The following is a 57,671-nucleotide window of genomic DNA, read 5'->3' as shown; positions in this document are numbered from 1 at the left end:
CTTAAGACGACGAAAACGCCCGGATCCATGGTGTGGATAGGGGGTGTTCGTGCGATAAGCGGGCGCAAACTGTAATCAGGCATTAAGGTGTATACCGTATCTGAAGAGGCCTCAAATAGAATCCAATTACCCTTAAAAGGAATTATACTGTTATACGGACCTGGTCCAGCTGCTCTTGTTTCTCCTTTATCATAAAGTCTTTCAACGATATGGAATAATTGCTTCTCTTTATATGGAACCGTGATTTCTTTCGTTATACTTCCATCTTGCTTCGACACAAGCAAGAACGGTACCTCAAAATTAAACTTATCATAGCAAATCAAGTTGTCCTTGTCATAATCAAGCATTTCCACGTAAAACGAACTTTTCTCGCTTCTTTGATTCAGACTTCGTTTGAAATTTCCTTCCAAATCATAGACCCTTATCTTTTTCGCATGAAAATCATTTACGAAAATCTCTTCGTTTTCTTCATCTAACGAAACCGATCTCATAGACACGTATTCTTCTCCACCTTGTCCCTTGCGATTTATTTTGCGAATAGCTTTTCCGTTCCGGCCATATACGAAAATATTGCCATCATCGTAAAAGTTTGTCACGATTATGTATTTCTCGCCAACCGCCTGCACGCATGCCCGATTGATAAACTCATCGTTTGTTTCCAGCGGAATATACTCCATATCCATGAAGTCTTGAAGGACCAACTCTTTTTTGGTTGAATAACTATCGTTTACATCCACGGTTATAAGACCATCGGTCGATGAATGGTCGCCTCCACATCCAGCCATTACAAACAGGATGATTATCCCTGTAAAAATGAATCTTTTCATACGCGTATGATTTTTGTTTAACTTATGGTGGTGAAGATACTATAAAAAGCCGATGGTTTTCACGAAATTATCCTATTATTTGTTGATCTCACTGGTAATTTCCTGCACATCTTGGAGCGTAAAACGCCCTAACAATTGCATGACGCTGAAGCTCCCGTCGTCCATGTCGGCTATCATGATCAACTCCTGTATCAGTTCTCCTTGTTGCTTGACGTAGAAATTGGCTTTGGTCTTTCCATCTTTTACTCGCATGAGTTCTTCATGATCCTTTCCGATCAAGGCTTTGAACTCACCTCGCATTCGTTCCCTTAAATCCGCTTTTTGGGTGGTGAGTATTTGCAGGGATTCTATTTTCCCTTTCAGGTTGGCAAGGTTGAGTCCGGCGGTTTCCATGACCGGCATCATCTGAAACATCTTTTTGGAGATATATACGGAAGTAACATCGTCCATATCCGCATATTTGTCGAAAAGCTTGTTCTGGGCAAAACAGATATTCACGCAGCAGAGAAGCAGTATTGTATATAGTTGTTTGAGTCTCATTGTATTAATCATTTAAATGTTTATTTACGATCTTGTTTATTTTTGTGATCTCTTGACTGGCTTCATTGACCTGCCCGAGACCTTTGTTTAAATTCCTAGACATGAACGCCAAGGCATTTTGGGCTACGACAGCTGCCTCTTCAGGATCGGTAAAGGTATCGGCCATAACGGGAGCCGGACGATTTGTCTCCGTGAAGATGAGGAATAGGGCGCCAAGAATAGCGGCGGCGATTCCGCTTATCCAATAGAAGGAACGTCTTCGTGAGACTCGGGGAGATATCTCTTCTTGGGCTAGGAAGTCGATTTGTCGTTCCAGCCTTTCGGAAAGTCCCTCCGGTAAGGCTAAATCCTCTTGGAGTGCCTTGTTTATTAGTTCATCTATCTTTTTATCATCCATGACAACTTGCTTTTTCTAGTTTCTCCCGGATCAATTTGCGTGCCCGGGAAAGTAATGTTCTTATATTAGAGGAGCTAAGCCCTGTAATCTGTTCAATGTCCTCATAGGAACAATCCTCAATACCACGCAGGCGGATTACCTGCCTCTGGTTCTCGGGGAGCTGTTCTATCAGTTCTTGTATACGCCGGATATCCTCTTTTTCTTCCAATTCCTTTTCCGGCGAGGAGTCGGTCGTTAATAGAACGGTCTCCAATGCCTCTTCGTTGTCTCTTCGGCTTGCTTTGGGCGAGCGCAGGAAATCCAGACAAAGATTTTTGACCAATGTTATGGAAAATGCTTCCGGATTCTGGATATCTCCCAGCTCATCCCTTTTATTCCATAATTTGCAATAGGCATCTTGAAGTATGTCTTCCGCATCCGCTTTATTGTCTAATAAGGCATAAGCGATCCGATAGAGTTTAGGATGAAAGGGTAGGAACCGTTGTTTAAAAACATCAACGTCCATCAGTATCGCCCTTAATGATTTCCAGTTTTGTGCTCATTGATTACCCGGTCTAGATCGGACGGGCTGATCTTTCCTTTGATACGGATTAACGCATTGTCGCTTCCTGTCGTGAATATGACCAGTTCACGGATCATATCCTCTTTTATTTTGACAAGAACTTTCGTGCGACTGTCCCTTTCATTTGCCGTGACCATCGTCTCGTAATCAGAATCTCTCAGGTTCCGTATGGCGGTAGACAGTCGGTCTTTCACCTCTTGGGCACAATTATCAAATTCAAGGATATCTATACCGTTTACTCCCATTGTCTCGGTGAACAGGCTGGCTAGCTTCATCGTTATGTTTCCGATATTTACGGAAGTAACATCGCTTTCACCCCGGAAAGCATTGAATAATTGATCCATCTTCTGCTGCCCGTATCCTACTTGGCTGATAAGGAGGATGGCCAGTAACACTAGTAATCTTTTCATTGTAATTGACTTTTTCGTTAATACTATGTTTTTGGATCGCCCTTCGTCCGTGCGCCTTAGAGTGGGGGCTTTCACAAAGAAGACGGGATAAGGGATTTGTTTGTTACAAAAATAGGCAAAAAAGATTAGAGTCCGGGCGTATTTATTCTCGATAGGCTTTACGGTAAGAATGAAAAGTTCCATAGATTAGTACTCTTATTTTATATACTGATTATTTTTTCTTCAGTTTAGGTGTCCATATATAGGCGACGGAATCGTGTAACCTGATATCTTTACCATCGAAATATAACTTATAGGAATATTTATATCCTTTATTCCAGCAGGTGCCTTCCGGAATGATGTATTTGTAAGTTCTTCCATTGATAGTAAAGATCGCCTCAACTTCTTTTTCCCGGATAGGAGAGTAGGTAGGGACTATACGGATATTTTGCTCCTCCGCTTTCGCGTGTCGTAAAGTTACGGATGGATCTATTGTAAGTAAAGTGGCTTTATATGCCCCGGGAGTTCCTTTGATATTTCCGGTTACGATATCCATTGTCCCGGTATATTGCAAGGTATTACCTCCCGCACGGTTACCGATCTGTATGGAGGTTAGCTTGAATAGCCCGTTGATGTCCGAATCTTGATATATTTCGAATGAGAGAAGTGATAATGCATAATTCATGGAGAGTTTCGCGAGCGGAGATTTACGGTTGACCTCTTTTTGGCCTTGCGAGAGCCTCCCATATTCATAAGAGGGGGTTTCCGCCGCGATTGGGGATATTTTGATCGGTATGGAGGTAGGATCTAACGGTATTTGTACTTTATAAGGTGAGTAAGCGTAGATCATGACTGGTCGATTAGATCTAAGGAATACCTGCGGTGTTTGTTTCCATTTTAAAGAACCTTTTGATGAGCCTACAGCCTTTGATTTTACGTTTTTATAAAGAGATGCGCCTTTATATAAACTGTCTTGATTACCATAGGTTATAAATAATCCTATTTCGGACCCTTCGGGCAGAATTTCGGTGAATACTGAAGAACCTGCCGTATAGGACCGGGTGGTCATTTCAAGAACTGACTTTCGTGCGGTTGATTTCTCTTTGGACATCCACTGCTGATTTTCATGACATCCGGTAAAGATGATTAACAAGATCGTAATTAATAATAATTTGTTCATTTTGTCTAATGTTTTAATGGAACCTTTCAAACAATAAACATTTGAGCCAATATAGTTTATTATTCTATTACTATTAATTATTATTCCTGTTATAAAATGATATTTTTATATATTATATAGTAACGATTGTTTTATCCTCTTAATACGCAAAGTAACCTGCTTTATTGTATACTATAATAATCAATATATCCAAGAGATATAAAGTTATTATTAAACGGGTCTCGTCCTTGTAATAGTCAAATAGAAGAGTGTTTTTGGCGATAAGTTGAGAGGGAATGATAACCCTTGAATGTAAAAGGGTATTTGGACGAGACCCGTTGTTTCTCTTATTGAGAGAATATATAGAGTCGGCTGAATGAAAAACACATCGTACGGGTAGTGACCCCGATGGTCTAATTCGCCGGAATGATAGAGCCAATTGTTATTTTCAGTGTAGTTGCCGGTGGCAAACGGATCAAAGCTTGCCACGGCATTACACCTTAATAACCACAACATAAAAAACTTACATGATATTGCCAATCAATCCTTCGTCGTTACCCGGTAACCAGTCTGTGATAGAGACGTCTCGCAATTGTAACGACCTTCCGTTAAAGCTTAGCTTATATAAATATTTTTTCCCTTTTTCCCATTGGGTGTTAGCGGGTATGTCAAATTTGTAGGTTTCTCCGTTGATCGTGAATAAGGTCTCCACGTCTCCGGTTCCGATCGTGCCGGAAGGTGGAATTACCATGAGCCGCATAGGATCACAATATTTCTCGTTGATGAGGGTAACCGGATTCGTCAAGGATAATACCGTGGATGCGGACGTGCTACGGGCGGTAGAACCGATGATATCGCCCGTCGTGATATCGAGGGTTCCTTCGCTGACTAAAGTTGTTCCACCGGGCTTATTTCCTACTTGAACGGAACTTATAATAAAGGCACCTGTCTTGCCTTTGCTTAGGTTCAGCTGGAAAGATATAAGCGATAGGGCATGATTCATGCTGAGTAATACAAGTGGCGAGGTACTGTTGACCGCTTTTTGTCCGATCGCATGGGTTCCATACATATAATCATCGGTCTCCAATGCGTTCGGGGCCAGTTTAACAGGTATCTGCCGGGCGTTAAAATTTATATCTTCTTGATATGGATAATATGCGTATATCGTAGCTTCATTAGAGTCAAGGATCACTTCCGGACTCTGTTGCCACCGGATTTTTCCATTCACTCTATAAGCTTTTACGCTTACGTTTTTATAAGTGGATATGCCATTGTATAAATCGTCGACTGTACCGGACGTGATTTGTAGTCCGAGCATAGAGCCTTCTTTAAATTCTTGTATAAAATTGGTGGATTTTGTAGTTAGGATACGAGTCGTTATTTGGAGTGGTTTTTCATTCCAGCCGATATTCTCAAGACCTCCGAAGTCTTTGTCGTTGGAGCAACCCCAAAAGCTTAAAATCATACTGGTAAAGAGTACTAAATTTCTCATTATTTTACTTATTTTTGTGTGAAACTTCTGGATGCAAATATCGGGTGGTTAAGGGGAAAGGGAGGTGCATACGGTCTAAAACGTCGGTGAAATCGTATAAAATTAGATCGTTCAAATTGTCTAAGGCGTTCATATTGTTAACTGAGGAGTCAAAAAGAACATTCGGGGGGGCGTATTGTTTAATAGATAGGAGGTAGTGTTATTATGTTGGATAAAATTCAGTTTCTACTAAGCTTACAGATATTAGGCTTTTGTGTTTTTGGTGGTATTACCCTGCTACTACGGGCCCGTGAGAATAGGGCAAAACAGATTTTGGGGTGGAGTATGTTATTATGGGCGTTTTTAGCGGCGGTACGAGTATCGGTTAACCTGTATTTAGAGGATTCAAAAGAGATATTTCATCCGGATGTGCTGATTATGGGATGTATTGTGGTAGCTACATTAGCTTGTTACGTGATAGAAGTGTTACGACCTTGCTATATGACCGTTCGCCGTTTCTTTATTTTTACCAGTCCGATATGGGTATTGGGTATTTCTTTTTTGATTTACCGGCTATCCGGTGGAAATATTCATCGTTATAACTCTTTTGGCGAGGTATTCGATACCTTGAATCTGGATGTGGTTATAAGGCTTTTGATTTTATTTTTCACGCTTCTGTATATGATCGTTCCTATTTATCTGATCTTGCGCTATAGTGAGGGATTTAAGGTGTATTTAAGGGAAAATGTATCGGACCCGGAAGATTATGATCTGGACTGGTTGAAAAAGACCATGCTGATCCTTTCTTCTATGTATATTTTTTATTTGGTATTGTTGTTTACGGATCGGGTTAGCCTATATGTAATCGACAAAACGTTTTTATTGGTTTTATGGTACTATTTCTTTTATAAGGCCTTGTTCCTAAAGGTTATCCATTTGGATCACACATTCGAGAGCGGATGGGGATTACCCGATTTGGAGGAGGATACGGATGATGATCAAGGTAGTGAGGAACAGAAAGGCATCATACGCCAAAGGTATGTTGAGGAAGTACAGGCGTGGTTTGAACGTGAAAAGCCCTATCTACGGGAAGATTTACGCTTAACGGATTTACAGCGGATCTTCCCGATGAGCCGCTCTTATCTATCCCAATTGTTTAATAAAGAATTAGGTTGTTCCTTCTCGGATTACGTAAACCATTTCAGGGTAGAGGAAAGCAAACGTTTATTGGAAGCCGAACCTCTGGCCAGTATACAAGAGATAGCCGAACGTTCGGGCTTCCATTCTATCAGTACGTTCCGTCGTGCGTTTATTAAGCAGACAGGGGTTATTCCTTCCGAATACAGGAGAGACGGGAACGAGTCAATTTAACCGGTAACTGACGAAAGCGAATCGCTTGCTATCGGGTGCCCAAGAGTTTACGTTTATCGTACCTTGCCCGCCGAATAGTTTGACTAAAGTCTTAGGTTCTCCGCCCTCGGCTGGCATAAGGCGTAACTCTACGTTTTTATTGGCGAGGTGTTGTCCGGGTTCCAGATCACCTTTTGTATAGGTGATGAAAACGATTTGTTTTCCATCCGGAGAGATGTGGGGAAACCAAGAATTTCGGGTCTCATCGAATGTCATCTGGGTTTGTTCGGAACCATCCGCCTTCATGCGCCAGACTTGCATAAGCCCGGTACGTACGGAGTTGAACCAGATATATTGTCCGCAAGGTGAGTATTCGGGGCCATCGTCCAAACCTTCGGCTGTCGTAAGACGTTTTTCTTCTCCGCCTAGGGCAGGAATGACGTAAACATCAAAATTACCGTTTCTCTCGGCGCAATAAGCGAGTTGTTTTCCGTCGGGGCTCCACCCGTGTAGGTAGCTAGGACCGAGTGGGGTAATCAATCGGGGAACACCTCCTTCGAAAGGCAGGGTATAGATACGCGACCGGCCATCTTCTTTCGTTCCGTTACTGATCGCTATTTGCTTCCCATCCGCGGAGATCACATGGTCGTTGTTGCAACGGGTCGCGTAGTCGCTATTGATTAATTGCGGCTCTCCCGGAGATTCCGGAGAGAGCTTATATAATTTTCCTCCACTATTATATACAAGCCAATTACCATCCGGAGTCCAGTTAGGTGCCTCGATCAAAAAAGGGAATTCCTTGACAACGGAACGTTGCCCGGTCGTAATGTCCATCACTTCCAGCACACTAGTCACATTCTTTTTTTGGGCATGCGTACAAAAAACGGCGATACACATACAAAGTACAGAATTGAGAAAACGTTTCATATACATATAGATTTAAAGGATATAAGAAAACCGGGTAAAATTAGCTTTACGCTATTTTACCCGGTTTCAAAGATATAATTTATTTCGATTACTCCTTATACATTGAAACGGAAATGCATGATATCTCCATCTTGCACAACATATTCCTTACCTTCAACGCTCATCTTTCCGGCCTCTTTAACAGCAGCCTCGGAGCCATAAGCGATATAATCCTCGTACTTGATCACCTCGGCACGGATAAATCCTTTTTCGAAGTCCGTATGGATAACACCGGCGCATTGAGGAGCTTTCCAGCCTTTATGGAACGTCCACGCACGACATTCGTCCGATCCGGCGGTCAAGAAGGTTTGCAGATTCAATAATTTGTAAGCCGATTTAATCAAACGGCTTACGCCAGACTCTTCCAATCCGATCTCTTGTAAGAACATCTGGCGTTCCTCATAGGTATCGAACTCAGCGATCTCGCTCTCGATCTTAGCGGCGACTACTAGAATCTGGGCATCCTCGTCTTTAACCGCCTCGCGTACGGCATCTACATATTTATTGCCGTTTACGGCGCTAGCCTCATCCACGTTACAAACATACATGACAGGTTTATCCGTCAGCAAGAATAAATCGTGGGCAATGCGTTCCTCGTCTTTCGTATCAAAAGAAACGGTACGTGCGCTTTTTCCTTGTTCTAAAGCCTCTTTGTATTTACAAAGTACCTCGTAAGCGATCTTGGCTTGCTTATCACCTCCGGTTTGCGCTTGTTTTTGCACCTTGGCGATACGGCTGTCTATCGTTTCCAAATCCTTGATCTGAAGCTCATAGTCAATGATCTCCTTATCACGGACCGGGTCTACACGTCCGTCCACGTGCACGATATTATCGTCGTCGAAGCAACGCAATACGTGCAAGATAGCGTCTGTCTCACGGATATTAGCCAAGAACTTATTGCCTAATCCCTCGCCTTTACTCGCTCCTTTCACCAATCCGGCGATATCCACGATCTCTACGGTGGTGGGGATCACTCGCTGCGGATGTTCGATTTCCGCTAGTTTATTCAGTCGCTCGTCGGGTACGGTGATCACGCCTACATTCGGTTCGATCGTACAGAACGGAAAGTTCGCTGATTGTGCCTTCGCATTGGATAGGCAATTGAAAAGGGTAGACTTTCCTACGTTCGGAAGTCCCACAATGCCACATTGTAATGCCATAATATTATGTGTTATTATATTTAATCATTTGATTTTTAATAATATAAAAGAGGGGTTAAGAGTGAGTAAGTAACAAACTGGTAACAAAAGCCTCTGTTTTAACATCTGGCTACCTTCTTTTATAACGCAAAAATACTTATTTTATTGGATAGTAGCAAAGAACGTTCAAATTGAGGTTGATGTTTTTTATGGAATATCGGGAGAAGTAAAATGTAAGTAAGAAAGTTTGTTATATTTGCGATAGATAACTTTAATGAACTATATTATGATAGAGAACACACAAGATATGCGAGCATATCATTTCATGAAAAATATAGATACTGGAGATCATGATTTATTAATAAGGTTGATAAGTCCTTGGCGCTATAAAGACTATTTTGATGAGTTGGCTGAGAAGCGATACCAAGAACAGACAAAAATAGGGCCTTTATTAGATAGAGTAATAGATGAAGTTCCTAAAGAAGAACTTCAAGATATTTTAAAAAAATGTGAAGTAGGAGAGTGGGATTATTTTAGCATGAAGTCTTATATAATGGATGCGCTTCGTTATGCTTATAAAATAATCCCTAAAGTGCCTATTGATGAAGTTGATATAAAGAAAAATAATCCAGAATTAGATTTACAAATACAAAAAGACCGATTACAGGCAGAGTTATACAGGCTAAATTCAGAATGTGATAGGGAATCATATGTATATCAGTTACTTATAGATTTGCAAGGAAGATATGTTTTTGCAGGGCATGAGCTTAAGCGTAAGTCTGATAGTCTTGTTTTAAGAGAGGTTTACACTGATTATATGTCTTTGTTATCTTTGGCTATGCATGAGATAGTGCAATTGTTAGGCTTAGGTTTTAATATGATATTGAGTAAACGATCTATATTAATCCTTCAAGATATCTATAAACAGTATAAAGATATTGATGGGTGGTTTAAAGAGCCAGATGACTTATATCCCGGATTGTATAATGAAATGTTACGGATGAGATGGCTAGTGTGCCGTGAGACTACAGAACAATTTGAAGCTTCTATCCAAAAGAGAATAGATACGTTTAAACCTATTTTTGATATGGATCGGATGAAAGATCTACGGCGTTCTTTGTGTGAAGGTCAATTTATAGATAAGGGTACATTAGAAGAGCATTTTTTGTTTTGGTTTGGCTTGCTTAACGATAAGCCTGGAAATTTATGTTCAATAAACTGGATAGAAACGAAAAACCTATTAGGATACTTCGTTACGCAATATTGTCGTGCGATACAAGATTCTCCTATACAAAGATGGAAAATAACCCAGTCTGTCTTTACATATAGAGGACAGAGTATAGATGGCAAGTTTACAGATAGCATGAAATCCTATATAAGTAAATTAGAAACAGGGGAAAAGAGATTTACGAAAAGATTCGGTGAAATAGATAAATTATTAAAAAAGTAAAGTAACCCCAACTGTGGCCAAGGTTGTCCTTTGTTGTTTCTTTTTAGTAGGATCTTTGTCTTGTCCTTTAAAAGTGACGAGGTTGGTACGTCATTGGGATGTATAGAAAGCATATAACCAACATATGACTGGATATACGGTTAATTTATTTTATTAATTATGGACAGGAAAATATGGATGATCCTTCAAAGGATTGATAAAAATTTGTTATTAGCAGCAAAACAAGTGTTGAACATGGATGAGGCAATGTTACTTACCGGATTAAGTAAATCTCATCTATATAGATTAACTAGCTCTTGTCAAATACCTCATTATAAACCTTCAGGGAAGCAGATTTATTTTGATCGCTCGGAGATTGAGGAGTGGCTTAAACGAAATCGTGTTGATTCGGTAGAAGAGATAGAGCAAGCCGCCATTAATCATGTTGTAATGAATAAAAAAGGAAGGGGGAGAGTATGAAAGATGAGATAGCTTCTAAAATCTATGTCAATCTATCAAGGTGTGAGAAAGGACATGATTCATGTACTGAATATAGTAGTATGTTGCATGATATGGTACATGGTCATATGTTATATGATACGGTTGACTTTGTTCTTTATCAGAAAGATGTTCCAGAAATAGATTTGTTATCGGAAGTATCGCCATATTTGACGAATAGAAGAGATTGCATTGGTGAAGGTGGATCCTCTTATGTATGTGGGGAATATAAGGGGTATAAGGTATATGTAAATGATAAAATGTTAAAAATAAATACATGTAGCTTATGTAAGTATTACTACGGTACCAACATGCACGATTTCCCTTTAGAGGACGTACGGAAAGCCATTGAGGGGATAGGAGAGGATTTAAACATCCCTATGGATAAGGTCACTGTGACTAGGCTGGATTTAGCAGAGGATTGGGAGTTACAGCGGTCTCCAATAGAATATTTCAATCGGATGTTAGATTTACCTTATTTTAGGCGTCTTTCATATCCTACAGGAATTACGTTTCAAACAGCAGAGAAAGAACTTTCGTTTTACGATAAAGGAAAGGAACAGGGGAGTAATAATAAGAATATAGCTCGATGCGAGTTTCGGATAAAGAAAGTTAGGAAGTACTTTGGGAAATCGGTTACTGCGTCAATGTTATATGATCCTAGCTTTTGGAATGATTTGCTGGATCGGTTCTTATCTTGTTATTCCAAAGTCAAGGTGAGTAAAGAGTCTTTACCTCTTGATAAGATAGATGGAATAAAGAGTTTTCAAGATTGTATTTTATGTCATTGGGTTAATCGTAAGGGGTTTGATCCGTTGAAGTCTGAATTGAATGCTTTTGTGCGTGATGGAGGATTGACGCAAAGAAACTATAAGTCTATTATAGGAAAGATCAAGAGGTGTTGTTTCTCTTCTCAAGGAAAAGACGTTGGCCCAGAGATGGAAGAATTTGATGTGAAATTCAGGTCATTTTTGAAGTTAAAGAGATTTGATTAAATATCATTGTTTTGCCCATATTTGAGGCTTACAACGTATCTAGGCTTAGGTTTTTCCTAATAAAATGTAGGAAATAATACCCTTGTCGGGGATCTGTCAAATAAATTTAGAGAGGTGGGGGATATTTCCGAGGAGGTGGTATCTCTCGCTTCTTTTGTTTTTAGAGGATATTGTTCTGTAAATGATTTTCCAAAAAAGAATCACGATAAAACGGAATTTAGAAAATGTTCGTTATATTTGCGTGAGGTAATCACTAAAAGATGAAACAACAGATAATTAATAAGCTAAGAGGCTTTTTCTCTTTGCAACCAATAGAGAAAGCATGGGTGTTTGGTTCCTGTTCACGTGGAGAGGAGACGAAGGATAGCGATATTGATATTCTGGTTCGTTTTGACTCCCACGCTCGTATTACATTATTCAAGTATGCTGGTATGGTGGAAGCTCTAAGCCAATTGTTGCATCGTAAGGTTGATTTAGTGGAGGAAGGACAATTGAAGGATTTCGCCGTTTCTTCTGTAGATCGGGATAAAATATTGGTATATGAGAGAGAAGCCTAAAGATAATACACGTCTACGGCATATGCTGGAGGCAATAAATAATGTCATTGAGTTCACGACAGATGTGACTTTTGAGGAGTATTCAAGGAACAAGATATTGCGTTTTGCGGTCATCAAGAATTTGGAGATTGTAGGGGAGGCTGCTTATTTGATTACAAAGGAATTTCGGGAGGAACATCAAGAGATCGCATGGAATGAGGTCATAGGCATGCGCCATGTGTTAGTGCATGGGTATTATCAGATTCGGGATGAGATTGTGTGGGGAACCATTCAAACAGATCTATTTCCGCTTAAGGATAAGATAGAACGGTTGATCTGTAAATAAGCTCAATGTATTGTTTTAGAAAATAACCCTTTATTGGGGGGGGATATCAAATAAATTTAGAGAGGTGGGGGATATTTCCGAGGAGGTGGTATCTTTCGCCTCTCTTATTTTTAATACGATCACTATCAATAAAGTACCTATCTAATACTCTTAGGTAGATAACTATTGATAGTATCTGTTGATGTTTTAAGTCCGTTTTAGGTTATATAATTCTGTTTCTAAGTTTTGTCTTTTTCTAAAATGCGCCGTGAATGGCTGTGATAAAATTATCATTGGAGGCATAAACAATATTAAAATTTTTCCTGAAAACGTTACCTATTTGTTCAATTAAATTGTATTTTTGTATAGTTCTCAATAGCACCACGCCGATCAGGGTGGTGCGGGAACTGACATAAATTAGAAAAGGCGTTTACTTTACGCTTTGGTTTTGACGTTCTAAGAATCTCGCAAATTCTCAACTATCTGTCAAAAACAAAGCAACGGTGGATGTCCTCAAGGGTGTATTATATAGCCCTCATTGTACCTTGTGTAGCCATTGGTGTATCCATAAGGGAACTGGGTGTATCATATATATTCACATCGGCGTGGGGCTTTCGGCGTTGCTCGTTTCGACAGATAGGGCAATGCGAGAGCCTTTAGAGCGTGGAACGGGCAGCAAGGTACGGTTCCCACGCTTTTTTGTTTGTTAATCTTTCCATAGGGGAGCAGGAAGACAAATATTCAATCTCCATCATGATAACACAAAACGATTTAAAGAATGCTCACCCTAAAAAAGATAGAGAAGATTTAAGTCTCCTTCCCATAAGAGAAGCGACCATAACTTACCTTGAAAGAGTATCTATTTCTGAATATAATCAAACATGGGATGAAAATTTTACCTATGATCCTTTTTCGTACTCGTACAATACTCGTAATACCAAATTTTATGTGCTAAAACGTAAAAAAATATATTTTGGAGTATTAGAATCGCCAGATAATTATACCGCCACTTATGTATTTTTATTATTATCTGAAAATGAGTTTGAAAATCAAATTCAAATAATTAAAAATGATATAAGAGATATATATACAACACGAAATGGAATAAAAAACAAATTTTATATTAACAATAATAAGATAGAAACTTATAGTTTGAAAGATAAACCCTATTATCTAGGTAATATATCTCATGTGAATTTCCATTATTGGCATAAAAAATTACATGATATTATAATGCCAATTGCAAAACAAATGTCAAACAGAAGATTCAGATTTGGAGGATTAAGAAGATCAAAAATAAGTGTTCTATACAATAAGAGTCTATCTCAAATATCAAATATATTGAACATTGAAACTTCATTGCTAATAAAACTATTAAAAAGAAAAAGCCCGTATTTAAATATAACAGAGTCATACATAATGAGCGATTATGAAGCAGAAATATATAAGGATTTTTTCATAAAATTACTTCGCAAAAAAAACAAATAAGGGGAACACTAGTCCCCTGTAATACATATAACATTGTCGAACATCAAATTACAATATTCAATTATGCCAGCAACATCCTTAATAGAAGAACTTCCTAAAATCGTAAAAGAAGGAAGACAAGAAGCGCAACGTATTTTAGAACGTTTGAGTAGCAACACCCATATCGGATTACAAACAAATGAATTGGTTCTTCCCGCCAAAGATACTTCCGGATTATGGAAAGGAAAAAACGAACAAGTGATAAACAAAGAATGGATGAACCGTCTCGTCTATGGCGATAACTTATTGGCGATGCAAGCCCTGTTAGCCGGAGATGAAGCAACCGGATTACCCTCACTTCGGGGAAAGGTGGATTTGATTTATATCGATCCTCCTTTTGATAGCAAAGCGGATTATCGGACAAAGATTAATTTGCCGGGTATGGATATTGAACAGAAGCCAACGGTAATCGAACAATTTGCTTATTCGGATACATGGCAAGATGGAACGGTTTCTTATTTGAAGATGCTTTATCCAAGATTAGTATTGATGCGGGAGTTACTTTCGGATAAGGGAAGTATTTATGTACATATTGATTGGCATGTGGGAGCGTATGTGAAAGTTTTAATGGATGACGTGTTTGGTAAAGATAATTTTGTAAATAACATAATATGGCACTATGGAGGTCCATCACCTATTAAAACAGCTTTTGCTAGAAAATATGATATTATTTATTTATATGGAAAAACATTAAAAAGGATTTTTAACCCACAATATGGAAATATACCCATATCCGTTTTAAATAGAGCAAAAAAAGACGAAAATGGGAGACTATGGCTTGATCAAAATCTGGGAAAATTAAAAGAAGATACTATTGCTAAAATGGAATCCGAAGGACGGTTATATAGAACTAAAACTGGAGGTCTAAGAAGAAAACAATATTTGGATGAAATGGAAGGAGCGCAATTTGATAATGTATGGGATATTCCTATTATTAATTCTCAAGCAAAAGAAGACGTAGGGTATATAACCCAAAAACCCGAAGCCCTCCTCGAACGCATCATCAAAGCCAGCAGCAACGAAGGTGATCTCGTTTGCGACTTCTTCGGTGGAAGTGGAACAACCGCTGCCGTTGCCGAACGGTTAGGCCGTCGTTGGATTACTACGGATATTGGCAAACCGGCAACCTTGGTGATGCGTAAACGCTTTATCGACCAAGAGGTAAAACCATTCCTTTATCAAGCCATCGGCGATTATCAGAAAGAGGCTTTCCAAAACAATAAACAATACAAACGGATTGGCGATTTGAGCCAGATCATCATGCAACTGTATGGCGCAATACCATTTACGCAGGAACAACTGAATGACCGGAACTGGGGATATATCAAGAACGGACGGACGTTGGTATTGGTAGATAGTCCCAATAAAGTAACCGGGGCAGCTACAATCCGCCGGGCATACGAAGCCAAAAACAATCTGTTGGGCGGTGGATGGAACAAGGCTGTCGTACTGGCATGGAACTTTGCGTTTGATATTTCTGCTGCTATCCAACAATACAAGGAGGATGTTGAGGTCTTGGTGATTCCACCAGACCTGTTGGACAAACTCTCCAAGAAAGGATATGACAAACTGATAAGGGAAGGCTCTGTCCGTTTCAGCAGTTATCAATATCTATTGGTAAAACCTATTCAGACAGAACCGCATTTCGGTGAACAGGACAAACTAACAATCGAATTGGATAATTATGTGCTTCTTTCACCCGACAATATCCCGTTGGATGATAAAGATAAAGCCAAATTGCAACAAGTATTAGAGAAAGATCCATTGGCTTTGATCGAGTATTGGAGCATCGATCCGGATTACGATGGCATCACATTCCGTAGCCAATGGCAAGACTATCGGGAAAATACGGACAATGATAGCGATCCGCTTCATTGCATCTATACCGCTACATTAATCACTCCTCGAAAAGCGGAACGGACGGTTTGCGTGAAAGCGGTCGATGTATTCGGCTTTGAGAGCATGGTAACAGAGACTATTCATTCTTAAAAACGACACACAACATGAGAAACGATATATCCTTGGAATTGGCAAGCCGATTAACGGAACAAGTCAAAACTGCCTTTGAAAACGGCAGTTTATTAGATGCCGTTACCCCGGTAACACAAGATTTGCTGAAGTTTTGGTTCATGGGGCCTTATACGGAAGAACGCTCCAAGAACTTTCATAAAGGACAAAAACAAAGTATTCTAAACATCATTTATCTGCATGAAGTTTTACAAGTGACAACCGTAGAAGAAATATACCGGCAAGTTGCGCCGGATCTATTAGCCGAATGTAATCTAAGTGATTTGGCTAAAGAAAAATATCGTATTCCCAAATATGCCGTAAAGATGGCAACCGGAACAGGTAAGACATGGGTCATGCACGCTTTACTTTTATGGCAACTCCTTAACGCACGACATGAAGAACAAGAAGAACGAAGCGGACGCTACACCCAAAACTTCCTGATCGTAGCTCCTGGCCTGATTGTTTATGATCGGCTAAAGGATGCCTATTGTGGACGCCTGAAAGAGAATAGCACGGAAAGAGATCCTTTTACAAATGACCTCTATCTGCATAAAGATCTTTTCATACCTCCGGCTTATCGGGACGAAGTATTCTCTTTTATACAAAACAATGTTGTCACCAAAGAAGAGGGAATCGGACGAAAAATAACCGGAAACGGACTGATCGCCTTAACCAACTGGCATCTGTTCTTGTCTGATGAAGAGAAAGAGAATATGGTCCCAGACTCCGCTCCCTCTATTATAAGAGATTTATTGCCTATTACACCAGGCCTGAGTGGTGGTAATGTCTTAGAGGCACTGGATAGGAAATACCTACGAGGAAGCGAATTGGACTATTTATCCGAACTATCGGACTTAATGGTAATCAATGACGAAGCCCATCATATCCATGAGAATAAAAAGCAAGGAGAAATAGAAGAGGTTGAATGGCAAAAAGGATTGAATAAGATTGCCCACAACAAAGGAGGTCACTTCATCCAAATCGACTTCTCAGCTACACCCTACGATACGGTCGGTTCCGGGAAGAAAAAGATGAAATGTTATTTCCCGCATATTATATCTGACTTTGATTTAAGCCAAGCGATGAAAAGCGGATTGGTTAAGACCTTGTTGTTGGATCGCCGACAAGAATTGACAGATCTTGCCAATCTGGATTATAACGCTTTACGTGATGAACGAAAAAAAGTGATTGGATTGAGCGACGGACAACGTTTAATGCTTCGTGCCGGATTACGAAAATTAAAAATCCTTGAAGAAGGTTTTATCAAGCTGGATTCTAAGAAACGACCGAAGATGATGGTGATTTGTGAGGATACCAATGTCACCCCGTTTGTCGAATCATTCCTAAAAGAAGAGGGATTAGCCGAAAAGGATGTTCTCCGTATTGACAGCAACGCTAAAGGCGAAGTAAAAGAAAAAGATTGGATGCAGGTCAAAGAACGATTGTTCAATATCGATAAATATGAATCACCCAAAGTCATCGTTTCCGTGTTGATGCTTCGGGAAGGTTTCGATGTCAACAATATATGTGTCATCGTACCGTTACGATCTACGCAATCCGCTATTTTGTTGGAACAAACCGTAGGGCGTGGTCTTCGTTTGATGTGGAGAGAGCCTGAATATTCAGAAGAAAAAAGGGAAAACCGATTGCAAGTATTGGTTAAAAAGAAAGCACCTAAATCTTATATCGATATGCTTTCCATCATTGAACATCCGGCCTTTCTTGATTTCTACAATGATTTGATGAACGAAGAGCTTGCCGGTATAGACGAAGGTGATTTGCCGGATGGCTCCAATGTAACTGGTGATATTATAAAGGTAGGGTTAAAAGACAATTATCAAGACTATGATTTATTCTGGCCTCTTATTATCAAAGAGCAAGAGGAGGAGATACATCCTTCAGAAATAGATATAAACAGACTCGCACCTTTTACAGACTTTTCGTATGAACAACTAAAAGAAATTTTGGCGAAACCCGGTGAATCCTTTATCTCGCATGACGTCTTAGTCGGTACTCAATTCGGCAAATATGAGGTAAACGCAGACTTATGCAATGCACAAAGCTACAATGAATACTTGCAAAAGGTATTACGCATCGTCACAACACGCTTCGACAAGGTAGGAAGGAGTAAGCCTAAGGAACTACCTACATTGCAAATTAATCAGCAAGAAATCATACGGGTCATCGACCGATATATCCGAACCAAGTTATTTTCACGTTCATTCAATCCGTTCGAGAATTATAATTGGAAGATTTTACTACACAATGAGGGAGTCGCGACCCAGCATATTGTAAGAGAGATCAGTAAGGCGATCTATTATATGCAAGAACAAATAGATATAACAGATGCAATAGTTGAGAAGATTTATTTTTCTTCCATACCTACACTACGTATACGAGAAAGTTTTTCACTTGATTTGGAAAAGATTATCTATGAAAAAGTGGGCTACCCTTCCAATAAAGGAGGTTTCGAGAAAGCTTTCCTTGAATTTTTGGATGCCGACTCGGAAGTGAACTGCTTTATCAAAATAAATGAGAATCAACATAGCTTCGCATCAATCCATTATATCCGGCAGGACGGTCTATTGGCCACCTATCATCCGGACTTTATGGTATGTACATCACAACACATCTATATTATAGAAACGAAAGGACAAGACAAGATTTTCGACAAAAATGTCCGACAAAAACAATTGGCAACTCTTGAATGGTGTAATAAGATTAATCAACTGAGAGCCCAATATAGAATGAATCGACAGTGGCTTTATATATTGTTAAGTGAAAATGATTTTTATAGTCTAAAACGGAACGGTGCCACGCTTATTGAAATCTGCAATTTGAATAAGGTCTCAGAGAGTGTGGCAACAGGTAATTTGTTTTGAAGGGAGTTGGAGATATCATGATTTTAGTATATGGCCTTATATTATTGGATTGGGAGTGGTAACATAAGGCCGAGGTAAATCGGAGGATTTGTACTTATTTTGTGGTAATAAAAACAGGTGAAGAAAAAGAGTTGATAACGGATATTGGTTTGATATGAAAACAAGTAAATGCTTTGATCGTGCTTCTTGTAGCTGGGATTGTAAACCTCGGATCACGGGTTTAATACATGATCCGGTTGAGGAATCTGAGGCCTATTTGTCTATAGAGAAGGAGTTGGAGGAAAAGCTACGATCTTACTTCTCTGATAAAAGATTTGATTCTGGTAGCTGGTTTCGTACCCCGGTCTCATGTTTCGAGTATTGGCAAGTGATGAAGCGTTTTTTATGGGAGGACTATCGAATAGAGTGGAGATCCCCGGTTGAATTGAATCCTACTATATTCAAGGATGATCTTTAGGGGGTATTTGGGGTACGAATGGCTTTATATGGCGTGGATCGGGGCGGCACCAAAGGAGGAGGCTGCGAGTGGGTGTGGAAGACGGCGGCGGGGACACCAGCCCCGTTTTCTATTGTGGTGCTTGGCGATGAGGATATGAAACATAAGCCTATTCCTTGTGAATAAGGGGTGACAACTGATAAAGGGTATTATAGATCTGTCCTATATCGTGCCTTAGAGGGCAAAAGAAACGGTCTGAATACGAGATAACACTAATTAAAAGAAAGGAGTAAGGTCGTGAATATGGTAAAAACGAGGTTTTTGATCTTCTATTCGATAGTGTGTACTATGGTATTAAATAAGTTGTTCCTAATTTGAGGCGTTATGGTGTTTTTGGTGTTAGCTTGTATAAGTTTGATTATCTTTGAATTATCGTTTTTTATGATCCTTGCATTCAAGACAAGGCCGGAGCGATGGACATTTAAGTCTTTTTGTCTTTGGTTGGTTTCTTTGGTCTCGTGGTGTTGTTTTCCACCATTGTACGTGTGGATTGAGCGGAAGTGGCGGCAGGCTAGTCTAAGAAGGGTGCTGTTTGTGCTGTTATCCCCAGTCTCTTTTCTTTTCTTGGTGGATGCCTGTACGTTCGATCCGCATCGCTTCATCCATAGCCTTAATAGCCTGATAATAGATCTCAATGCTATTAATAGAGACTGGACAGGGATTGATACGCTGTTATCTCTAATCTCTCTTATTTACTTAGTATATATCTGTTCATTGGTATGTAAGTGCGTCAATAAGCCTTTCTATAACCGAAGAGATCTTTCAAGCAAGGTAGGGATAGGGGCAGCATACAAGATTGTAAATTCTCATGGCCGAAATGGGGATACGGATGAGGTTGACATTAGGTTTGATTCGGGTTGTGAAACGGAGAGTTCCAACAAAGGATGAAGACGAATCCCCCGGCTCATTGGAGTATATCGGAAGATGGTGATTTCCCATTCGATGAGAATTAGATGATGGAATTTACTTCTTTATGGATATAGATCCTAGAGAGAATAAGGCATATATGTGATATGGAGGGACTTCGATAATTGGAGTCGGAATGATTTTCGCCATACAAGATCCTTGGTGGTAGGTCGAAAATGAAACAAGTTACCGATGATAAATCGAGTTTTTTTGCAATCTTTGTGTTAAAGAATTTATGTATAGAGAGAAGTTAGCCATGATGAAAAATACTTACAGAACTATCTATGGAGCGATTGCTGGTGATATTATAGGTTCGATGTATGAGTTTCGTTCTGTCAAGAGCAAAGACTTCGAGTTGTTTCCGTATGGTGCCTGTTTTACAGACGATACGGTGATGACATTAGCTATCGCACGATGGCTAATGGAGGATGTCACCCGCTCAGAATACACGCTTGTAGACACTATGTGTGAATTTGGCAACCGTTATCCGGCTGTTGGCTACGGTGGCCTTTTCTGCAATTGGTTATGTAATGATCCAACCCCCTATAACTCATGGGGGAATGGTTCCGCTATGCGTGTTAGTGCGGTAGGTCTTGTTGCTAAGACTTTGGATGAATGCTTGCGCTTAGCGAAACAAACAGCCGCAGTATCACACAATCATCCGGAAGCTATAAAGGGAGCGCAGGCTGTAGCTGCAAGTATATTCATTGCGCTACATTGGACTGGGGAAATAGACGAATTAAAAGTACACATAAGAGATTTTGTTACCAATCAGTTCGAATATAACATGAACCGTACATTGAATGAGATTCGGCCCCGATATGAATTTGATGTATCTTGCCAAGGTAGCGTGCCTGAGGCTATCATCGCATTTTTAGAAGCCGATAGTTATGAAGATGCGATAAGAAATGCCGTGTCACTCGGTGGTGACGCTGATACGCAAGGTGCTATAGCTGGCGCAATAGCGGCTTGTGTTTATCCAATTCCTGAATACATTATTAAAGAGTGCCAGAAACGTTTATCCGATGATCTGTTGAAGGTCGTCATCCGTTTTGAGGATTATCTTGACAATGAATGGCAAAATAAGATTAGTTTGCCCTGTTCGTGCTTGCAACCCAAGCGTGAAACGGTTGAGCCTGAGAAATATGTAGATATTATACGAGACAATATTGATTTGATACACAAATCAATTAAAATCGCAGTGGTGATGGTTGCATTTATATTGGTCAAAATATTATGGGTTTACTGGTCGTGTACTGATAATGGTACATGGGAGGATGAGAAGGGGGAACTCATTCAACGTCGGGATTTCCTGATCGATCGTGTAGTAACTTCACCACGTGTGTTGTTGTGTGAAATGCCAGAAGGAATTGGAACACAATTTCAAGGTGAGTGGGCGTTGTATTCTTGTTCAATGCTGGCGGCAGCCTTATTCAATATGTCAAAACTTTATCCCGAAACAAAAACAGAGAATCTAGAGAACATAGATAATCTTATTGAGATGGTACTTTCCTTTGAGTTGAGAAAATATGATGCTGAGCGTTGGGGCGAGGATCCTCTGGAAACATTGGATGGTGACAGGAGTCATATTTCATATATCAGTCATCTTGCGTGGATGATAAGCGAGTATAAGATGGCCGGAGGAAATGATAAATATAATAACTTGTTTGATGATCTTTGCGGAACTATGAATCGTCGGCTTCTTCGAAGTAAAAGTCTAAACTTACCAACATACCCAAGCGAATGTATATATGTCCCTGATATGCTTGTTGCGATTGTCGCACTGAATAATTACTCGAAATTAAACAAGGGAAAATATATTTCTACAGTACGTAAATGGGTGCGAAAGGCTAAATCTGAATGGCTTGACAAAGAAACAGGTCTACTTGTCTCATTTTTGAGTGAGGATGGCATACCGTTTAAAGCCGCCCCGGTGAAAGGCTCGTACTCCGCATTAAACTGTCTATACCTCACGCAGATAGATTCAGTATTTGCAAGAGAGCAATATCATAGGCTCAAATCCCATTTTTTGCAATCGGGTTTATTGTCTGGTATACGGGAATATCATGATTATTCGTGTTGGTTGGGATTTGACATTGATGCGGGCCCGGTACTGTTCAACCTCAGTCCATCCGGAACAGCATTCGCTGTGGGGCCAGCAACATATTTCAATGACGTGAGAGTACGTAATAATTTCTTACGTACGGCGGAAATTGCAGGACATAGTGTGATGTGGAACAATACTCGACATTATTTACTAGCGGAAATAGCACTTGTTGGGGAATGTATCATGTTGGCAATGCGAACAACAACGCCATAGGAAAGAAATGGAACTTTATATGACCATGTGATCTAATTATAAGGGATAGCTGTCCTAAATAGAAATGTAAGTGTTATGGATCTACTTTATACAGAACCTTCGGGAGCAAAAGAAACGGATTGGATACGAGATTATGATAATTATAAAGAAGGAGTATGAATAAGGTGAAATAGTAGTTCTTAATTTGAGGCATTATGATTTTTTTTATTAGTTAGTGTGATAGTTTTGGGTGGTGGGTTACTGGCCTTCATAATCCTTCTATTTTGGGCAAGGCCGGAGCGATGGACATTTAAGTCTTTTTGCCTTTGGTTGGCTACTTGGGTCTCATGGGGATGTTGTCCGCCTTTGTATGTGTGGATTGAGCGGAAATGGCGGCGGGCGAGTTGGAGAAGGTGTTCTTATGTGCTGTTATCTCCTATCTCTCTTATTAGCTTACTATATGTTTGCTCGTTTGTATCAGATATCGTCAATAAGCCGTATGGGAACCGGATGGAGATCTCATACAAGGTGGGTGTAGGATTGCCAGCGTACGAGGTTATAGATCGCACCTATGGAAAAAAGTCGTTCACTTTGGACTATATGGATCGGATAGATATTAAGTTTGAACCGGGTCGTGAAACGGAGAGATTCTACTGGTGGATAAAGACGAATCCCCCGGCTCATTGGAGCGTGTCGGAGGACGGTAGTTTTTACTTTAATGAGATTTCAGAAGATGGAACTTTCTTCACAATGCGTATAGATCCCCAAAAGGGTACGGCACGTATAGAATATGGAGCGTGGTAGATAACTGGGGGTCAATTGTCGGGGGAGGCCCTGTGCCTGTGGACGGCGGCGAGAGTCCTTTTCCCCTTGTTTATGGTGTTTGGATATTATAAGATTTATAGATGTAAATTATACATTGATTTTACCTATTGCTTCCATTGCTTCTTTTTTTGAATTATCAAGAACTTCTGTGTAAATTTCTGTAACTGTTATACTTTGGTGTCCTAGTAGTTTAGATACAGTATAAATATCTACTTTCTTTGCAATAGCAAGAACGGCAAATGTATGGCGTGAACAATGGAATGTAAGATGTTTGTTTATTCCAGCTTTTTCAGCCCATTTAGGCAATATCTCATTACTTCTACCTAAAGTTATTAATCCAGAAAATACTAGATCTTCCATTGAGGCATTTCCTTGCTCTGGTAGCCATTTCCTAATATTTTCGTTAAGAGGTATATCTACTGGATCATTTGTCTTTTCTTGGACTAAAGAAATGCATTCTATGCCATTTTTAACAACTCCTATATTACTCCATTTCATTTGTTTAATGTCACAATGCCTTAAGCCTGTTAGACAGCCGATCATGAAAGCTCGTTTTAATAATTCATTTGGATGGTCAGTTCCTGCGAATCTCCTTAATTCATCTTCTGTGAGAAATTCCCGTTTTGGGGCTTTTTCTGCCGATGGACGGTATTTCTTTTTTATAGATAAAATAGGGTTCAATGGTATTATGTCATCACTTACAGCCTCATCCAAAACCATTTTGAGACATTTAAAGTACATGGCTTGACTATTCTTGCTTAGCTTTCTTCCTTTGTTTCTTTGGGTGTGTTCTATTTGAGCATCTTCTAAATACTCAATAAAGTCCATGATGTAATATTTATCTACTTTTCCTATTTGTATATCAGTTCCTTTACTTCGCTCTAGATGATATACAAGGGAGTTGAGATTCTGTTGGGTGGATTTTCCTTTGGTTTCTGCAAAGCTTCGGATATAGTCACGTAGTAATATTTTGGAGCTTTCTTTTTGATTGCTTAGCCCGTGAATGGTTGTGTTTAGTTGAATGATCATTTGAGCCTTAATCGCTTCTGCTAAGTCCATATTCTTTCTGTTAATAGCTTTAGCCTTCTCATTTGTTTCTGGGACTAGATATAGTTTAAGAAACTTATAGTTTCGTTTTCCGTTCTGGTAGATATCCAAATAGATAGAAAGATTGCCATTCGCTAGTTTCTTGTATCTGATTTTAACTGGCTGTTTTTCTTTTGTGGAAAGTTCAGTTTTCTTCTTGCTCATTGTTATCAGTCTTTTGTTACCCGCTACAAAAATACAGAACAGGTAACAAATGAGTAACAAATTAAGGCTAAAAATAACATAAATAACGATAAGGAAGAGTAATAGAATAAACGTCTTTGAGTTCTTAATCTATTGATTTATATGTTTTTATTTATCATTTTTTTGCTTTTGTTTCTCATGCTTCTACCCTGCTTTTACAACACATTGTAATGCCATATTATTATCGTATTTTTTATTATCAATCTGTTATATAGTCGCTCCAAGCGACTTGTTTTGAGTTCGCAAAGATAATCAATTTTAGGCTGATACGGTTATTTTCTTAGGCTTTCTCTTCATGCTTAACCGGTTGCCTCATCGATTGTTTGTTTAATAATGTTTTAACGAGTTTGTTCATAGGCTTCTTTACTAATGTTATTTTTTACTTAGGTTGTTCTCTCATATTTCCGGTAAAAGAAAGTCAATAACAAGAATCCGATAAAAGCGAATCCGGAACCTATCAAGGCCGGATATTTATAACCAAGGCCGACCTCCAATGGTAACCCACCACAATAAGCTCCGATAGCATTTCCTAAATTGAACGCAACTTGTACGCTGGCGGCTCCCAGCATCTCTCCACCTTTGGAGTAACGGATCAATAATACTTGTTGAGGGCTTGAGACGGCGAATAATCCCGCCGTACACAGACACATCAGCAAGACATTTAACCAAGATATTTGTGCCAAGAAGAAGACGAGCAGTAGGGCTACGCAAATCATGCCTTGCGCTATGGCCGCTACCCGTCCGGGCATATATTTATCGGATAGGCGGCCACTGATCAAGTTGCCCGCTACCATACCGAAACCTGCCAATACCATTAAAACAGTAAGGCTTTCGGCCGAGAAGCCGGATACTTGTGTCAATAGCGGGCTGATATAGCTATACCAGCAAAATACACCTCCGTTACCTAGCATTGTCGCCCCTAGGATTAACCATGGCGCTTGAGTCTTAAGAAAACGAAATTGTCCTTTAAAGCCAGTATCCGGAAGGTTCTCTACCATAGGTACCCATCTCCAGATGTAATATAAGATGGCTATGCCCCAGCAACCAACCAGTAAGAAAGTCAGACGCCACGAGAGCATGGTGCTGAGGGCCGTCCCCAACGGGACACCGAATAGGTTGGCGATCGTCATCCCCGCTATCATGATAGAGACAGCCTCGGAGCCTCTTCCTTTATCAGCAAGCTTTTCGGCTACGATGGAGCCAACACCGAAGTAAGCTCCGTGAGGCAATCCAGAGATGAAGCGGGCTATCATCAATACCCAGTAATTAGACGCTAATGCGGCGCATAAATTACCGATCATCATAATCCCTACTAAAACAAGCAAAATGTGTTTTAATGGATATCTACGGGCGATAATCAACATGGGAGCGCCTACGCAAACCCCTAGTGCATAAGCTGAGATCAGATGCCCGGCTGTAGCAATGCTGATGTGTAAATCTTTCGCGATGTCGGGTAGGATACCCATCATTACGAACTCGGCAATCCCCAGCCCAAGGGTACCGAAAGCTAAAGCGATCAAACTTTTTTTCATAACCTAAAATGCTCAACAATCTTTTCGAGCGCAAATATAGTGTATAGTATACATTATTATTTGCTTTTCGGAATGTTTTTAGGGGAAAGTTTTGCGTTTCGTGATGGGCTGTTAGGGTCTTAAAAAAACATGTACGTCTTTCAAGAAAAAGTCGTACGTGTTTTCAGGAAAACACGTACATGTTTTTTTAAGGGGAATTCCGGCATTATTTTAATGCGCCTCCAACCAGTTTTCTCCCTCGCCGCAATCGGCGATCAAGGGGACTTGTAGTTTCATGACGTTTTCCATTTCCTCCAGCACGATTTTCTTTACCTCCTCGGCCTCCTCTTTGTAGACATTGAAGTTTAACTCATCGTGTACTTGGAGGATCATCTTGCTTTTCAATCCCTCTTCCTCAAAGCGTTCGTAAATGCGTACCATCGCTAGTTTGATGATATCGGCGGCGCTCCCTTGGATAGGGGCATTGATTGCGTTTCGCTCGGCATAGCCGCGTACGACGGCGTTGTGTGAGTTGATATCCGAAAGGAAACGCTTGCGCTTGAAAATGGTCTCTACGTATCCTTTTTCCTTGGCTACTTTGATGCTCTCCTCCATGTATTCCTTGATGCGGGGGTAGGTGCTGAAATAACCGTCTATCAGTTCCTTGGACTCAGAACGAGGGATGCCCAGACGCTCGGCGAGCCCGAAGACGGAGATGCCGTAAATGATACCGAAGTTGGCGGTTTTCGCCTTCCGGCGCATATCGCTGGTTACTTTTTCTACCGGGATTCCGTAGATCTTGGCGGCGGTAGCGGCGTGAATATCCGCTCCGCTTTGGAAAGCCTCGATCATATGCGGGTCACCACTCAGGTGGGCCATGATACGAAGCTCGATTTGGGAGTAGTCGGCGGAGAAGAAGAGGCAATCCGCATTATCCGGGATAAACGCCTTACGGATCTCGCGGCCAAGATCGTCCCGTACCGGAATGTTTTGCAGGTTCGGATTGGTAGAGCTGAGGCGTCCGGTAGATGTTACCGCTTGGTTGAAAGAGGTATGTATCTTTCCGGTCTGCGGATTGATCAACTCGGGTAGAGCGTCGATATAGGTACTTAATAATTTTTTAAGTCCGCGGTATTCAAGAAGCTTGCCGATGATGGGATGTTTGCTGCGAAGTTTCTCCAATACATCCTCGCTGGTACTGTAACCGCCTGTTTTGGTCTTCTTCGCTTTCTCGTCCAGCTTCAAGCGGTCGAAAAGGATTTCGCCGACCTGTTTCGTGGAGTTGATGTTGAATTCCGTGCCGGCCAGCTCGTAAACCTCTTGCTCCAGTTTGTTCATGGAGGCGGTAAGTTCGCCCGAAGATTGCTTAAGCGCTACTGTATCCAGCGTGACGCCGGTAGCCTCCATTTCCACTAATACATATATTAATGGCATCTCGATCGTGGTGAAGAGGGATTCCAGTCCTTCCTTCTTTAACTCAGGCGCGAAATAATTCTTTAGCTTGAGCGTGATGTCCGCATCCTCGGCGGCGTATTCGGCGATTTGTTCCACGGGTACGTTTCGCATCGATAACTGGTTCTTTCCTTTTGGGCCGATCAGTTCCTCGATGTGGACGGTCTGGTACTTGAGGTAGGTCTCCGCTAGGTAATCCATTCCGTGCCGTAATTCCGGGTTCAGCAGGTAATGGGCGATCATCGTATCGAACAGAGGACCGGCTACCTTCACGTTGTATTTACGAAGTACCAAAATATCGAATTTGATGTTTTGCCCGATCTTTAATGATTTCGGATTTTGCAGGGCAGGGGAGAAGCGTTCCACTACTTTCGCCGCCTCTACTGAGTTGGCAGGAACAGGAACATACCAAGCCTCGTTTTCTTTCACGGCGAACGACATTCCGACCAGTCCGGCTTTCAAGGGATCGATGCCGTCGGTTTCCGTGTCAAAAGCGAAAAATTCTTGACCCAATAAAAAGCGGGCTAAATCGGCTTGTTTTTCCTCTGTATCAGTTAAATAATAGTTGTGAGGGGTGGACTTTAAGTCCGTGAGAATCGATTTTTTGGGCTCTTCCGTACTCTCGGGCGTAAAAATCGCGAACAAATCGCCTTGAACGGGACCTTTCGGAGCGGCTTTGACCGGCTCAGAACTTAGTTTGTTAATAAATGTTCTAAATTCCAATTCTGTGTAAATCTCAGTCAGCCGCTCTTCGTTTGGCTTTTCACGAACGCAACGGGCGGCATCAAACTCGATAGGGACATCCGTTTTGATCGTCGCCAAGAATTTGGAGAAACGGATTTGCTCGGCGTTCTCCTCCACCTTCTTCTTTTGCGCGCCTTTCAACTTATCAGTGTTCGCTAACAGGTTCTCGATGCTTCCGAATTCGGTCAGTAGTTTTTGAGCGGTCTTCTCGCCGACACCCGGACAGCCGGGGATATTATCGGAAGCGTCGCCCATCAGTCCCAGCAAGTCGATCACTTGCTCCGTACTCGTGAGGCCGTACTTGTTTAAGACCTCAGGCACGCCCATGATCTCGTAATCGCCTCCGAATTTCGGACGATACATAAATATATGTTCGGACACCAATTGGCCGTAATCTTTATCCGGCGTCATCATGTACACCTCGAAGCCTTCCTTCTCCGCCTGTTTGGATACGGTGCCGATCACATCGTCCGCCTCGTAGCGGGGTACTTCCAGAATCGGAATATTGTAAGCCTCTATGATTTCTTTAATGATAGGGACGGATTGACGGATCACTTCCGGCGTCTCTTCCCGTTGTGCCTTGTATTGCTCGAAGGCCTCATGGCGGAAGGTCGGTCCCTTCGGGTCAAAGGCCACCGCTATATGAGTCGGGTTCTCACGTTTTAATACATCCTCCAGACTGTTGATAAAACCGAAAATGGCGGAGGTATTCACACCCTTGGAGTTGATACGCGGATTCTTGATGAAGGCGTAATAGGAGCGATAAATTAACGCATACGCATCTATAAGGAATAACTTCATTACTTTTAACACGTTTTAGTGGGACAAAATCTGGGTAAATGTACGAAAAAACTCGCTTACTCGATAGTTTTTGTTACTTTTGCGAATCTTTGCATGGAATTATGGATGAAAGAAGGAAAATAGAAGAACCGGTTTCCGCTGAATTTGAACGTTTCAATAAGGATTTCGAGGCATCTCTACGCAGCGAGACGACCCGGTTACAATCGGCTATCGACGTTATACTGAATTCTACCGGGAAGCATGTGCGTCCGTTATTGGTGCTCCTTACCGCCAAGGTCTGTGGACAGGTTACGGATAACACGATCAATTCCGCTGTCTTGCTGGAGCTTTTGCATACCGCCACGTTGATTCACGATGACGTGATCGATGAGACGAAGCAACGTCGTGGCGTTCCCTCATTGAACGCTATCTTCGATAACCGTATTTCCGTGTTGGTAGGCGATTACGTGCTTTCTACCGCTTTGATCCGTTCCATACAAACCGGCGATTTGCGGATCGTCGGGATTATCTCCAATCTGGGCAGGGACTTGTCCGAAGGTGAGATCAAGCAATTGGAGACCGCCGAGGAGAGTATCCTAGACGAGAATTGCTATCTGCAAGTGATCAAGAAGAAGACGGCTACCTTGCTTTCCGCTTGCACGGAGATCGGAGCCATTTCATCGGGCGCCTCCGCGGAGGTGATCGCTCTTTGCCGTGAGTTTGGCGAGTATCTGGGGTATTGCTTCCAGATCAAGGATGATATCTTTGATTATTTCAAGGAGGCGAATATCGGTAAGCCGACGGGAAATGACATTCGTGAGGGTAAGGTTACGCTTCCATTATTATATGCCTTGCGGCAGGGTAGGGAAGAGGAGGCCGCCCGTTATCTGGATATGATCTTGCGGAAGGATTTCGGGGCGGAGAATGTCGATTCTTTGATCGAGTTCGCCAAGGCGAACGGTGGAATCGAATATGCCGAGGCCCGCATGAAGGAATATCATGATAAGGCGGTCGATGTTCTTTTGAGATTGCCAGAGTCTGAGGCACGGACATCCTTGATCCAGCTGGCCGATTATATCATGACTCGCTCCAAATAGAAATTCCTTTATCTATTAGTTGTAGAGAGATGGCTCTTGTTCGTAAAAAAGTAAGTATGCTTCAATAGCCAATGAAGTTAACTTACTTGACGAAGTCAGTTAACTTCGATGCCAAGGTAAGTTAACTGACTTTGAGAGTGCTTACCGGACACAGGATTCTAAGCCATCTGCGCCCGGTTTATTAGAATGGACTATTTCCCGAGTCGTTTTTCTATATCACCGACCAGACTGCTCGCTCCTATACGGAACAAATCTTTGTTAAGCCATTCATCGCCTAGTATCTCCTTTACGATCGTATAATATCGAACTGCGTCTTCCGCCGTGCGTACGCCTCCGGAGATCTTGATGCCAACCTTGTTTCCGGTGATGGAATGGTAGGTTTTGATGGCCTTGCACATGGTATAGGCGGCCTCGAAAGTGGCTCCCGGGTATCCTTTGCCGGTAGAGGTCTTGATGAAGTCCGCGCCGGAATACATGGCTAGGATGGATGCTTTTTGGATGTTCTCCGTTGTGACTAAAGCTCCGGTCTCTAAGATTACCTTTAAATGGGCGTGGCGACAGCTCTCCTTGATCTCTTGCAATTCCTCGGTCAATTCCTCGAAATTGTCTTCCATGAAATAGCCTAGGTTCATGACAACGTCGATTTCATCGGCTCCTTGCATGACTGCCATGGCCGTTTCGGCGATCTTGACTTCCGTAAATGTCTGTGAGGAAGGAAAACCTCCGGCAACCGACGCAATCTTAACCTCTTGCGCAGTAAGTGCCTGCTTAACCGTTTCCACGAATAGGGGATAGACGCAAATAGCGGCTACGTTCGGGACATCCGGACGAGTTCCCTCGAAATCATTTACCGTGTCGACCATCTTCCAGATGTTTTCTTTGGTATCCAGACTGGTCAATGAGGTCAAGTCGATGCAGCCATGAATCGTTTTCAATACTTCCGGTGTAAAGTTTTCTTGGAAATGTTTCTCTAAAAGAGCGTTTACAGTCTCGGTGGTCTGGGTATCCGGCAGGGCCGGCTCAAACTTATTGAAAGCTTCATGATAACGGTCTATCTGTACGGAATTTGATTCGTGTTCATGTTCATGATGATGATCATGTCCACATTCGCAATCGTGATGATGTGCCATATGCTTATAGTTTTTGATTGTTTATATGTCGTTCTTTATCTCGGTCTGTTTTCTTTTGGAGATTCTTCTCGAAAGCGGCGGTAAGATCTACTCCGGTCTGGTTGGCGAGGCAAAGCAGTACCCATAAGACATCTGCCATTTCATCGCCTAAATCCCGGTGTTTGTCACTTTCCTTGAAAGACTGCTCACCGTAGGTACGTGCCATGATCCGGGCTAGCTCGCCCACTTCCTCGGTGAGGATGGTCATATTGGTAAGCTCATTGAAATAACGGACCCCATAGGTCTTGATCCAAGCGTCTACCATTTGCTGGGCTTGTTGTAAAGTTATATCTGCCATACTTATTCTTTATTTTGAGAGTCGATAATAATAGTAACCGGCCCGTCGTTTAAAAGTTCAATTTTCATATCAGCTCCGAATGTTCCGGTTTGTACAGGTTTTCCGAGTTGAAGCCCTACCTCTTCGCAAAAAGCTTTATACATCGGAATGGCGATATCCGGTTTAGACGCTTTTAAGTAGGAGGGGCGGTTCCCTTTTTTCGTAGAGGCGTGTAAGGTAAATTGGCTGACAACCATGATCTCGCCTCCCGCTTCGATAACCGAGCGGTTCATGACCCCGTTTTCATCGTCAAATATGCGTAGGTTGGTGATCTTTTTTGCCAACCATTCAATGTCTTCTTGCGTATCCTTGTCCTCGATACCGACTAATACCAATAGCCCCTTTCCAATTTTGGACTTAAGCTGTCCGTCTATCGTGACGGAAGCGTGCTGCACACGTTGTGTAACTGTTCTCATCTTGTTCGCTTTTGTTCTATTTTTGTTCGCTTTCTGTTCGCTTTCCATCCAGTCCCTCTTGTAGTGCCTTGGCTTTCGCCTCGCCAATCACGGACTTCAGTTCCTCGAAGCTTGCTTCCTTGATTCGTTTTACGCTTTTAAAGTGACGTAAAAGTAATACTTTTGTCTTTTCACCGATACCCTTAATGGTGTCTAATTCGGATTTTGTCTGGGTCTTACTTCGTTTATCCTTGTGGAAAGTGATGGCGAAACGGTGTACCTCGTCTTGTATCCGGGTAAGCAGATGGAATAGCGGACTGTCCAAACGCATGCCAACGGTTACGGGTGGGAACCCGAATAATAACTCCGAGGTCCGGTGCTTACCATCTTTCGCTAGTCCGGCGATTGGAATGGACAAGCCTAATTCATCTTCTACCACCGAGCGAACCACTTCCATTTGCCCCTTTCCACCGTCTGTTATAATTAAGTCGGGTAGGGGAGATCGCTCCTCGATTGCCCGCCCGTAACGCCTACGGACAACTTCTTTCATAGAGGCGTAATCATCCGGACCGACTACGGTCTTTATATTGTATTTACGATACTCCTGCTTGGACGGTTTTCCCATCTTGAATACCACGCAAGCCGCTACCGCATCGCTTCCCTGTATGTTTGAATTATCGAAACATTCGATATGAGCAGGCAATTTCTCCAGATGCAAGGCCTCTTGGATCTCTTTCAAGATACGGGTATTCCGTTGTTCCGGATTCAACTTTTCCGCTTGCTTCAAGCGGTCAACCTTAAACTGCTTGACGTTCATCTCGGATAAATCGAGCAGTTTCTTTTTATCCCCTCTTTGGGGAATGGTGAAGGTGACATTCTCTAGTTGCATATCCAGCTTGAAAGGCACGATAATCTCCCGGGCGGTGCTTTTAAAACGATTCCGCATCTCGATAATACCGAGGCTTAACAATTCCTCCTTACTCTCGTCCAATCGTTTTTTATACTCGAATGTATAGGCTTGTACGATCGCCCCGTTTCCGATATGCATAAAGTTCACATAAGCGGAATGGTCATTCTCTATGATCGTGAATACATCTATATTATGTAGCATCGGGGTTACGACCGTAGATTTAGAACGGTAGTTCTCGATGACTTCGTATTTTTCCTTGATCTTTTGCGCTTCCTCAAACTTGAGCTCGGCAGCGAGCGATTGCATCTCCTCATAGAGGTGTTTGCTGATTTGCGAGATGTTGCCTCGCAGAATCTCTTTGATCTCGGAAATATTTTGCTGGTATTCTTCCAATGATTGCAAGCCTTCACAAGGCCCTTTACAACGCTTGATATGGTATTCCAGACAAACCTTATAGCGTCCTTGTGCGATGGATTCGGGAGTGAGGGGATATTTACAAGTGCGTAAAGGGTAAAGTTCCTTTAGCATCTGTAGCATCACTTTCGCCGTGAACAAAGAGGGATAAGGACCGTAATATTGTGATCCGTCCCGAACGATGTTCCGGGTTTGGAAAACCCGGGGAAAGTACTCATTCTTTACCACGATGGAAGGGTAGGTTTTGTCGTCCTTCAATAATACGTTATAGCGGGGACGATACTGTTTGATGAGGTTGTTTTCCAGTAGTAACGCGTCTTCTTCCGTATCGACGACTATATATTTGATATCCCGGATTTGCTTGACTAACACACGGGTCTTATTGCTGTCATGTACCTTGTTGAAATAAGAGGATACCCGTCGTTTTAGGTTCTTCGCCTTGCCGACGTATATAATCGTTCCGTTTTCATCGAAATACTGGTAGCATCCCGGCTTTTCCGGAATGACCGATAGGATCGTCTTGATATGTTCGTCTTTATCGGCTATCATACGAATAGGGAAGTAAATTGGAATGTCTCGCTATTGAACAAACCTTTGTTGCTAAGTTTTAAGGATGGGATCGCCAACAATCCCATAAAAGAAAGCGTCATTTGTAATGAATCCATCGGGGATTTTAATCGCTTGATCTTTTCCTCGATCTCTTCGTAACGGCGGCTCGTCTCTTCCAATGATTCGTCGCTCATCAATCCCGCTACCGGCAAGGGCAGGAGAGTGACTTCGTCCATGCAGCTCACGGCGATTCCTCCTTTCGCTTTTATGACCACATTGATCGCTTGCATAAGCTCGAAATCGGTTACGCCTATAGCGATGATGTTATGGCTATCGTGGGAGATACTTTGAGCGATGGCACCGAGCTTGAGCCCTGTTCCTTTTATAAAGGCAATAGCCGGAGGAGCCGTTTGATAGCGATTTAGAATGACGAGTTTTAAAATGTCTCGTTCTGTATCTGATTCTACAAATCCATCGAATGTATGTACAGGATATAGTTCTTCTTTCGTGATTAATTCGCGGTCTTCGCAAACAATGACACGCATCTGTTTTCCTTTCGCTTTTACCGCTAGCTTTTCTAATGGGATCGGTTTCGTGTGGAAATTATTGCGGAGTATAGGTTTGTGGAAAGGAAGCGTGCATTTCTCTCCATCGTATACACAGGTTCCTTGTATATAGGTTGCCTGTATGGTTAGATTCTTTAAATTGTTTACTTGGATAAAATCGGCGGAGTCTCCCTCTCGTAAGAAACCTGCGGGAATTTTGTAGTGCATGGCCGGATTATAGGAAGCGGCCCGTAATACATCATATAGATCATATCCTAAATCCAGCGATTTTTTTACCATCCTATTTATGTGTCCTTTGTTTAAAAACGAAGGATGCGCGTCATCCGTACAGAACATGATTTGTTCGGGATACTCTTTCAATAGCGGATGAAGTGCGTCAAAGTTTTTCGCCGCGCTTCCTTCCCGAATAAGGACATGCATCCCAAGCTCACATTTTTCACGGCCTTTTTCTAGATAGATGGTTTCATGATCGGTGGAAATGCCAGACTCGATATATGCCTTTAGCTTGGGGCCTGTTGCTAGGGGATAATGTCCGTCGATGGGTTTCCCTGCGTTTTTCGCGGCTTCTATTTTGCGCATAACTTCCGGATCTTTATTTAAGACTCCGGGGTAATTCATCATCTCTGCCAAGAAGTGTAGATCCTCTCGTTCCAACAAACGAGCGGTTTCGTCTGCGTCTATGATCGCACCGGAGGTTTCCATAATCGTAGCCGGTACGCAAGATGGGACACCGAACCATGTGTAGAAAGGAATCCCTTTCGCGTTGTCGAGCATATATTCGACTCCTTCGGTACCCATTACATTCGCTATCTCATGAGGGTCCGCCACGGCACCGATACTGCCATGGCGTACGGCTGCGTGAATGAATGCCGCAGGGGTTACCATGCTACTCTCTATATGGACATGCGCGTCAATAAAGCCGGGGAGGAGGTAAGATCCCTCATCTTGTCCGGTAGGGATTACCTTTCCGATATGCCCGTTTAGGATTGAAATCTCTGCCCCGAAGGTGCGCCTGTTGATTATATCTACCAGATTTCCTCGTATAACCAGTGTTTTAGCTTCATTCATTTGAATATCTTCTTTAATATGTTTCACGTGGAACATTTCGTGTTTTATCTTCCGAGCAGTACCAAAAGGATGTTGATGTCGCTAGGGGAAATACCCGGGATGCGGCTCGCTTGAGCGATCGTGTCGGGGTCTATCCGGGTCAATTTCTGGCGGGCTTCCGTAGATAAAGACTGGATAGAATTGTAATCGAATTTACCCTTGATCCGGATATTCTCTAAGCGGTTTATCTTGTCCGCTATGATTTGCTCTCGCTTGATGTAGCCGCTATACTTAATCAATATCTCGGCGGCCTCGATGATCTCTTCCTTACGAGAGGCCGGGACTTTGTCCAGCTCCGCACGAAGGGCCGGAACTAGATCCGCGAGGTTTTCCAATGTAGTCTGCGGACGGAGTACGACATCGAATAATTTGCAACCATGGGATAGGGGGGCTGTACCCAGTTTCTCCAAACCGCTGTTTATATATTGAGGCTTTACGGAGTAGGTCTCCGCAAAACGAATGATAGCGTCACGGCTCTCTTTTTTCTCTCGCAGTAAATCGTAGCGGTCTTGTTTGGCCAATCCCATTTGGTAGGATTTCTCGGTGAGTCGCATATCTGCGTCGTCTTGGCGCAGTAAGATGCGGTACTCCGCACGAGAGGTAAACATACGGTAAGGCTCGTCCACGCCTTTTGTTACCAAATCGTCGATAAGGACACCGATATAAGCCTCGTCTCTTCCGAGGATAAAAGGTTGTCCGCCGTGGCAATTGATGTGGGCGTTGATACCCGCTACCAAACCTTGTCCGCCGGCTTCCTCGTATCCGGTAGTTCCGTTGATCTGTCCGGCAAAGAAAAGATTACGGATTTGTTTGGTCTCCAAATTATGTCTTAGCTGAGTCGGGTCGAAGAAATCGTATTCAATCGCATATCCGGGACGATAGATTTGCACGTCACGGAAAGCGGGGATCGCTTGGAGCGCACGAAGCTGGATATCCAAGGGTAGGGAAGAGGAGAAGCCATTTAGGTAATATTCTTGCGTGGCCTCGCCTTCCGGCTCTAGGAATAGTTGATGCTGCGTCTTGTCGGCGAACGTCACGATTTTCGTTTCGATACTAGGACAATAACGGGGACCGATACTTTTGATCTGTCCATTATAAAGAGGAGAGTCGGGGAGACCTTCCCGTAATATATCGTGGCAAGCCTCGTTCGTAAAGGTAGTCCAGCAACTCAATTGTTTTAATTTACGATGACTGGTATCCATGTAAGAGAACTTATGGAAATCGTTTTCCCCCGGTTGTTCCTCCATTTCATCGAAGTGAACGCTCCGGCCATCGATACGGACCGGTGTTCCGGTTTTCATGCGATCTGTTTGGATACCTAAAGAGATAAGTTGCTCGGTAAGTCCGGTCGCCGCAGGCTCGGCGATACGTCCGCCCCGTATCTGGGTTCTTCCGATATGAAGCAGGCCGTTTAGGAAGGTCCCGTTCGTAAGCACCACCGCTCCGGCACGGAATACGACATTCATTCCCGTACGGACGCCGCAGACTTGTCCATGCTCGATAATCAGTTCTTGAACCATATCCTGCCAGATGGATAGATTCGGCATATTCTCCAGTATGCCCCGCCAGCAATCGATAAAACGGGCACGGTCGCTTTGGGCACGCGGGCTCCACATGGCCGGTCCTTTGCTACGGTTTAACATACGGAATTGGATAGCGGTCTGGTCGGTCACGATTCCCATATATCCGCCTAGCGCATCGATCTCTCGTACGATCTGTCCTTTGGCGATTCCCCCGACTGCCGGGTTACAACTCATCTGGGCGATCTTGTTCATGTCCATCGTGATCAAAAGCGTCTTTGATCCTAGATTCGCCGCGGCGGCGGCGGCTTCACAGCCGGCATGTCCTGCGCCTACTACTATTACGTCGTAATTGAAAGTCATTTTTATTCCCTTTTATTTTACGCGAAGATAGTGAGTGTTCGTGAAAGAATTCGTTTATATTTGTATAATAAATACATACATTGTTTTCAGGTTTAACGAACTAAAGATTTAAGCTGCTATGAATTCTATTCAATGCCGTATCCTTGTTTTTCTGGTTTTACTGACCTCTTGCTTCAGTCCGGTTTGTGGGAAAAATAAGAAACCTCGTCAAGCGATCGAGAAGTTATCGATCGATGGTCCCTATCTATTGAAAGCCGATGATGGTAGTATGCGTGCGATATCTGTAGACGGGAAAGGCCGGTTATTGGATAAGCATTATAAAAGTATACCTACCACCTTTTCATTCGAGGTGTTTTCCGATAACGGGGAGAGATTGTTTCCGGTAACCATACACTCCGTCTCTCGTCCGGAATGGAAAGATGTGCAACCTGAGAAGACGTTTGTTCTTTCAGATCCACATGCGAACTGGTCTTGTTTCGCCTCCCTGTTAAAGGCGGGAAAAGTGATCGATGCGGACTATAATTGGATTTTTGGGACTAACCAATTGGTGATAATCGGTGACGTCTTTGACCGGGGCGTGGATGTACTCCCTATCTATTGGTTGATCTACAAATTGGAGAAAGAAGCGGAAGATGCCGGTGGAAAAGTGACTTTCTTAATCGGAAATCATGAGACCATGGTTCTGGGAAATGATTTGCGATATACGAAGAAGAAATATACTCAATTGGCGGATACTTTAGGAATGACCTATCCGGAGCTTTGGCAGAAAAGCGAGTTGGGACATTGGTTGAAAACTCGTAACTCTATACAAGTGGTCGGAGATAACCTGTTTGTCCATGCTGGGTTGAGCAAGGAGTTTTTAGACCGGAATTACGATATCCCTACCGTGAATGAGATCGTGAGCGATGGTCTCTTCTTAACGAAAAAAGAACGTAATGCAGATAAAGGCTCCGATCTTTCTTTTATGTTCGCTACGTATGGACCGATCTGGTATCGGGGTATGGTACGTAGCGCAGATAAGTATCACCCGTTAGATCGGGATGATTTGCGGAAAATATTAGAGAAATATAATGTGAACCGCATCTTTGTAGGTCATACCATTTTCGATGATATCACGACTTTCTATCATTATAAAGTGATTGCCGTGAATGTTGATAATCAAGAAAACAAGGAGAAGGAACGAGGCCGTGGTGTCATGATCGAGAAAGACGGTTCTATGTTTGTCGTATATGATTCCGGAAAACAAGAGCCGTTATTAACCGAGTAATATTTGGTGCTTGAGCTGTCACGACTGCTACCATCATGGTAGAGGAAGAAGTGCCTCCCCTAATGTGAACTAATGAGATAGGGAGTGCAACTTTTATGTATCTTAAATCATCTATAAATATAGATATGTTTTAAATGTAGGAGTTATGAAAAAAGTTGTATTACTGTTTATCTTGTTTGTTTTCTCTTTGTCGCAAGCCGATGCTCAAGAGTTCCATTTTATTCCTAGGATTGGCTTGAATTTGGCAAATACTTATCCCGAAAGTTTTGCGGACATGCGTCCGGGGTTAAATATTGGTGTGGCGGAGGAAATACGTTTTAGCAAACTGTTTGCTTTAGAACCGGGTGTTTATTATTCTATGCAAGGTTATCAAAAAGAAAACGCTAAAGGCGAGACAGCCCGGCTAAAGGCGGATTATTTAAATATTCCTATTTACGCTAAATTTTATTTGTATCGGGGATTCCATCTTTTCGCGGGCCCACAAGTTGGCTTTAATATAAGGGCGAAAGCTTCGAATTATATTTTCGTCTCGGGTCCTACTCCGGTGCACCAGAGCGAGTACGATTTTTCCGGTGATAAAAAAGAAGAGATCCGAAATTGTGATTTCTCCGTTTCAATGGGGCTTGGCTATACCTTTGACATGGGATTAGTTATCTCCGCCAATTATAATTTAGGATGTACTCATTTCTTTAAGGAGCCGGAATACTCATTCGGTGGAAGCAATCATTTTAGGGGAAAAGATCATAATGGGGTTATTCAATTCAATCTAGGATGGCGTTTCTGATCTCCAGTAAATCGTGAATTAAGAGAGATCGCTTGTTCCTCGTTCAGCCTTGCGGCATGGCTACACAGGCAATGGACTGCTTTCGGGCATTGCTCGTCCGTGGCGTAGCAATACGTGTAATCGTAAGGATGTCTTCTGTTTTCATGTTGTCTGTATTATTTTTATTTATTTCAACAATAGTCTGCTCTCAACCGCCTCTAATATCTTCATTTGCTGGATCGCTATTTGATTAAGCTTTATTAGTCGTTCACGCTGGGTAAGTCCTTCATCAATAAATACAGCATTCAGGCTTTCCATATTCGATAAACAGATAAGTTCATTAATAGTCGCATAGTCACGAATGTTACCTTTTAATTCGGGATTGGCTTCCCGCCATTGTTTAGCGGTTGTGCCGAATAGAGCGACATTAAGAATATCGGCTTCGTTTGCGTATATAAAGCTTACCTGTTGCGGGGTTAACTCTATGGGGATGAGATTATGCTTGATAGCGTCGGTATGGATGTGATAGTTTATTTTGGAGAGTTCTCGTTTGGCAGTCCAGCCGATTTGTTTCTGTTCCTCTTCTTTTAGGCGTTGAAACTCTTTAACGATATATAATTCAAATTCAACAGAGATCCAACTTGCGAATTTGAAAGCTATATCCTTATGAGCAAAGGTGCCTCCATATCTTCCGGATTTGGAGATAATACCAATTGCCGCTGTTGTATTTATCCATTTTTGTGGAGAAAGGGTAAAAGCATTTAACCCTGCTTCCTTTTTAAACCCCTCGAATTCGAGGGGTTTAAAATTAGGATTATATAAACTTTCCCATATACCTAAATATTCAATGGTATTACGATTACGCATCCAATTGCCAATTACTGCTGTCGGATCATCGCTTTTGTACTTTGCGATGTCGGTAAGTGAGATATAGTCATTCTTATTTATAGATATGATCATGACACTTGTATTTTGGACTGTGATTTTCTCCATAATTTTCTTCAGATAAGATTTGTAGTATAAATTTGTTTCTGGTTAACATCTCTTTACCGACATTCCTCCGGCAAGATCGCTAACGCTCTGTTCTCGTTCTCCTCCATGATCTCCCGCTCGCCGGGGCCTTTGTCGTTGATACCGCAAAGGTGCAGGATGCCGTGGATGATGGTACGGTGGAGTTCCTCGTTATAATCCGTGTGGAATGTCTCGGCGTTTGTCCTGACCGTATCGAGGCTGATGAACAGGTCACCCGAGATCTTATTTCCTTCCGTATAATCAAAGGTGATGATATCCGTGTAATAATCGTGTTGGAGATATTGGCGGTTTACCTCCAAGATCTTCTCGTCCGAGCAGAAGATGTAACTGATATCGCCTGTCTTCTTCCCGTAGGTCTCGGCTACCGCCTTGATCCATCCGCTGACCGCTTTTTTCTTGATTGCCGGGAGCTGGATATCCTCGGCGTAATATGCTATTGCCATAAGGTCTATTTATCGTATTGAAATTTCGTTACAAATGTAATCAATAGATTTTAAATAGATTCATTTCAAATCTATTGATTGTATAGAATGTTAAAAGAACAGGTAAGCCATCGCTATCGCCGCTATCGCCCCGGCCAGATCCGCTAACAAGGCGCATTGCACCGTATAGCGGGTATTACGGATACCTACGCTACCGTAGTAAAGAGCAACTACATAGAATGTCGTATCGCAAGAGCCCTGAACGATGGATGACAGGCGACCGACGAAAGAGTCCGCTCCATACGTGTTCATGGCGTCCAGCATCATGCCCCTAGCCCCGCTCCCGCTTAACGGTTTCATCAACATGGTAGGTAGCGCTTCCACGAAATCCGTGTTGAGCCCTATCGAAGCAATGCCGAAACGAACGCCTTGTATGATGAAATCCATCGCTCCGGAAGCCCGGAAGACACCGATACCTACTAGGATAGCTACCAGATAAGGAATAATCGTTATAGCAGTCTGGAAACCTTCTTTCGCCCCTTCTATAAAAGCATCATATACATTGATCTTTTTACGCATGCCGCTGATGATAAATCCGCAGATAATGGTAAAAAGAAGCGTGTTGGCGAATAAAGTCGAATACAAGGAAACTTGCTCCTGTTCCATCGAGTTAAATAGCCATACCAGGCCTCCGATAAATAATCCCAGTCCCCCGAAAAACAGGACTAGGTTCCGTTGGAGGATATTGATCTTCTGCCGTACGCAAACCGCTAAAATAGCGACTAAGGTTGATGTGAATGTAGCGAGCATGATCGGCAGGAATACGTCTGATGGATTCGCCGCTCCTAACTGCGCCCGGTACATCATGATGGTGATCGGGATCAAGGTCAGTCCCGAGGCATTGATGCATAAGAACATCACCATGGAGTTGCTGGCGGATTCTTTATTCGGGTTTAATTCCTGTAACTGTTGCATGGCTTTCAATCCCATTGGCGTGGCGGCATTATCCAGTCCCAGTAAATTTGCCGATAGGTTCATGAAGATAGAACCGGTCACGGGATGGTCTCTTGGGATATCCGGAAAAAGCTTGCTGAATACGGGAGCCGCCAATCGTGCGAACGCTTGTATCACCCCCCCCTTCTCACCGATCTTCATGATGCCCAGCCAAAGCGACAAGATCCCCGTTAATCCTAACGAAATCTCGAAACCCGTCTTGGCCGAAGCGAAAGAAGCGTTGATAATCTCGGTAAAAACGGCGGTATCCCCACCAATGACCAGTTTACCTACGGCCACGACGAAAGCGATCAAGAAGAAAGCGATCCAAATATAGTTTAGTACCATAATAAATATATATTGGTCACAAATTTAGGAATTAATTGCCAATTGATTTGTATTTTTGCTTTTTGAATAACAAATAGATCCAAGATGAAGATATTAGTGACATACGACATGTTCCGCGAGGGATTTACCGAGTTGGAAAGTAAGTACGAGGTAACCTTTCCCGAAGAAAGAGATTTTACGTACGAGGAGGTTTTCGAGATGATACCGGAGTACGATGTGCTCTGCTCCATGTTCGATTTCCCGGTAAACAAAGAGTTGATCGACCATGCGTCGAAATTGCGGCTGATCGCTAACTACGCCGTTGGTTATAATAATATCGATGTGGCCTACGCCCTCGAGAAAGGCTTGACGGTAGCGAATACGCCTGATCCTGTCACGGCCCCTACCGCCAATATCGCTTTAGGCTTGATGCTGGATACCGCCCGGCGTATCACGGAATGTGATCGTAAGCTGCGTACGCTTGGTAAGGACATGAAGGTCGGTGTACTGGAGAACCTCGGTATGCCGGTTACCGGACAGACCTTGGGCATTATCGGTATGGGACGTATCGGCAAGGCCTTGGCGAAACGGGCGAATGCTTTGGGCATGGATGTGATCTACCACAATCGCCGTCAGCTTTGCATCGAGGACGAGACCAAATTGAATGTTACCTACGTCTCCAAGGAAGAGCTTCTGGCGAAAGCCGATTTCGTATCCTTGAACGCCCCTTATACCCCCGATACCTACCATATCCTCGGCGAGGAAGAGTTCAAGCAGATGAAGCCTTCCGCCATCCTGATCAACACGGCCCGTGGCCCGTTGGTGGACGAGCATGCCTTGGTAAAAGCCTTGCGAGAAGGTACGATTCATGGTGCCGGTTTGGATGTATTCGAGTTTGGAGACTATCCTCTCCCCGAGTTATTGGAAATGGACAACGTGGTATTAACCCCTCATATCGGCACCCAGACGATGGAAACCCGTATCATTATGGCACGCACGGTATGCAACAACGTGATCGGTTTCTTGGAGGGCGACCGTCCCGTATCACGGGTACTCCGGCCATGACGGCGGCGTTTATCCTATCCGAGCTACAGTCGGTCGGTACACCCGAGAAGGCTGTTCATTTGAGCCGTTTTTTCAAGACTGGTCCCGGTCAATATGGCGAGGGCGATCAGTTTCTCGGAGTGGTTGTCCCGCAAACCCGCAGCATAGCGAAGGCTAATAAGGCGACTCCTTTCGATGAGCTGCAGCTGTTGCTGGATAGTCCGTGGCATGAGGCACGTCTATGTGCCTTGCTGATTTTGGTCTATCGTTTCCAGGATCGGAAAGCGATGCCGGAAGAGCGGGAAGCCATCTTCCGATTCTATCTGAAGAATATGCGGCGTTGCAATAACTGGGATTTGGTAGATTTGACCTGTCGGGATATCGTCGGCGAATATTTGGTGGACAAAGATCGTTCCCTCCTCTACCGTTTGGCGGAAAGCGAGAATTTATGGGAACAACGGATCTCGATCGTCTCTACGTGGGCATTTATCCGTCGGAATGATTTTGGGGATACCTTGGAGTTATCCGAACGGTTGATCGGTCATAAACACGATTTGATGCATAAGGCGGTTGGGTGGATGCTGCGTGAGGTCGGCAAAAAGGAGCGGCAGACGCTTACCGATTTCTTGGAACGCAACGCTACTCGTCTTCCTCGTACGGCGCTTCGTTACGCTATCGAGCATTATCCGGAACCCGAGCGGCAATATTTTCTAAAGAAGAAATAACATGGATACAAAGACCATCTCTTTACTTCGTGAATGGGCGAAAACGTACAATACGGAATCGTTTATCAAGGATGATCCGGTTCGATTCCCCCATCGGTTTACGGAGAAACGGGATATTGAGATATCGGCTTTCCTGACGGCGTGGATCTCTTACGGTCGCAGGGCGCATATTCTCCAAAAAGCGGAAGAGCTACACCGGCTGATGGGCGAAAGTCCTTACGAGTTTATCCGTACCGGAGAGACTTCTTTCGCTCCCCTACGGAACCGCCCGGTTCGCAGGCGGGATACCTTTTACCGTTTTTATACCTATCATGATCTGCATCTCCTTTGTTGTCGCCTAAAGGATATATACGATACCTACGACTGTATGGAAGACGCTATGGCCGCCGCCGGTCCTTGCGAAGATCCTATCTTGCGGTTGCAACAACTTTTTGCTGATCTCAATGGCATTCCGGTCTTGCACGGGACTTCCGCTTGTAAGCGTCTGGCGATGTTCTTGCGTTGGATGGTGCGTACGGATGGTATCGTCGATCTCGGTATCTGGAGAACAGCCGTGCATCCCCGCCAATTAATCATCCCGTTGGATACGCATGTGCACCAGATCTCCTTGCGCTTGGGCTTGACAGGCCAAAAAACCGCTACCCTTCGTACGGCCCGTGAGATAACGGACGCATTGGCGAAAGTCTTCCCCGATGATCCTTGTCTGGGGGATTTCGCCTTATTTGGCTACGATATAAATCAAGAATAAAAAGATATGGAAGAAAAGAAGATAAATAACATCTCGTCTGTTTGCGTGTATTGCGCGTCCAGCACGAAGATTCCCCCGATTTATTTTGACGCCGCCAAGGAATTGGGGTGTCTTTTGGGAGAGCGAAAACTACGGGTAGTCAATGGTGCCGGGAATATCGGTTTGATGTGCACTGTCTCCGACGCTGCGTTAGCGGCTGGTGGAACGGTAACGGGCGTTATCCCCCATTTTATGGTGGAGCAGGATTGGTATCATAAAGGCTTGACCGAGTTGATTGAGGTCGAGACGATGCACGAACGTAAACAGCTCATGGCAAACCTCTCGGATGCGGTGATCGCCCTTCCCGGTGGATGCGGTACATTAGAGGAACTTCTGGAGATCATCACTTGGAAACAACTCGGTCTCTACCTCAATCCGATCGTAATCCTCAATATTAATCATTACTATGATCCCTTGTTGGAACTTTTGAGGAACGCCATGAACGAGAATTTCATGCGTCCCCAGCACGCCAAGATGTGGGCGGTAGCCGACACGCCGGAAGAAGCTATCCGTCTCATCTACGCCGAGCCGAAATGGGACGCAAGCCTTCGGAAGATCGCGGCGATTTAAATCTTAAAAATGAATATGATAATGAAAAAACTAGGTTTATTAATGATGTTGTTGCTCCTGTCAAGGATCGCTTTGTTCTGCCAGGCACAGACGGCGGGTATCGAGGAGAAGGAAGTGCTTAGGAATGAAGATGTGATTTTCCATCAGATTGATGAGCATACATGGTTTGGAACAGGTCATTTAATGGCGAACGAGAGCCTGTATCTGGTCGAGGGAGAAACGAAAGCGATCTTGATTGATGCAGGAACAAAGATCAAGGATTTGGATAAGCTAGTGGCTTCCATCACGGACAAGCCGGTTACGCTGGTCGCCACGCATGTGCATCCGGACCATACAGGCTCGGCTATCGATTATTTCCCGGAGATTTATATCAATCCGGCTGATACGATAGGTATACCGGAATTTATGCCGAATTATAAAGGCAAGGTCTGTTTCCTCACAGATGGCGAAATTCTAGATTTGGGTGGGCGTACCCTCGAAGTTGTCTTTACTCCCGGGCATACTCCCGGATCGACCACTTTTGTGGATAAGGATGCCGCTTATGGTTTTAGCGGCGATTCGTTCGGCTCCGGTAATCTATTGCTGGGAGTTGACTTCTCTACGCTAATATCTACTTGTAAGAAGATGAGTGCGGTGATCGAGAAATATGATATCAAATACCTCTACCCCGGACATTATTTCGGAATGAACAAGGAAACCCCTCAACGTGTAAAAGACATGATCACGATGAGCGAGGATATCCTGTCCGGCAAAGCACAAGGCGAGCCTAACCCACAAGGTATGTTGGGGCTAGACCGAGTATACACGAAGTATGGGGTTCGTATAAATTATAAGAAGGAGAGTATGAAATAAATATGAGAACAAGTAGATTTAGCATATATTAATCTTAATATATACAGAGGTTCAAGCTCCTATGATAGAAATACCCCCAAAGTTGTCTATTTAACTCTAGGGGTATTTTATTTTGGAATATTAATTATTCAAAATCCGAACAGTCATATTCATTTTGATTATGATAATCTATGAAACATGTATATTTCATATTTATAGGAGGTCGTACTTGATAAAATTTACCTGCTCTTAGGTAAAAATGGTCATTAGTCCAATTTCCTCGATCTAAATATGTAGTGCCTATTGTTTCTGTCATGCGATGACCATATGCAATTGGATACTCTATGCCTTTTGTTTGATTATGAAAAGTGAGGTTTTGATCTAGTTTTACCTCTCTTGCTTTACTAACACTATAATTAGGTCCAACATATTGTTGTAATATAAGGCGATTTATATTAAATCCAATATAGTTTTGGGCTATCGTTTTGATTGAACAGGCTTTATCTGCATAAAACCTTAAATAAACATTAGCATCAGTATACCATGATTTAACATTTCCACCTGATACATCTTTGGTTATATCATATTCAAGTCTTGCATAAACAGGATCACTGTCTATATCTATTTTGAAATTAATGCGATATGGAGAATCGTCACTATAGTTTGCAAAAGAACAAAAAATTGGTTTACCTGGTGAGGATGCTGAAAACTCTCCTCCCTCTGTAATATAATTTGTGAATTCTTTAATACCTCCTATAGTTTTAACTCCTGTGACCCCTGATCCTCCTGCTATGAAAACTTTCATTTCTGCGCTATTGAAAAAGGCTTCTTGCTCCTTTGTGAGTGTATTATTCTTGTTAATAAATAGCGAATTAAAAGTTTCTTTCACTAATTTGTTAGCTTTTTCATAATCGTAATTTGTTTCTAGTGTGAGAATACCTATTCTTCCATAGGCAATAGAGCTAACGTATACAGGTGAGTATCCTCCTGGTATAGTTCCTGAAATTAGACCATTACTAGGAATATCCATGTCTAATGTGAAATATTTCTGAATAAATTTTATGCAAAGTCCAGAGCTGCGTATGATTCTATATTTATTTTGATACTGCGCAGAAGAAGTTCCCCAAAACAATAATCCTGTATTTTCATTAGAGCCAAAAGTCATTTTTAATTCATCATATGATACAAATTTTTGAACATCAAAACTTAATGTTGCACTTTGTTTTCCTATATTATTTTGTTGCATTAGATCCATGACAAATTGTCTGATATTCAATAAAGAAGGCTCTTTTATAGTTCCTCCTACTTTTTTAGCAGGAAAAGAGACAGAGACATGGACCGGATTGTTTTTTACAGGTATTGGAGTAAATCGTGTCTCTGCAATGCTAGATGCTTCCAATATTGATCCCGGGTATATGTATCTATTCATATTGTCTGGTATTACCATTTCATCCGATCGGGCTGTAATTGTTCTTCCAAATCCATTTGCCCATGCAATATCGGAGATAATATTTACACTTTTTGTAATCGCTTTTTCTTCTAAAATATTTTTAGCAAGAAAAGGTATATGATTATGAGCTGTTATTGTGACAGTGGGTTCAGGATATTTCTCTAAGATTCCTTTAGTCTTATTATGAATAAGGCTATCATCATTTGAACATGATAATCCTCCAAATATGATGATTGTAAATAAAAATATTGATGTAATTCTCATAGTATAATTATTTATAAGGTATGTTTACTCTGAATTTTGCGTAGAATGGAGAATCATCACTTAAGTAGCTTGCTGAATAAAATATAGGATCTCCAGGAACATCCTTACTAAATTCTCCTCCAGCTATAATAAATTCCTTAAATCCGTTAATTCCATCCACTGTTTTCACAGAATAGCTACCATCACCACTTATGATTGCAATTTTTAAGTCTGCTTCACTAATTATTTTCGTTTGTTCACTTGTTAGCTCTAATTTCCCATTTATTATTTTTGCATCAAAGGCTGCTTTTACTGCTACTCTTAATGAATCATATGCATAACTAGAATCGAACATCATTACTCCCATTCTTCCATAGGTTATTGAACTTATATAAACAGGATCGTATGGACCAACATTTGATAATTCATTATTGTTTTTTAAAAGGCATCCATCTGCTGGTAAATCTAAATCAACTGTGAAATTTTTTTGTATAAATTTAGCTACTAATCCACATTTCTTCCTGATCTTTCCTTGCGCAACACTTGTAGATATGTTAAAAACACTTGCAACGTCTATATTGCAATTAAATGCTAATTTTAATTCATTATAATAGGTGAACTGATTCATGTCATAGATAAATGAAACAATCTGTTTGCCTGTCATCCCTTCTTGATTCATTATTTTACTTAAAGATGTTCTTTGCGACTGCAAGCTGGGCTTCTCTATTATATCTCCTACAATCTTAGCAGGAAAAGAGTAGGATATATAAAGAGGGTCTAATTCGTTTGTTAAGCGTTGAAAACGCTGTTCTTCTAGCGAGCCACCTTTCAGTAATGATCCCAAATAGATGTATCTCATTGTATTGGCTGCTGTACCGTGTTCATTTGTTTCATATATGAGTGAATGACCTTTTTTATCCGGCCAAACACTATCCTTAATGAGAAAGGTAGATCGTGTGGTTGCATTTAAAAGAGCTAAGTGTTCTTTACTGCCAGTTTCAATGTCTATGACTTTCTGAGGATATTTGGATAGTGTTAAGACTTGATCCTTTTTACTATTGTCTGGATTTTTGTATATATCTTCATTGTCAACGCATGAAGAAACTACAAGTGAAGCAGTTAGTAAGATAAAGATTTCTTTTTTCATGATAATATATATTTATAAGGTGAATAATTGCTGTGTTAATTTTGTTGCATTTTAATATAGGATCTTTATATATCAAATGTTCCAATTGAAATATTTATGATCGGAAGGATAAGATACTGCTCTCCTTTAGTTTGTGGTTGCTCAAATATTTGCTCATAGATTGGAGATGGTTTTAGGTCAAAATTTAAATTTGCATTTTTAGTGTAAAAAGCACAAAACCATTCAGGAATTCCATTCATGTTGTATGCTCCATATCTCTCGATAATTATTTTGTAAAAACCGATTTCTTTCCCTTCTTTTACTATATTAGTAATACCTCCATAATTAGTTCCAATCTTATATTTTAATCCTTTTAAAGGATGGTGCTCTTTTTCTGATAATTTGTTGTTAATATATTTTTCTTTTATACATTGCAGAGGCATTTCGAATCTGCCTCCGGCTGAATGTAGTATGAAGGGATTTTCTTTAGTTATAATCAAATATTTAAAATCTACTTTGTTTTTTGAGATTAACTCAATTAATTTGTATTTAGTCTGATTATTGTCAAAATTAGTATTAACGAGGGTCTTTTTTTCAACTAGTAATTCATACTCATACCCTTTTTCATAATGGAAACCCTCGATCGCAGAAATATTTATTTCTTGAAAATCGACTTGATTTTCTTCTTTTGCTAGTATATATTCATGATTTTCAATATCTTCATTTTGGATTCTATTTGTTTCTGATAAAAGAAATATTTTGACAGTTTCTGTTTTGATTAGAGGGGTGTCTTCTTTATTACAGCTGCTTGTATAAAGTGCTAATAATAATATATTTAATAAATGTCTAGTTTTCATATATTGAATTTTATGTATATTTGTGTAAATATTTACTTTGTTAAAGTAGATATTTATTGATTTTATAGTGATGAATATATATTAACTACTTGAGATGCCGTATGAATAAATGATAATTTTTATCATGATTGTTTTCTTTGTAAAAGTGAAGGTTTCTAAATTATTGATTTTTGCTGTAAATAACAAAGCTGCTAATCTTTATATAATTTATAAATGTGATTATATTTGTGCTAGTTTGTATTTCTTCCTAATGTTTTCAAGGATACTAAATGTCTTATCCAACTCCTCCTTCGTATGCATAGCTGTTAAGCTGAAGCGAAGACGGGATAATTTTTCCGGTACAGCTGGATAACTGATTGGGTTTACATATATTCCTTGCTCAAATAATATGCGAGCTGCTTCTTTCACATAGTGTTCATTACGTACCATTACGGGGAATATCGCTGATTCGGTATTACCATAATCAAGACCTAAGGTTTCAAGTCCGGTTTTAAAATATTCGATATTGTCGGCTAGTGTGTTTCTCCATTGGGGTTCTTGGTCAATCAGTTGGATGGCTTTTATTGCGGATGCGGCGGTTTGGGGTGTAGCGGCAGCGGAAAATATATTTTGCCTTGAATAATATCTGAGTAAAGTTATGATCTCTTTTCTGGCTATGGCATAACCTCCCACGCATCCGAAAGCTTTGCTGAATGTTCCGGTAATTATATCTACTTTGTCGAGAAGATCATAATCCTCAATAATTCCTCGGCCTGTTTTGCCTAATACACCAATACCATGAGCGTCATCAACAATGAGGAATGCGTCATGCTCTTTACATACGGTATAAATTTGATCAAGAAAGGCGATATCCCCATCTTGGGAGTAAACGCCATCAATAATTACAAAGCGATTTTTGAAGCTCTTTGCGTTGTTTAGGACATGCACCAAGGAATCGATGTCGTTGTGAAGGAACCTCTTTGTATTGGTACATAAACAACCGTCAAATACACTCGCATGAGTAAACATATCCATGATTGCGATATCTTCTTTACCCATCATGGCTAGTAATGTGCTACAATTTGCGGCGTATCCGGATGTATAGGTTATTGCATACTCATTTTTCAAGAAATGAGCGATCTCTTGCTCTAACTGCTCATGCAAGAAGTTGTGCCCGCCAATCAAAGGGCTGGCCCCCGCTCCGGCTCCATATTGTTCAAGCGCATCAATCCCTGCTTTTATAACCTCTGGATGGTGTGATAAGCCCAGATAATCATTGGAAACGAAACTGATCATTTCTTTTTCTTTATTTGAATATGGATCGATCACTCTCATGTGGGCACTAGAACCGGTCAAAGAGATGACACGATAAGGTAAATGCTGGATTCTATGTCTATACGATATATAATCATCAACCTGTTTTGCTCTGGTTAATAAGTCTTGACCTCTATTTTCGAAGTCTTTTAATGTCATGTTGTCAAATTCGTTTTGCATATAAACTCCTCTCTTTTAATTTGACAAAATTATTGACAGTTATTATATTATGAAATGAAACTATTTTAATTATTTACTTAGGTTTCTTGCTTTATAAAGAAGATTTAACACAACAGATTCTTCATTATAATTCTCTAACGCAAAAGTGGAACGAAAAATAAGTTGTCTTATTAATGAACTTTTCTCCTTATTTGACTTAATCTTTGAGGGGTGACTCCTATGTAAGATGCCAAATACTTTAATGGTATATTATTAATCAGTTCTTTTTCTTTGGTTATAAGATCCTCATAAATAGCTTCGGCGGAGGAACCAAGTAGCAAGGTCTCTCTCGTTATTTTCCGGCATAAAGCATCTTCGAGAACAATTCTTGCAATCTTATTTATGTTTAGGGAGGTTTGATATAAATCAGCTAAGTCTAGCTTCGATAATTTCCAGATTACACAGTCTGTCAATGCTTGTATATGTATGAGTGATGGCTGATTTTCTTTAAGGGAAAAGTACGAGTTGGCGAATTCGCCCGGGAAAGAAAACCAAAAGGTGATTTCTTTGTCCGGATCACCATATTCTTGTGCAGTCCAATAACGTAGGATACCACTTTCTATGAAATAAAGATATTTTTCGTAATCACCGATTCTTATGGTAAACTCGTTTTTCTTGATTTCTTCACGTTCGAAGTGTTCACAAAAAAATTGTTGTTCTTCGGGTGTTAATCGTAGTCCTTTATTTAAGGAGTCTATAACGTTAACGGATTGCTCTATTAATAATGCGATGTTGGTTTTCATGTGTTTAGTATGTTTAGATGGTTATGTTAATGCGCTCTAAGAACAAAGATAATATTAAAAGTTGGATAATCAAGATTTATTCAAGGTAACTGCACCAAAATATCTATGAAATAGAGATTGGGAAGAAATACTGTTTAGATTTGATGATAAGGTAGGCTTATTGTATATTTCCATATACGCTCTTGTTTCCTGTCGTGTGATTCAGTAAAAACATGTACGTGTTTCCCGAAAAACATGTACGACTTTTTCCAAAAACACGTACGTGTTTCGCGGAAAGTATAATCGTCTTTTTAAGATGTTTATGTTCAATGATTTATATAAGAACATTATTTACGTGCTTATTGTCTAGGATTTGCCTTGGGATACGTATGCTCTAAATAGACTCCGGATACTGAAAATCGGGTGGGAAAAGTAAACAGGGATCGTTGGCAAACTTACCAGCGATCCCACTAAATCCCTATTATAATTTCGCTTGATTCACTTGCGGCGTGCGGATACCCGGTTTCAATTCTCCGTTGATGATGGTTAATCGGCCATCTTGGATAACCGCTCCCGCTCCGGCACGGGCCAACTGCTCATATTCGCCCAGATCGCTCCATGCTTTCGTGGATAGGTCGTATTGGAGTAAGGTGGTATTGAATCGGTACCATTCTACCGGATGGTGCATATAGGCCTTGGCCTCCGCTTCTAGGCGGGTAATGGCCGCTGAATCTCGCGCCGCCTCCGCTTTCGCTAAATGGATCGGTCGGGCGATGGCGGCTAGGAAACAATCGTAGTTCACACCTCCCATAAATAAGATTTTATCCGTTTGGAAAGTCACGGCACAGCCTCCTGTTAGGGTACGGTTCGCTCCGTCCTTAAACGGGGGAAGAACGGTCTCTTGTTGCCAGGTAAAAGTTGCCGGGTCGAATACCAATACATCCGTCGGGACGATCGGTTCCTCTTCGTTTAGGATGGGCTGGAAGCCTCCGGCTAGATAGATACGTGTGCCGTTGGGACTTTCTCCGGCCGCTAATACCGGTTGTACACGGGCTGCTCCCGGGAAGTCCGGTAGTTGTTCCCATCCCTTTTCGATATTCGCTAGGTTGAGGCGTAAGAAGGTATGGCAGGGTTGTCCGTTCTCATTTCCACCTGCTACGTAAATCTCCTGTCCGGTAAAAGCGGCCGAGAGATTATCCATTGGAGACGGTAAGGAGGGTAAGGCGCAAACCGCTACCTCTCCTTTCGTGGGGTTATAGGAGATGTGGGAGACCTCGACCAAGGAAGAATCACTGTTGTTTCCTCCGATGCAAACGATACCTTCCGGGGTGGAAACCGTAGCGCCGTAGGCGACGGGACGAGGCAGTCGGTCGATCTCTTTCCAGCCTTCGGGAAGAAGGACGAATATCTCGCTATAATATCGCTTGGCTCCTCCCTCGGTGACGGGTTTGTCCGGAAAGTTACAACCTCCGGCAACGATCAATACACCGTTATGGATGCCGGCGAACGGGGCGGAAACGCCAAGGGAAGCCGTATCGGCTGCTCCCGGTAGATCCGGTAATTTTGTCCAGTTTATCATGGTGTTCTGTTTTTTAGATACAGGCTGGCCGCATCCCGCTACGCAGAGTAGCAGGAAGAACAGCCAACCGGTGATTTGTTGTTTATTATGCATAGCTTATTCTTTTATAGCCCGGAACGTAGAGGCCGGCATACCCGCCTCGTTTACAAGATTCGCTCTCGTGAAGGGTTGCCAGCCGTAGCGTACCAGCTTCGGGTGAGTCACTTGATCGTTCCACACCTTTACTTTCCCGTTCTCTACCACGGCTTGCGCCGGATAGTAAAGTCCTTCCTGCTCGGCGATCTCGAATGTACGGATGGGGTCCCCATCGGAGGTTGTTAAGCCCTTTGCGTAATCGAAAGTGATATAGGCGGCGTTATCGGTAAACGTTGCGCTGCGGAACAAAGGGCCGGATGGGATTACGTTATGTCCGTAGGTCTTGTTCAAGGCCCAATGTGCCAGTCGTTCGCCAATCTCTTTTTTTCGGGTAGGGTGAACGTTTAAAGAATCCCCGCGATCGCTACTAACGGCCATACCCGTATTCGATACGGTTTGCGCCAGGCGGCGTTGGCTGTCCCTGAACCAAGTCCAACTCGGGCGGTCTATGCTGGATAGTTGGACATAGTAGAAAGGCAGGTCTGCGTTCCAATTCTGGCGCCAGCTGTTCACCAATAGCGGGAATAATCGTTCGTGTACTTCCATATTATGGGCGTTCGATTCTCCTTGGTACCAAATAATCCCTTTGATGGGATATCGATGAAGGGGTTGGATACCCGCCTCGAACAGATAACAAGGCTCATACGGATGGCGTTGGAGCGGGTTGGACGCTTGCTTGATGTTTAAGGCCGCCCGTTCACGTACCCAATCTTGGATAAAGTCGTTCTTCGTCCAATCCTGTAAGATATCCGGAAACTCGAATTCCAGTGTTTTCCGGTCGATCCATGCCTCCGTAGGCGAGCCGCCAACAGCGTTCAATATCAATCCTACGGGTACTTGTAAGCTATCGGCCAGCATACGCCCGAAGGCAAATCCTATGGCCGAGAAGCGTGCGGTATTCCGCGTGTCGCATACTTCCCATTGGGCGTCGTGGTAATATTGCAGGCGGTTCAATGAATCCAGTACGGAAGCGTCCCATTCCACGGCGTAGGTCTCCCAGCGGGGCTTTAGGTCGAATAAACGGATTTGCGAGTGTTGTTTCGCGTAATCCAATTGTTGCTGTTGTTCTTCCTTTACGCTCTCGTTTACCCGGAACGCCATGTTGGATTGTCCGGAGCATAGCCAGACTTCCCCGGCTACTACATCCCGATAGTTCAGCGTGCGGCTGGGGGTAGAAACCGTTAAGGTATAGGATTTCCCGCTTACCCGCAAGGGGTCGAGCGTGACAGTCCATTTCCCGTTCGTACCGGCTACGGTCTCCTTCCTTTGTCCGGCGAGGGTAACGGTTACTTTCTCCCCTTGGTTGGCGATGCCAGATATAGGAAGCGGTTGATCCCGTTGCAAGACCATCCGGTCCGAATAGATGTCAGGAAGCTGTAATCCTCCGTAATCTCCGGTTAGCGCCCCATAAACGGTGCGGGCCAAGATACCGGCACCTTCAGCGTTTGGATGCAATGCGTCGGGCAATAGATCCGGACGGTCATATAATCCTTCCTGCAAATCGACCAAGGTCGCGCCGGCTATCCGGGCGATTTCTTCGATAAGCGCTTGCTCCATCCAGTACCAGTCTCTTGTACCGGATTTAAAACGAGGATGGCGGTGAGATATCGGAGTCATACGGCAAACCCATACCTTGCATTTCGGATTGGCTTTCCGGAAAGATTCGATCAAGGAAAGATAATCCCGAACGAAATCGTCCCGGTAATTCGGCCATGCCCGAGGGTCCGTATCGTTCAATCCCAGATGGATGATCACGTAATCCCCGGCAAACCTCAGTGCCTTTTGATACGCCTCTTGTTGGGTATAAGGACGATATCCCTTGTTTAATAAAGTAGCCCCGCTATGCCCGAAGTTCTCCACTTCGTAGGCATCTCCAAGCATCTGTTGCAATTGGGCCGGGTAGCAGTTTGTTTCCCTGTTCTCGATTCCGTAGCCGTAGGTCACGCTATTACCTACGCAAGCCACCTTGATTCTTTGCGCTTGCCCCATGAGAGCGAAAGCGAGGAAGATGGATAAGATTCCTATTATTTTTCTCATTTCATTCAACCGAATTAGACGTTATTTAAGTTGTTTATCCGGAGAGTAAACCAGTCCTTCCACCGCTTTCTCTCCATCCGGGGTGACGCAAACGAACGTAAACATCCATTTCACCAGACGGACCTCGGGGGTATTGAACGTACCGACCGGAAGCTTCATGAACACCTTGTTCCAGCCTTTTTCCAGATGGACCGGGGTTGGTTTACGGCTTACGCAGTTCTCGTTCCCCAGTGGGATCTCATTGGACTTCTCCCGGTGGGTAGCGGTCCATACGGGGGGCGTTATCTCTTGATCATTTACCCAGATACGGCTCTCTTTATAATCCCATTTCCCTTGTGAGGGAGGAAGATCCATCTCCGAGCGCCCGTAATTCTGGAATTCGATCCACGCCCCTACGTCTTGCGTCTTGGGCGAATAGATCCAAGTCCATGCGTAAGCGGTATGATTCGGCTGCGGGTCCTTATAGACACCGGGAACCAGCGGTCCCCAGACATGGCGCAGGTAGATTCCGGCACCGATGGCGTCGTGCGTGCCGTAGCTTTTCCCTTCATAGGTATATTGTGTCTGAAGCGCCTTTTCCGGAGGGAAAGAGCGGGTCAGTTCCCCATCATTCGGGAAAGGGTCGGTGATACGCCATCTCACGTTGGTTTGCTTGACGTAGGCGAACGGGTATCCTTGGAAATGATGTTCTTTATGCCATAACATCCGCCGCTCAAAATCGACAAATGCCTTATGCTCCTCGTTATCGGGATCGATAGGCAGCATCGTTCCGTTCTTATCGAAATATTGATAGCCGCCGCCCAACCAAGAACGTTCGGCGATCGCTAATAGATTCGGATACAAATTATTCTCCCGGATCAATTTGTCCTCCGGCTGTACGATCCGGTCGTGCCATACGGCAAGGATCGTACCCGCCAAATCATGGCTTCCTTGCGGTTCATTGTAAATACGGCTGGTGTACAAGGCGATTAAGTCGGCGAACGTATCAAAATGGTTGATATAATGGAAACGGGAGTCGATCGCGGGAATGCCCGGTCGCGCTTTTCCCCGGTAACTCCACATTTGCTCCATGTCGATCTCACCCGGTTTGTACTTCCATCCCGGGTTCCAAGAGATCACTTGTTTCCCTTTCGCACGGATATAAGCGACCATCTCGGGTACGAACTTTGGATTGGTAAACTTTACCTCGTCCGTACCGATATGTAAGTAAGGAACCTCCTCGAATACCTCGCAAACCTCGTCCATCAATAGTTTTAAGATCGCCATACCCTCCTTGCTCTGCATATCATGACGGAACGCCCGGATGAAAGCGTCGCTATGCCCCGGCATATCGATCTCCGGGATCAATAGTACGTTATGCTCCTTGCAAAAGCGAACCAGCTCCTTTGCGTCCTCGATCGTGTAATATTTTCCGGGCATACGGCTCATATTGCAGCTGTCGTTCAGCATCGGAAAGATCTTGCTCTCCAGACGCCAAGCTTGGTTCTCCGTGAGATGCCAATGAAATACGTTCATCT

Annotated in this window: 50 protein-coding genes (2 of these 50 running past the window's edge); 21 read left to right on the top strand and 29 right to left on the bottom strand. The window is 42.5% G+C overall.

The window, feature by feature from the left end:
- The 7 genes from BDI_RS14960 to BDI_RS14930 all read right to left on the bottom strand — a co-directional run.
- On the bottom strand, positions 1-827 hold the 5' portion of the coding sequence (locus tag BDI_RS14960) for a 6-bladed beta-propeller (RefSeq protein WP_009016530.1). 340 nt of this gene lie to the left of the window's left edge; only the first 827 of its 1,167 coding nucleotides appear in the window; the start codon lies at positions 825-827; its stop codon lies beyond the left edge, outside the window.
- 75 nt (positions 828-902) lie between these two features.
- The gene (locus BDI_RS14955; RefSeq protein WP_008778921.1) at positions 903-1,379 is read right to left on the bottom strand and encodes a DUF4252 domain-containing protein; all 477 of its coding nucleotides are present in this window, start codon (positions 1,377-1,379) and stop codon (positions 903-905) included.
- Positions 1,372-1,764 carry a hypothetical protein gene (locus BDI_RS14950; RefSeq protein WP_005860413.1) on the bottom strand — a complete coding sequence of 131 codons (393 nt, stop codon included), beginning with the start codon at positions 1,762-1,764 and terminating at the stop codon, positions 1,372-1,374. Before BDI_RS14950 ends, BDI_RS14955 begins: the two co-directional genes overlap by 8 nt.
- On the bottom strand, positions 1,757-2,269 hold the full coding sequence (locus tag BDI_RS14945; protein ID WP_005860415.1) for an RNA polymerase sigma factor: 513 nt from the start codon (positions 2,267-2,269) through the stop codon (positions 1,757-1,759). Before BDI_RS14945 ends, BDI_RS14950 begins: the two co-directional genes overlap by 8 nt.
- Before the next feature lie 11 nt (positions 2,270-2,280).
- Positions 2,281-2,736, bottom strand: a complete 456-nt coding sequence (locus BDI_RS14940) for a DUF4252 domain-containing protein (protein WP_041525688.1) — start codon at positions 2,734-2,736, stop codon at positions 2,281-2,283.
- A gap of 211 nt (positions 2,737-2,947) precedes the next feature.
- Positions 2,948-3,895 carry a fimbrillin family protein gene (locus tag BDI_RS14935; protein WP_011967097.1) on the bottom strand — a complete coding sequence of 316 codons (948 nt, stop codon included), beginning with the start codon at positions 3,893-3,895 and terminating at the stop codon, positions 2,948-2,950.
- A gap of 502 nt (positions 3,896-4,397) precedes the next feature.
- Positions 4,398-5,366: a fimbrillin family protein gene (locus BDI_RS14930; protein WP_005860423.1), complete on the bottom strand. Its 969-nt coding sequence runs from the start codon at positions 5,364-5,366 to the stop codon at positions 4,398-4,400.
- A gap of 204 nt (positions 5,367-5,570) precedes the next feature.
- Here BDI_RS14930 and BDI_RS14925 point away from each other — a divergent pair, with 204 nt between their 5' ends.
- The gene (locus tag BDI_RS14925) at positions 5,571-6,716 is read left to right on the top strand and encodes an AraC family transcriptional regulator (protein WP_005860425.1); all 1,146 of its coding nucleotides are present in this window, start codon (positions 5,571-5,573) and stop codon (positions 6,714-6,716) included.
- Here BDI_RS14925 and BDI_RS14920 read toward each other — a convergent pair.
- Positions 6,708-7,622, bottom strand: a complete 915-nt coding sequence (locus BDI_RS14920; protein WP_005860427.1) for a TolB family protein — start codon at positions 7,620-7,622, stop codon at positions 6,708-6,710. The two genes, BDI_RS14925 and BDI_RS14920, sit on opposite strands and share 9 nt — an antisense overlap.
- 95 nt (positions 7,623-7,717) lie before the next feature.
- Entirely contained in the window at positions 7,718-8,821 is a 1,104-nt protein-coding gene (gene ychF, locus BDI_RS14915; RefSeq protein ID WP_005860429.1) for a redox-regulated ATPase YchF, read from the bottom strand.
- A 265-nt stretch (positions 8,822-9,086) separates the two neighbouring features.
- Here ychF and BDI_RS14910 point away from each other — a divergent pair, with 265 nt between their 5' ends.
- The 12 genes from BDI_RS14910 (at position 9,087) to BDI_RS21270 (ending at position 23,507) form a co-directional block, all read left to right on the top strand.
- Complete coding sequence (locus BDI_RS14910) at positions 9,087-10,250, top strand: hypothetical protein (RefSeq protein ID WP_041525600.1); 1,164 nt, start codon at positions 9,087-9,089, stop codon at positions 10,248-10,250.
- A gap of 159 nt (positions 10,251-10,409) precedes the next feature.
- The gene (locus BDI_RS14905) at positions 10,410-10,709 is read left to right on the top strand and encodes a helix-turn-helix transcriptional regulator (protein WP_011967095.1); all 300 of its coding nucleotides are present in this window, start codon (positions 10,410-10,412) and stop codon (positions 10,707-10,709) included.
- Entirely contained in the window at positions 10,706-11,722 is a 1,017-nt protein-coding gene (locus tag BDI_RS14900; protein WP_011967094.1) for a hypothetical protein, read from the top strand. Before BDI_RS14905 ends, BDI_RS14900 begins: the two co-directional genes overlap by 4 nt.
- Before the next feature lie 260 nt (positions 11,723-11,982).
- Positions 11,983-12,279, top strand: a complete 297-nt coding sequence (locus tag BDI_RS14895; RefSeq protein WP_005865085.1) for a nucleotidyltransferase family protein — start codon at positions 11,983-11,985, stop codon at positions 12,277-12,279.
- On the top strand, positions 12,263-12,604 hold the full coding sequence (locus tag BDI_RS14890; protein ID WP_011967093.1) for a HepT-like ribonuclease domain-containing protein: 342 nt from the start codon (positions 12,263-12,265) through the stop codon (positions 12,602-12,604). The genes BDI_RS14895 and BDI_RS14890 overlap by 17 nt, the downstream gene beginning before the upstream one ends.
- 642 nt (positions 12,605-13,246) lie before the next feature.
- Positions 13,247-14,071, top strand: coding sequence for a hypothetical protein (locus tag BDI_RS14885; RefSeq protein ID WP_227742510.1), 825 nt, complete (start codon positions 13,247-13,249; stop codon positions 14,069-14,071).
- Positions 14,072-14,134: 63 nt separating this feature from the next.
- Positions 14,135-16,099 (top strand): site-specific DNA-methyltransferase, encoded by a 1,965-nt coding sequence (locus BDI_RS14880; RefSeq protein WP_011967091.1) that lies wholly within the window; start codon positions 14,135-14,137, stop codon positions 16,097-16,099.
- Between the two features lie 14 nt (positions 16,100-16,113).
- Positions 16,114-19,002 carry a DEAD/DEAH box helicase family protein gene (locus BDI_RS14875; RefSeq protein WP_011967090.1) on the top strand — a complete coding sequence of 963 codons (2,889 nt, stop codon included), beginning with the start codon at positions 16,114-16,116 and terminating at the stop codon, positions 19,000-19,002.
- A 154-nt stretch (positions 19,003-19,156) separates the two neighbouring features.
- On the top strand, positions 19,157-19,459 hold the full coding sequence (locus BDI_RS14870) for a hypothetical protein (protein WP_011967089.1): 303 nt from the start codon (positions 19,157-19,159) through the stop codon (positions 19,457-19,459).
- A 363-nt stretch (positions 19,460-19,822) separates the two neighbouring features.
- Positions 19,823-20,386 (top strand): hypothetical protein, encoded by a 564-nt coding sequence (locus BDI_RS21425; RefSeq protein WP_011967088.1) that lies wholly within the window; start codon positions 19,823-19,825, stop codon positions 20,384-20,386.
- A gap of 253 nt (positions 20,387-20,639) precedes the next feature.
- Positions 20,640-22,724, top strand: coding sequence for an ADP-ribosylglycohydrolase family protein (locus tag BDI_RS14860; protein WP_011967087.1), 2,085 nt, complete (start codon positions 20,640-20,642; stop codon positions 22,722-22,724).
- A gap of 489 nt (positions 22,725-23,213) precedes the next feature.
- Positions 23,214-23,507, top strand: a complete 294-nt coding sequence (locus tag BDI_RS21270) for a hypothetical protein (RefSeq protein ID WP_227742509.1) — start codon at positions 23,214-23,216, stop codon at positions 23,505-23,507.
- A gap of 108 nt (positions 23,508-23,615) precedes the next feature.
- Here BDI_RS21270 and BDI_RS14850 read toward each other — a convergent pair whose 3' ends face one another.
- From BDI_RS14850 to polA, 3 genes are all read right to left on the bottom strand, one after another.
- Entirely contained in the window at positions 23,616-24,779 is a 1,164-nt protein-coding gene (locus tag BDI_RS14850; protein ID WP_011967085.1) for a site-specific integrase, read from the bottom strand.
- A gap of 422 nt (positions 24,780-25,201) precedes the next feature.
- Positions 25,202-26,350 (bottom strand): MFS transporter AraJ, encoded by a 1,149-nt coding sequence (gene araJ, locus BDI_RS14845; protein ID WP_005860430.1) that lies wholly within the window; start codon positions 26,348-26,350, stop codon positions 25,202-25,204.
- A gap of 210 nt (positions 26,351-26,560) precedes the next feature.
- Entirely contained in the window at positions 26,561-29,326 is a 2,766-nt protein-coding gene (polA, locus tag BDI_RS14840; RefSeq protein WP_011967084.1) for a DNA polymerase I, read from the bottom strand.
- Between the two features lie 101 nt (positions 29,327-29,427).
- Between polA and BDI_RS14835 the strand changes: the two genes are divergently transcribed.
- A complete protein-coding gene (locus BDI_RS14835) occupies positions 29,428-30,402 on the top strand; it encodes a polyprenyl synthetase family protein (protein ID WP_009016525.1) in 975 nt (324 codons plus the stop codon).
- A 191-nt stretch (positions 30,403-30,593) separates the two neighbouring features.
- Here the strand turns inward: BDI_RS14835 and deoC are convergent, their stop codons facing one another.
- From deoC to mnmG, 6 genes are read right to left on the bottom strand one after another with little or no spacing between them, the layout of a single operon-like run.
- Positions 30,594-31,532: a deoxyribose-phosphate aldolase gene (gene deoC, locus BDI_RS14830; RefSeq protein ID WP_008778913.1), complete on the bottom strand. Its 939-nt coding sequence runs from the start codon at positions 31,530-31,532 to the stop codon at positions 30,594-30,596.
- Between the two features lie 4 nt (positions 31,533-31,536).
- Positions 31,537-31,869 (bottom strand): nucleotide pyrophosphohydrolase, encoded by a 333-nt coding sequence (locus tag BDI_RS14825; protein ID WP_008778912.1) that lies wholly within the window; start codon positions 31,867-31,869, stop codon positions 31,537-31,539.
- A gap of 2 nt (positions 31,870-31,871) precedes the next feature.
- Entirely contained in the window at positions 31,872-32,324 is a 453-nt protein-coding gene (gene dtd / locus BDI_RS14820; RefSeq protein WP_005860440.1) for a D-aminoacyl-tRNA deacylase, read from the bottom strand.
- Between the two features lie 16 nt (positions 32,325-32,340).
- On the bottom strand, positions 32,341-34,176 hold the full coding sequence (uvrC, locus tag BDI_RS14815) for an excinuclease ABC subunit UvrC (protein WP_005860442.1): 1,836 nt from the start codon (positions 34,174-34,176) through the stop codon (positions 32,341-32,343).
- Entirely contained in the window at positions 34,173-35,810 is a 1,638-nt protein-coding gene (ade, locus tag BDI_RS14810; protein ID WP_011967083.1) for an adenine deaminase, read from the bottom strand. Before ade ends, uvrC begins: the two co-directional genes overlap by 4 nt.
- A gap of 44 nt (positions 35,811-35,854) precedes the next feature.
- Positions 35,855-37,732: a tRNA uridine-5-carboxymethylaminomethyl(34) synthesis enzyme MnmG gene (gene mnmG, locus BDI_RS14805; protein WP_005860446.1), complete on the bottom strand. Its 1,878-nt coding sequence runs from the start codon at positions 37,730-37,732 to the stop codon at positions 35,855-35,857.
- 118 nt (positions 37,733-37,850) lie between these two features.
- Here mnmG and BDI_RS14800 point away from each other — a divergent pair, with 118 nt between their 5' ends.
- Together BDI_RS14800 and BDI_RS14795 are read left to right on the top strand one after the other, a co-directional pair.
- Positions 37,851-38,999 carry a metallophosphoesterase gene (locus BDI_RS14800; protein WP_011967082.1) on the top strand — a complete coding sequence of 383 codons (1,149 nt, stop codon included), beginning with the start codon at positions 37,851-37,853 and terminating at the stop codon, positions 38,997-38,999.
- 145 nt (positions 39,000-39,144) lie between these two features.
- Entirely contained in the window at positions 39,145-39,783 is a 639-nt protein-coding gene (locus BDI_RS14795) for a porin family protein (RefSeq protein WP_009275489.1), read from the top strand.
- 165 nt (positions 39,784-39,948) lie between these two features.
- On the opposite strand, the gene BDI_RS14790 is transcribed toward BDI_RS14795, so the two are convergent.
- The 3 genes from BDI_RS14790 to BDI_RS14780 form a co-directional block, all read right to left on the bottom strand.
- Positions 39,949-40,755 carry a KilA-N domain-containing protein gene (locus BDI_RS14790; RefSeq protein ID WP_005860454.1) on the bottom strand — a complete coding sequence of 269 codons (807 nt, stop codon included), beginning with the start codon at positions 40,753-40,755 and terminating at the stop codon, positions 39,949-39,951.
- Positions 40,756-40,808: 53 nt separating this feature from the next.
- A complete protein-coding gene (ybeY, locus tag BDI_RS14785) occupies positions 40,809-41,237 on the bottom strand; it encodes an rRNA maturation RNase YbeY (protein ID WP_005860456.1) in 429 nt (142 codons plus the stop codon).
- 90 nt (positions 41,238-41,327) lie between these two features.
- Complete coding sequence (locus BDI_RS14780) at positions 41,328-42,557, bottom strand: nucleoside recognition domain-containing protein (protein ID WP_005860458.1); 1,230 nt, start codon at positions 42,555-42,557, stop codon at positions 41,328-41,330.
- Positions 42,558-42,641: 84 nt separating this feature from the next.
- Here BDI_RS14780 and BDI_RS14775 point away from each other — a divergent pair, with 84 nt between their 5' ends.
- The 5 genes from BDI_RS14775 to BDI_RS14755 are packed head-to-tail and all read left to right on the top strand — an operon-like array spanning position 42,642 to position 46,514.
- Entirely contained in the window at positions 42,642-43,601 is a 960-nt protein-coding gene (locus tag BDI_RS14775; protein WP_011967081.1) for a 2-hydroxyacid dehydrogenase family protein, read from the top strand.
- Positions 43,598-44,305, top strand: a complete 708-nt coding sequence (locus BDI_RS14770; RefSeq protein ID WP_005860462.1) for a DNA alkylation repair protein — start codon at positions 43,598-43,600, stop codon at positions 44,303-44,305. The genes BDI_RS14775 and BDI_RS14770 overlap by 4 nt, the downstream gene beginning before the upstream one ends.
- 1 nt (position 44,306) lies before the next feature.
- Entirely contained in the window at positions 44,307-45,053 is a 747-nt protein-coding gene (locus BDI_RS14765) for a TIGR02757 family protein (protein ID WP_005860465.1), read from the top strand.
- Positions 45,054-45,059: 6 nt separating this feature from the next.
- Complete coding sequence (locus tag BDI_RS14760) at positions 45,060-45,662, top strand: TIGR00730 family Rossman fold protein (RefSeq protein WP_005860467.1); 603 nt, start codon at positions 45,060-45,062, stop codon at positions 45,660-45,662.
- A gap of 21 nt (positions 45,663-45,683) precedes the next feature.
- The gene (locus tag BDI_RS14755; RefSeq protein WP_005860469.1) at positions 45,684-46,514 is read left to right on the top strand and encodes an MBL fold metallo-hydrolase; all 831 of its coding nucleotides are present in this window, start codon (positions 45,684-45,686) and stop codon (positions 46,512-46,514) included.
- 124 nt (positions 46,515-46,638) lie between these two features.
- On the opposite strand, the gene BDI_RS14750 is transcribed toward BDI_RS14755, so the two are convergent.
- The 8 genes from BDI_RS14750 to BDI_RS14715 form a co-directional block, all read right to left on the bottom strand.
- Positions 46,639-48,207: a thiol-activated cytolysin family protein gene (locus tag BDI_RS14750; RefSeq protein ID WP_008778906.1), complete on the bottom strand. Its 1,569-nt coding sequence runs from the start codon at positions 48,205-48,207 to the stop codon at positions 46,639-46,641.
- Between the two features lie 7 nt (positions 48,208-48,214).
- Positions 48,215-49,333, bottom strand: a complete 1,119-nt coding sequence (locus tag BDI_RS14745; RefSeq protein WP_011967078.1) for a thiol-activated cytolysin family protein — start codon at positions 49,331-49,333, stop codon at positions 48,215-48,217.
- A 65-nt stretch (positions 49,334-49,398) separates the two neighbouring features.
- The gene (locus BDI_RS14740; protein ID WP_011967077.1) at positions 49,399-50,169 is read right to left on the bottom strand and encodes a DUF4377 domain-containing protein; all 771 of its coding nucleotides are present in this window, start codon (positions 50,167-50,169) and stop codon (positions 49,399-49,401) included.
- 219 nt (positions 50,170-50,388) lie between these two features.
- Complete coding sequence (locus BDI_RS14735; RefSeq protein ID WP_005860478.1) at positions 50,389-51,642, bottom strand: aminotransferase class I/II-fold pyridoxal phosphate-dependent enzyme; 1,254 nt, start codon at positions 51,640-51,642, stop codon at positions 50,389-50,391.
- Positions 51,643-51,812: 170 nt separating this feature from the next.
- A complete protein-coding gene (locus BDI_RS14730; RefSeq protein WP_011967076.1) occupies positions 51,813-52,424 on the bottom strand; it encodes a Crp/Fnr family transcriptional regulator in 612 nt (203 codons plus the stop codon).
- Positions 52,425-52,884: 460 nt separating this feature from the next.
- Entirely contained in the window at positions 52,885-54,075 is a 1,191-nt protein-coding gene (locus tag BDI_RS14725) for a cyclically-permuted mutarotase family protein (RefSeq protein ID WP_011967075.1), read from the bottom strand.
- Between the two features lie 3 nt (positions 54,076-54,078).
- Positions 54,079-56,154 carry a GDSL-type esterase/lipase family protein gene (locus BDI_RS14720; protein WP_011967074.1) on the bottom strand — a complete coding sequence of 692 codons (2,076 nt, stop codon included), beginning with the start codon at positions 56,152-56,154 and terminating at the stop codon, positions 54,079-54,081.
- A gap of 21 nt (positions 56,155-56,175) precedes the next feature.
- Positions 56,176-57,671, bottom strand: partial view of a family 20 glycosylhydrolase gene (locus tag BDI_RS14715; protein WP_011967073.1) — the 3' portion only. It continues 523 nt past the right edge of the window; 1,496 of the gene's 2,019 nt are visible here — the last part of the coding sequence; the start codon falls outside the window, past its right edge; it ends in the stop codon at positions 56,176-56,178.

It is taken from the genome of Parabacteroides distasonis ATCC 8503 (genome assembly GCF_000012845.1).
Classification (GTDB): domain Bacteria; phylum Bacteroidota; class Bacteroidia; order Bacteroidales; family Tannerellaceae; genus Parabacteroides; species Parabacteroides distasonis.
This window is presented reverse-complemented; position numbering and strand designations above follow the sequence as displayed.

What these genes read in the sequence shown, in the direction of transcription:
- polA (WP_011967084.1), bottom strand. Translation starts at nt 29,326, where the DNA reads ATGAAGTTATTCCTTATAGATGCGTATGCGTTAATTTATCGCTCCTAT.
- BDI_RS14750 (WP_008778906.1), bottom strand. Translation starts at nt 48,207, where the DNA reads ATGAGAATTACATCAATATTTTTATTTACAATCATCATATTTGGAGGA.
- BDI_RS14870 (WP_011967089.1), top strand. Translation starts at nt 19,157, where the DNA reads ATGAAAACAAGTAAATGCTTTGATCGTGCTTCTTGTAGCTGGGATTGT.
- BDI_RS14720 (WP_011967074.1), bottom strand. Translation starts at nt 56,154, where the DNA reads ATGAGAAAAATAATAGGAATCTTATCCATCTTCCTCGCTTTCGCTCTC.
- BDI_RS14825 (WP_008778912.1), bottom strand. Translation starts at nt 31,869, where the DNA reads ATGGCAGATATAACTTTACAACAAGCCCAGCAAATGGTAGACGCTTGG.
- BDI_RS14880 (WP_011967091.1), top strand. Translation starts at nt 14,135, where the DNA reads ATGCCAGCAACATCCTTAATAGAAGAACTTCCTAAAATCGTAAAAGAA.
- BDI_RS14740 (WP_011967077.1), bottom strand. Translation starts at nt 50,169, where the DNA reads ATGAAAACTAGACATTTATTAAATATATTATTATTAGCACTTTATACA.
- BDI_RS14780 (WP_005860458.1), bottom strand. Translation starts at nt 42,557, where the DNA reads ATGGTACTAAACTATATTTGGATCGCTTTCTTCTTGATCGCTTTCGTC.
- BDI_RS14905 (WP_011967095.1), top strand. Translation starts at nt 10,410, where the DNA reads ATGGACAGGAAAATATGGATGATCCTTCAAAGGATTGATAAAAATTTG.
- mnmG (WP_005860446.1), bottom strand. Translation starts at nt 37,732, where the DNA reads ATGACTTTCAATTACGACGTAATAGTAGTAGGCGCAGGACATGCCGGC.
- araJ (WP_005860430.1), bottom strand. Translation starts at nt 26,350, where the DNA reads ATGAAAAAAAGTTTGATCGCTTTAGCTTTCGGTACCCTTGGGCTGGGG.
- ychF (WP_005860429.1), bottom strand. Translation starts at nt 8,821, where the DNA reads ATGGCATTACAATGTGGCATTGTGGGACTTCCGAACGTAGGAAAGTCT.
- BDI_RS14770 (WP_005860462.1), top strand. Translation starts at nt 43,598, where the DNA reads ATGACGGCGGCGTTTATCCTATCCGAGCTACAGTCGGTCGGTACACCC.
- ybeY (WP_005860456.1), bottom strand. Translation starts at nt 41,237, where the DNA reads ATGGCAATAGCATATTACGCCGAGGATATCCAGCTCCCGGCAATCAAG.
- BDI_RS14935 (WP_011967097.1), bottom strand. Translation starts at nt 3,895, where the DNA reads ATGAACAAATTATTATTAATTACGATCTTGTTAATCATCTTTACCGGA.
- BDI_RS14730 (WP_011967076.1), bottom strand. Translation starts at nt 52,424, where the DNA reads ATGAAAACCAACATCGCATTATTAATAGAGCAATCCGTTAACGTTATA.
- BDI_RS14765 (WP_005860465.1), top strand. Translation starts at nt 44,307, where the DNA reads ATGGATACAAAGACCATCTCTTTACTTCGTGAATGGGCGAAAACGTAC.
- BDI_RS14735 (WP_005860478.1), bottom strand. Translation starts at nt 51,642, where the DNA reads ATGCAAAACGAATTTGACAACATGACATTAAAAGACTTCGAAAATAGA.
- BDI_RS14860 (WP_011967087.1), top strand. Translation starts at nt 20,640, where the DNA reads ATGTATAGAGAGAAGTTAGCCATGATGAAAAATACTTACAGAACTATC.
- BDI_RS14800 (WP_011967082.1), top strand. Translation starts at nt 37,851, where the DNA reads ATGAATTCTATTCAATGCCGTATCCTTGTTTTTCTGGTTTTACTGACC.
- BDI_RS21425 (WP_011967088.1), top strand. Translation starts at nt 19,823, where the DNA reads ATGGTGTTTTTGGTGTTAGCTTGTATAAGTTTGATTATCTTTGAATTA.
- BDI_RS14835 (WP_009016525.1), top strand. Translation starts at nt 29,428, where the DNA reads ATGGATGAAAGAAGGAAAATAGAAGAACCGGTTTCCGCTGAATTTGAA.
- BDI_RS14760 (WP_005860467.1), top strand. Translation starts at nt 45,060, where the DNA reads ATGGAAGAAAAGAAGATAAATAACATCTCGTCTGTTTGCGTGTATTGC.
- BDI_RS14775 (WP_011967081.1), top strand. Translation starts at nt 42,642, where the DNA reads ATGAAGATATTAGTGACATACGACATGTTCCGCGAGGGATTTACCGAG.
- BDI_RS14955 (WP_008778921.1), bottom strand. Translation starts at nt 1,379, where the DNA reads ATGATTAATACAATGAGACTCAAACAACTATATACAATACTGCTTCTC.
- dtd (WP_005860440.1), bottom strand. Translation starts at nt 32,324, where the DNA reads ATGAGAACAGTTACACAACGTGTGCAGCACGCTTCCGTCACGATAGAC.
- uvrC (WP_005860442.1), bottom strand. Translation starts at nt 34,176, where the DNA reads ATGATAGCCGATAAAGACGAACATATCAAGACGATCCTATCGGTCATT.
- BDI_RS14925 (WP_005860425.1), top strand. Translation starts at nt 5,571, where the DNA reads ATGTTGGATAAAATTCAGTTTCTACTAAGCTTACAGATATTAGGCTTT.
- deoC (WP_008778913.1), bottom strand. Translation starts at nt 31,532, where the DNA reads ATGGCACATCATCACGATTGCGAATGTGGACATGATCATCATCATGAA.
- BDI_RS14755 (WP_005860469.1), top strand. Translation starts at nt 45,684, where the DNA reads ATGAAAAAACTAGGTTTATTAATGATGTTGTTGCTCCTGTCAAGGATC.
- BDI_RS14890 (WP_011967093.1), top strand. Translation starts at nt 12,263, where the DNA reads ATGAGAGAGAAGCCTAAAGATAATACACGTCTACGGCATATGCTGGAG.
- BDI_RS14850 (WP_011967085.1), bottom strand. Translation starts at nt 24,779, where the DNA reads ATGAGCAAGAAGAAAACTGAACTTTCCACAAAAGAAAAACAGCCAGTT.
- BDI_RS21270 (WP_227742509.1), top strand. Translation starts at nt 23,214, where the DNA reads ATGGAGATCTCATACAAGGTGGGTGTAGGATTGCCAGCGTACGAGGTT.
- BDI_RS14725 (WP_011967075.1), bottom strand. Translation starts at nt 54,075, where the DNA reads ATGCATAATAAACAACAAATCACCGGTTGGCTGTTCTTCCTGCTACTC.
- BDI_RS14945 (WP_005860415.1), bottom strand. Translation starts at nt 2,269, where the DNA reads ATGGACGTTGATGTTTTTAAACAACGGTTCCTACCCTTTCATCCTAAA.
- BDI_RS14795 (WP_009275489.1), top strand. Translation starts at nt 39,145, where the DNA reads ATGAAAAAAGTTGTATTACTGTTTATCTTGTTTGTTTTCTCTTTGTCG.
- BDI_RS14900 (WP_011967094.1), top strand. Translation starts at nt 10,706, where the DNA reads ATGAAAGATGAGATAGCTTCTAAAATCTATGTCAATCTATCAAGGTGT.
- BDI_RS14745 (WP_011967078.1), bottom strand. Translation starts at nt 49,333, where the DNA reads ATGAAAAAAGAAATCTTTATCTTACTAACTGCTTCACTTGTAGTTTCT.
- BDI_RS14940 (WP_041525688.1), bottom strand. Translation starts at nt 2,736, where the DNA reads ATGAAAAGATTACTAGTGTTACTGGCCATCCTCCTTATCAGCCAAGTA.
- BDI_RS14910 (WP_041525600.1), top strand. Translation starts at nt 9,087, where the DNA reads ATGATAGAGAACACACAAGATATGCGAGCATATCATTTCATGAAAAAT.
- ade (WP_011967083.1), bottom strand. Translation starts at nt 35,810, where the DNA reads ATGAATGAAGCTAAAACACTGGTTATACGAGGAAATCTGGTAGATATA.
- BDI_RS14920 (WP_005860427.1), bottom strand. Translation starts at nt 7,622, where the DNA reads ATGAAACGTTTTCTCAATTCTGTACTTTGTATGTGTATCGCCGTTTTT.
- BDI_RS14950 (WP_005860413.1), bottom strand. Translation starts at nt 1,764, where the DNA reads ATGGATGATAAAAAGATAGATGAACTAATAAACAAGGCACTCCAAGAG.
- BDI_RS14930 (WP_005860423.1), bottom strand. Translation starts at nt 5,366, where the DNA reads ATGAGAAATTTAGTACTCTTTACCAGTATGATTTTAAGCTTTTGGGGT.
- BDI_RS14875 (WP_011967090.1), top strand. Translation starts at nt 16,114, where the DNA reads ATGAGAAACGATATATCCTTGGAATTGGCAAGCCGATTAACGGAACAA.
- BDI_RS14790 (WP_005860454.1), bottom strand. Translation starts at nt 40,755, where the DNA reads ATGGAGAAAATCACAGTCCAAAATACAAGTGTCATGATCATATCTATA.
- BDI_RS14895 (WP_005865085.1), top strand. Translation starts at nt 11,983, where the DNA reads ATGAAACAACAGATAATTAATAAGCTAAGAGGCTTTTTCTCTTTGCAA.